Here is a 57671-nt window from a genome sequence, read left to right as displayed (position 1 = left end):
CTTTTAAATTCCAACCGGCATTTAAAATATCATTTACAGACGCAGCTTTTGTTCCATCCACTTTGGTTGGTGCTGCTTGATTGGTTGTTGGTGCAGCTGCATCATTTTTTGTTACTGGCAATGTACTAGCTAAACCAGTGATGCTGTTAATGCCTGTTAAATCAGAATCTAATCCATAAGTGAATACCTTACCTTTACGTTGTAAACGTAAGTTTTTACCTGCATCTAGCGTTAATATGCCGTCTGCACCAATAGTTTCAGCGGTATCATCGTCATCAATCGTATCTTCAGTCAAGGCGATTCCAGAATTATTAGCCTTCGCTTTCCAAGTTACCTGATCTTTGATTTGTTTTTTACCAGCATCGGTAATATTGCTTAAATTCTTATCCGCTGCATTATCAATTTTATCTTTAGTGGCATCATCCAATTTAACGGTTACATCTTTACCACTTGCGGTTGTGGTTAAGCCGTTTTCACCTTTGATATTAAACTTCATCCCACCTGCATTGGTTAATGCCTGAGTATCTGTACTACCTGAATCACTTCCTAAAGAGATGTTATTGTCGCCGATTTTACTATCAACTGAATCTACTTTAGCTTTTGTCGCATCATCCAATTTTAATGTAACGGTATCACCTGACGCAGATGCAGTTAATCCGTTGTCACCTTTGACCTTAAACTCAATGCCTCCCGATTTATTTAAATCTTGTTGATCGGTTGAAGTTGAATCATTTGTCGCGGATAGTTTGATTTTGTTATTTTCAATTTTATTCGCAATTGAATCTACAGCTGCTTTCGTGGCATCATCTAATTTAACTGTTACATCCGTACCGCTGGCTGTTGTAGTCAAGCCATTTGTACCTTTCACATTAAACTGTAAACCACCAGTTTTATCTAACTGCTGAGCATCAGTGTTCCCGGAATCACCACCGAGTTTAATATTATTATTTGCGACTTTATCTAACTGTGATTTATTAACCGCATCAGTTGAATTTGTTCCCGCTGCTAAATTTGTGATTGGTTTATTGCTCATATCAATGCCGCTAGCATTGGTTACAATGCCGCCAACAGTGGTGCTATTTAAACCTTTCAAATCTTTAGCTAATTTAACCCACAATTTGCCGTCTTCATTGTTTACACCAATGTTCTCATTAGTTAAAGCAGCTTTATCTGCACCACCACGAATATCTAAACGATTGTTAGCTATGCTTTGTTTGATGACCTTAGTATCATCCACATTTGGTTGGACTGCATTATCACCCGCATAATTTAAGAACGCGCCTGTCGTTAAATTACTCAAAACACCATAAAGTTGTGAACCATTAATTGCATCAGTAGATACATTGCTCACCTCACCTGCCGCAACGTTTTTTATTTGACGCTCAAAGCCAGCAGAACCTACAGAAACAATATCTCCTTCTGCAGTATCTGCACCACCAGCCCATGAATAAGTAATCCCATTCACCACTGTTTGAGTTTGTTTAGTTCCTACTTTATCTGTAATTGAACCGCCACCTAATGCTACTGAGTTATCTCGATTTGCTGTAGCGCCAGAACCGATAGCAACAGCATTTACTTTACTTGCTGTAGCTAATGTCCCCATACTTACACCAAGCTCAGCTGCAGTTGCTTTCATACCTACAGCGACAGCAGCATCCGAAGCTTGTGTTGGCGTCCAACGAGGAGACAAAATATTTTTCCCTGTTAAATCAGTAAAAGCATCCTTTATAGTCGCTTTTTTAGACTGATCATTTTTAGGATTAGTATATGTAATTTCTTTTGTTACAGCCTCATCTACATCATCCCCACCAATTGCTATAGAAGAATCACCATAAGCATAGGCATTACCACCAATAGCAACAGATTGAGTCCCTCTAGCCCAAGCACCATCAGGTTTATTTTCAGAGCTACCATTTCCACCACCAATCGCTACTGACTGAGAAACTTTTTTACCTTTCTCACCCACTCGACTATTGGTACCGATAGATATATTAAAACCACTGTTAGTTAGATCAGAACCATATAATGAACCATTATTTTCTGTTCGTCCTGCACCTCTACCTATAACAATCTCATCACCACCTAATGCATTCGCTTTAGAGCCGATAGCAATAGAGTTACCTGAGGCTTTTGTACTACCTGAGTTGACATTAGAACCTGAAGTAGACTCAATATTCACCGCAGCTTCAACCCCATTTAAACTGAATAAAAGTGCGGTTGCTCCCAAGAAAGTCTTAATAGTATTACTTGAACTTGCTTTCTTATGTGCTTTAGTTAATTCAGAAACGGCAACCCAAGATTGTGTTGAGTGATTCCAGACTACACGGAAAATTTGATTCATAGATGTCTTCCCTATTAAAGATTAAAAGGTCATAAAAACTGAGGGCGATCTATTTATCATAAACCGCCCCACACCTGAAAAATACGCGCGCATAGTAACAGCGAAAAAATATAAGTCAAGTAATTTAACCTAATGTTTACATATGTAAACATTTTCACACTATATCACTAATATAGTGTGAAAAATAATTACTTATAAAAACAAAAAAGCTCGTCAAATTTGACGAGCTTTTTTTAACTTACATAAAACTGTATAAATACAAATTACGCGCGTTTGAAGTCAATATGAACCAATTTTGGTTTGAATGGGTGACGTTGCATTGCTTGTACTTTAACTGCAACCTCTTTACCACCGATCACTAAAGTGATCACTTCAGAATAGAAAGATTCGTGTGCTTGCGCGTTGTTTAACTCATCATGGTTTAAGATGATTGAAACTGGCTCTTCGCTGCCACCATAAACGATTGCAGGGATTTGACCATTGTGACGCAGGCGGCGGCTCGCACCCTTACCTTGCGCTGTACGAACTTCAGCGTTAAATTTAAATGCCATTTTAATGTTCTCTTTAAATTAATGTTAAAAGAAAAAAATTGCAGGCGACCCAGCAATTTTCCAAATATTGCTCTCAAAGACAAGCATTGAGCTATGCTTTGAGACGGCGAATTATAGAATATCCCTCTTTTCAAAGCAAACTTTTTCTAGGCTTTTTACCCTGAAAAGATTAGAATGCTTAACAGTTTTTTACGATATTCATTAAAAAATAAAGTAGGAAGATTATGGAATTTCTGATTGGATTTTTTACTGAGTACGGCTATTGGGCTGTTCTTTTTGTTTTAATTATTTGTGGATTTGGTGTACCGATTCCTGAAGATATTACGTTAGTTTCTGGTGGTGTGATTGCGGGGCTTTATCCTGAAAGTGTTAATTCACATTTAATGTTGCTCGTCAGTATGATTGGTGTACTTGCGGGAGATTCGACCATGTATTGGCTTGGTCGTATTTATGGTACAAAAATTTTACGTTTCCGCCCAATGCGTAAAATCGTGACATTACAACGTTTAAGAATGGTGCGTGAAAAATTCAGCCAATATGGCAACCGTGTGTTATTTGTCGCACGTTTTTTACCCGGCTTGCGTGCTCCAATTTATATGGTCTCTGGCATTACTCGCCGTGTAAGTTACACACGTTTTGTCTTAATTGATTTCTGTGCTGCTATTATTTCTGTGCCAATTTGGGTTTATTTAGGCGAACTTGGTGCAAAAAATTTAGACTGGTTACATGCTCAAATCCAAAAAGGTCAAATGGTGATTTATATGCTCATCGCTTTACTTGCCCTATTTCTGTTCTGGAAATGGAAAAAATCGAAAAAATAAGCGAAGTCATCAAACAAAAGAGCGGTTAAAAAATTCTGTGTTTTTTAACCGCTCTTTTTATTTCAATAGACTATAAATTTCTCGCTTTTAAATAATTTTCCACGGTATCTACAATGGCCTGCGTTTGAGGATCGATTTCGATATTCACAATATCGCCCACTTTACGTTGCCCCATTAAGGTTCGTTGCAAAGTTTCGGGGATTAAATTCACACAAAATTGCGTGCCTTTTACTTCGCCAATAGTCAGGCTAATGCCATCTACCGCAACAAATCCTTTCGTTAAAATGTATTTCATTACATCTGCACTAGGCAGCTCAAACCAAATTTGTCGGTTATTTTCACTGGCGAGAATGTTTGAAATTTTTGCCGTACAATAGACATGACCAGATAATAAATGCCCGCCAATTTCTGTTCCCATTTGCATGGCTCGTTCGATATTGACATTATCGCCTACTTTCAACAAGCCAAGATTCGTAATTCTTAAGGTTTCTTGCATGAGATCAAAGCTAACGAGATCACCATTGACTTCAGTCACGGTTAAACATACACCGTTATTTGCCACCGATGCGCCAATTTCTAGGTCTTTACGCATTTCAGGTGGTAATTTTACCACTTGTGTTCTAAAATTAGCCTTTTCTGTAATTGAATGAATAAGCGCCGTGCCTTGTACAATTCCGGTAAACATATTTTCTCCTTTTCTAAAAATTTTTCTTAGTATATCAAATTTATGAATTTTCGTCTTTTGTCCCAATATCACGCTGATATTAAAAAATTAATTAAAATCTCTTTACCCATTTTATTAGCGCAAATCGCACAAAACTCAATGGGATTAGCGGATACCATTATGGCTGGTCGAGTGAGTTCCACTGATATGGCAGCGATTTCTGTTGGCGCATCGATTTGGATGCCGTTGGTGCTTTTCGGTCAAGGCTTATTATTGGCGCTACCACCGACTATTTCTTACCTAAACGGTTCAGGCCAACGCCATCGCATTGCCCATCAAGTTCGCCAAGGCATTTGGCTTGTGTTAGGCGTGAGTATTCCTTTAGGTTTGCTGATTTATTTCTGTGAAATTCCGCTGCAATATATGCAAATGGAAAGCAAAATGTCAGATTTAGCACGCGATTATTTACATGCGATGTTGTGGGGATTGCCTGCTTATTTGATGCTAATTAATTTTCGTTGTTTAAATGATGGGATTGCCAAAACTAAGCCAGCGATGGTCATTACCTTTTTAGGTTTACTGCTGAATATTCCGCTTAATTACATTTTTATTTATGGAAAATTTGGCATGCCTGCTTTTGGTGCGGTGGGCTGTGGCATTGCGACAGCTATTGTGAACTGGGCAATGTGCTTAATGATGATGTTCTATTCCTACACGAATGCTCAAGAACGCTCGCTAAAAGTATTTAGCCAATTAATTGAAATGCCGAATCCCAAAACGCTTAAAAAACTACTGCGTTTAGGCTTGCCAATTGCTATTGCACTTTGTTGTGAAGTGGCGTTATTTGCCCTCACTTCGTTAATGCTTTCTCCGCTAGGCTCAACCATTGTTGCGAGCCATCAAATTACATTGAATACCAGCTCTTTCATTTTTATGTTCCCTATGTCAATTGGTATGGCAACAACGATTTTAGTCGGACAAGCATTGGGAGCTGGCTCACCACAAAATGCGAAAAAAATGAGCTATGCCGCATTATTATTAGGGCTAACGGTGACAATCATTACCGCATTAATTACGATTTTTTTCCGTTATGAAATTGCCTCTATTTTCGTAACCGATGAAATTGTCATCGCTATGGCGGCAAATTTATTATTATTTGCCGCACTTTATCAATTTTCAGATACCATCCAAATGGTGGTTGGCGGCATTTTACGGGGCTATAAAGATACCAAAGTCATTTTATATATTACCCTTTTCTCTTATTGGGTAATTGGTGTGCCACTTGGTTATATACTGGGTCGTACAGATTGGCTTGTGCCACACATTGATGCGAAAGGTTTCTGGATTGCCTTTGTGGTCTCACTCACTTTCGCAGCGATCTTACTTTCTTTGAGAATGAAAAAAATGCAAGCTATGAGCGATAACGCCATTTTACAACGTTTAGAAAAACTCAAATAAGGAACTTTATGCAACTTCCAGCTTTACAATCAGCAAAGTTGATTCGTCGTTACAAACGCTTTCTTGCGGATATTGAACTACCCACGGGTGATATGATGACAATTCATTGCGCCAATACAGGCGCGATGACGGGGTGCGGTGAAAAAGGCGACACAATTTGGTATTCACATTCCGATAGCCAAACCCGCAAATATCCTCATACTTGGGAACTCACTCAACTTGAAAACGGGCAACTTTGCTGTATCAATACCCATCGTTCTAATCAACTTGTCTTTGAAGCACTGCAAAATAAGCAAATCAAAGAACTAGCAATGTATCACGAAATTTATCCTGAAGTGAAATACGGTGAAGAAAATAGCCGAATTGATTTCTTACTGAAAGCTGAAGGCTTACCCGATTGCTATGTGGAAGTAAAATCCATCACCTTAGTCAAAGGAAATTTAGGTATGTTTCCTGATGCGGTTACTACGCGTGGACAAAAACATGTCCGTGAATTACTCGTAATGAAAAAACAAGGTTATCGTTCAGTAGTGCTATTTGCTGGGTTACACAATGGTTTTGATCGTTTCAAGATCGCAGAATATATCGATCCCGAATATGATCGCTTATTAAAAGAAGCAATGGAACAAGGCGTTGAAGCCTATGCTTATGCGGGCAAATTTGAAATTTCTAATGGAATTCCTACCGCACTTTCCTTAACAGAATCGGTGCCTTATATAAAATAATATTTTTTGAGAATTATTTTCATTTTCTTGTTGACAAGATTATTGATAACGATTATCATCTAGTCATTCCAACAATAACAGAGCGTTTTCTTAATTTGAAGCGTTCAACAGATAATCACTCCAACATTCCCGCCTATTTCCCCACAAATAGGCGTTTTTTTTATTCACAAATCGCTAAGAATCCCTATAATAAAACCTTTCAAAAAACATAATTAGGAAATAATAATGACTGACATTAATACCGTTCTCGCGGAACTAAAGCGCGGTACTGATGAAATCCTTTCAGAAGCGGATTTAATCGAAAAACTGAAAGAAAATCGCCCATTAAAAGTAAAATTAGGCGCAGATCCAACCGCACCAGATATTCATTTAGGGCATACCGTTGTATTAAACAAACTACGTCAATTTCAACAACTCGGTCATGAAGTCTATTTCTTAATTGGTGATTTTACTGGAATGGTAGGCGATCCATCAGGTAAAAATGCCACACGTCCTCCACTCAGCCGTGAAGATGTATTGCGCAATGCTGAAACCTATAAAGAGCAAATTTATAAAATTCTCGATCCACAAAAAACCAAAATCGTCTTCAACTCTGAATGGTTAAGCAAACTTGGAACAGAAGGTATGATTCGTCTTGCAAGCAACTACACCGTTGCGCGTATGCTTGAACGCGATGACTTCAAAAAACGCTTTGGCAACAATCAACCTATTGCCATCCATGAATTTATTTATCCATTACTACAAGGCTATGATTCTGTTGCATTAGATGCTGATGTAGAACTAGGCGGTACAGACCAAAAATTCAACTTACTTGTTGGTCGTGAATTACAAAAATCAGCAGGAAAAAAACCACAGGTTGCGATTACACTTCCATTGCTCGTTGGCTTAGATGGCGAGAAAAAAATGTCCAAATCACTTGGCAACTATATCGGTGTAACAGAAGCACCAAACGATATGTTCGGTAAAGTGATGTCTATTTCAGATGAACTCATGTGGGATTGGTATAACCTTCTTTCATTCCGTCCATTAAGTGAAATTGCACAATTAAAATCGGAAGTAGAAAACGGCAAAAATCCTCGTGATGTAAAAATCTTATTAGCAAAAGAATTAATAGCCCGTTTCCACAATGAAGAGGCAGCAAACGCCGCAGAACAGGAATTCATTAATCGTTTCCAAAAAGGCGCAATGCCTGATGAAATGCCTGAATTTACGTTCTCTGGCGAAATGGGTTTAGCCACCTTATTAAAAGAAGCGGGACTTGTGCCTTCCACTTCAGAAGCGATTCGCTCTGCTCAACAAGGCGGTGTAAAAATCAATGGTGAAAAAGTCGATAACGTAAAAGACAATGCACCAAAAGGTACAAATGTTTACCAAGTGGGTAAACGAAAATTTGCTCGTATAACGGTAGAATAAAAACATAACATAACCGCGCTTTAAAGTGCGGTTATTTTTAATCAATTTTGTCGTATAAAGGAACGTAAAATGAATCAAAAAATTTGGGTAACCGGTGATGCTGTAGTCGATTTAATTCCAGACGGTGAAAATCACTATTTACGTTGTGCGGGTGGCGCACCTGCAAATGTGGCGGTGGGGGTTGCGCGTTTAGGTGGACAAAGTGCATTTATCGGAAGAGTGGGAAATGATCCTCTCGGTCAATTTATGCTAGAAACCCTTAATTCGGAAAACGTAGATACAACTCATATGATTCTCGATCCTCAACATCGTACATCAACGGTAGTAGTGGGATTAGACAATGGTGAACGTAGCTTCACTTTTATGGTTAATCCAAGTGCGGATCAGTTTTTACAAACCAATGATCTCCCTCATTTTAAATCTGGAGAATGGTTACACTGTTGTTCTATTGCTCTCATTAATAACCCATCACGTGAAGCAACTTTTGAAGCAATTCGCCGTATTAAAGTTGCAGGAGGATTTTTTTCCTTTGATCCCAATTTACGCGAATCACTATGGGCAAGCTTAGATGAAATGAAAAGCGTTGTGATGGATGCGGTAGCCCTCGCTGATGTATTGAAATTCTCCGAAGAAGAATTAACGCTTTTAACCAATACTGACAGCCTTGAAAAAGCATTTGAAAAAATCACCGCACTTTATCCTGAGAAATTGATTATTGTCACCTTAGGTAAAGATGGGGCATTGTATCACCTTGCAGGGGAAAAGGATGTCGTTGCAGGTAAGGCATTAAAACCAATTGATACTACCGGTGCAGGTGATGCTTTCGTGGGTGGTTTATTAGCAGGACTTTCTCAACATGAAAATTGGCGTGACAGTGATGTGCTAGTTCGTATTATTCGTCAGGCAAATGCTTGTGGCGCACTGGCAACCACAGCCAAAGGAGCGATGTCTGCCCTACCAAATAAAAATCAATTAACTGAATTTTTAGAAAATTAGTTGCTGAGTGTGTGAATAAAAGGTTCACACACTTTTTTTCACTGAATTCGCACATTTCAATTTAGGCACAACACCATAATGATCATTTTTAACAACGGTAAATACAAAAGTATTCTTGCAGCAGAACCAGATGAGCTCAACGCTATACGTCAAACGGTGGAAAGCGATAAAGATTTCTATCCGACCTATCACATTGCCCCACCAACAGGATTATTAAATGATCCGAATGGTTTAGTGTTTGATGGTGAAAAATATCATCTTTTTTATCAATGGTTTCCCTTTGATGCATTACATGGGATGAAGCACTGGAAACATTTTATTACAAATGACTTTCAAGTCTTCCAACATGCAGATGATTTAATCCCATGTGAGCCATTTGAATCTCATGGTTGTTATTCTGGAGGGGCATTAAAAGTCGATAATAAATTAGCAATATTCTATACGGGAAATACTCGCCGTTTGACTGATAATCAACGAATCCCCTACCAAAACCTTGCTATTTTTGATTGTAACGGCATGCTTATCAGTAAACGTCCGCTGATTGAAAAAGCGCCTAATGGTTATACAGAACATGTACGGGATCCTAAACCTTACTTGACTCCTGAAGGTAAAATTCGTTTTATCTGTGGTGCGCAACGGCAAAATCTCACAGGCACCGCTCTCCTGTTTGAAATGGATAATTTAGATGATACGCCTCGTTTACTGGGTGAACTTGACGTCCCTAAATTTAATAACCATCAGGTTTTTATGTGGGAATGCCCTGATTTGATGAAATTAGGCAATAAAGATATTTTTATTTGGTCACCACAAGGAAAAGCGCGTGAAACTCATCAGTTCCAAAATAACTATCATGCTACTTATGCTATCGGTCAATTAAATCAGCATACTTTTGATGCAGAATATATTGCAGAACTTGATCAAGGCTTTGATTTCTATGCACCGCAAACCTTTTCAGGTTTAGAAAATAAAGAGAATACTATTCTACTAGGCTGGATAGGCTTACCTGATTTAACTTATCCAACAAATCAATTCAAATGGCATTCAGCCCTTACCATGCCACGCGAAATTCAGTTAAAAAATAATCAGCTATTCCAGCGCCCGATTAAAAAAATCTATGAAAATATGACCGCACTTTCATCCCTCACATTAAAAGGAAAAATGGAAGTTGAACATTTAGATCGGGCTTATTTGAAATTTGATGCGCAAAATCGCCCCTTTACATTAGATTTCTTTTCCAATAAAGCTAAGGAAAAGCTAAGCTTATCTTATGAAAATGGCATAATTTGCTTAGATCGTCATCAATCCACACAAACTGAGTTAATGATAAAATTTGGATCGCAACGTTACTGCAAAGTACACGAACTTCATACTATCGAAATTTTCTTTGATCGTTCTATTGTAGAAATTTTCTTAAATAGTGGTGAAAAAACCATGACATCAAGATTTTTTATCGCAGATAGGGAAAACGTTATTGTAACAAACCGATCTTTGGACATTGAGATTGGCTTTCCGAAACATATTCAATATGTGTAGCTGAAATGAAGTGTTACTTGGAGGAAATCTATATTCTTTTACATTATTAAAAAGAACGTAGATAAGTTATCGCTGAGTGATATTGGTTTCTTCTTTGAATATTTACCTTATTTTTCATTCAACGGATGATCCAAATGTAAGGCGTTAGAAAATGCATGTAATCCTTCGGCATTACTACTTTTCATCATTGCTTGCATTGTCTGTGTTGGCACGTGAATCAATTTATTCATAAGTTTATAACTCAGCTCTTGCAAAATATCTTCGGCGAGCTCGCCATTTTGTAAACTTAATTGCGCTTTTTCAAGTAGCTCCTGGCGAATTCGCTCCGCATCTTGGCGATAATATTTAATTAAATTAGAGAATTGATGAACCTTTAACCACTCAAAGAAATCATGACATTCTTGAGAAATAATTTCTTGTGCTTGTTCAGAAGCTAGTTCTCGCTGATTCAAATTACGCTGAATGATATCTTGCAAATCATCTACGGTATAATGATATACACTATCAAGTTCTGCCACCGTTTCATCAATATCTCGAGGAACCGCAATATCTACCAATAACATTGGCGCATAATGACGCACTTTTTGAGATTGTTTCACCATATCTTGAGTGATCAACACATTTGGACTACCTGTAGAACTAATCACAATATCAGCCTGATGCAATGCATATTGCAATTCATCTAAACCAAATACATCTATCTGCGTCTCAGTTGCTAATTTCTCAACTAATTGCACGGCTCTTTCTCGAGTACGATTTGCAATCATTAATTTTTTCACACCATGACGCAATAAATGACGGCTGACGAGTTCAATCGTCTCCCCTGCACCAACCAGTAAAATATTTAGGTTTCGGAGTGATTCAAAAATCTGACGAGCAAGACTACAAGCAGCATAAGCCACTGATACCGCACTTTCGCCAATATTGGTTTCAGTTCGGACCCGCTTTGCCGTAGAAAATGTTTTTTGAAATAAACGAGAAAGCTCTGTTGATAGAGGTAAATTAGCAGCTTGATAATAATCTTCTGTAATTTGAAATGCTTGTTTTACCTGCCCTAAAATTTGTGGCTCACCTAAAATGAGTGAATCTAATCCACAGGCCACACGCATTAAGTGATTTGCTGCTTGCTGATTTTGATAGGTATAAATACTCGGATTCAGTTCTGCTAAAGAAAGTTGATGGATATCAGCAAACCATTGCTCTGCATTATGCAACCATTTTTCACATTCTTGTGGCGAAATTTGTCGATGATGAAAATACACTTCCGTGCGATTACACGTAGAAAGAATCACAGCACCTTCAGCAAGGTTTTGGTAATAAATTTGTTGCAAGGCAAGCTCGCGTTTCTCATTTGAAAACGCGACTTTTTCACGCACTGAAACAGATGCGGTTTTGTGATTAATGCCGAGAACAAGAAGTGTCATAAAATAATTAAAAAATAATCTGTAGAAAGCAAAATTTCAAAAACATAGATATGATACTTTAAGCACCACACCTTATTTCCATCCAGCCTACATATTAATGATAAAAATACGGTGCATTATTCTAATGAATTGTGACGCATTGAGCAAATTCACACATCATAAATTTACTAGAATCATGCCAAATGATTAAAAAATATCTTTTGCTTTACGAAGTGCGGTAAATTCTTCAAGTGTTTTTGCTTGTAAAAACGGATTAATTTCTCGCTCAAGTTTTAAGGTTGTCGGCAAACTTGGTTTATTTTCAGCCCGTTGTGTTTCAACAAAAATACGTTGTTTTTCTACCGCACTTTTATCCACCAACACCGTTTCTGCAAATGCTAAATTCCCCAAGGTGTATTCATGAGCCGGGCAAACAATCGTCTCGTCAGGCAATGAATTCAAACGCTGTAAACCATCAAACATCTGCGCATAATTACCTGTGAAAACACGTCCGCAACCAGCAGAAAATAACGCATCGCCACAAAATAAATGATTATCCACTAAAAAACTAACGTGCTGTTTAGTGTGTCCCCCCGTCGGAATGACATCAATTTGATAATGTTCGGTAAGGATCTTCCCTTCGTTCACAATTTGAGTCGCACCTTTTTTCTCACATTCTTGCGACCCATAAATCGGCACTGTTGGATAACGTTTTTTAAATGCCGACACACCTAGTGTATGATCATCATGTTCGTGAGTAAGCAACACCGCTTCAACCGCTGCGTTTTGCTTATCTAACCATGCAAACAACTTGTCCGTCTCAGGCAAATCGACAATAATAAGAGGCAGATTTTCTCGTTGATAAAGCCAAATGTAGTTATCATTCAGCGCAGGCAAAGCAAATAACATAATCGTCCTTTTCATTTGTGATGGAGGAATAAAATGATTGTAAACTGGAATGCCAAAGCGACCAAGCCTTTCATTCAGCCTGAAAGTTGGCAAAATTTGCCAAAGGGGAATGATTATTGCCAAGCCTTATGCCAAACACTAATGCCTTGGATGCCCAAAATTTTAGGCCATCAGGTTTTGAAAATCGGTGAGTTAAGTGGCGAAGTTACAACGAATTTGCCTATGCACCACCAGATTATTCTGAGCGACAAAATCACGCCAAATCTTGCCGCACTTTGCAATGCTAAAGTTAGCTTAGTTCAAGCTAGCCTCACCGAATTGCCGTTAATTCAAAAAGAAATCCATGCCGTGTTTTTAATGAATACGCTTAATTTTGCGCAAGATCCGCATCAAATTCTGCGTGAATCCCATCGTGTACTAGCTGACGATGGCTGGATTTTTATTGCTTTATTTAATCCATTAAGTCCGCTGATTTTCAAAAGAAAAATGGGGGATTATCCGCTGCGTCACTACCCTGCTTGGCGTGTGATTGATTGGCTTTCATTGCTCAATTTTGAAGTGATTGAAAAATGCTCTATCGCAACCAAGAATAAACGCGCAACAATCTTTTCGCCTCTCACGTTAATCATTGCGCAAAAACGGACTTATCCACTGACTCTCACCCCAGAAAAAGTGCGGTCAAAAATACCGGTATTTTTAGAGCCGGTAAATGCATTCAAGCTGAAAAGTTAGGCACTTTCCACATTCCACCAAATCAACGCCCATTTTTTCTGTCCGTGAGAAATGGGTTCGTTATTGGTTTGTTTACGATCGTAAAAGGCTTTTAAACCCTGTTTTTCTTTTTCGGAAAGCTCGCCTAAAGAAAATTCCACCGAGGCTAATAAATCCTCGTAGCTTTCACCTTGAAAACAACCGGATTCGGTTTCAATAAAATTCAAATTTGCCTGAATGCCTTTTTGATACAACCGATTGAGTAAATAAATATAAGTGGGAAAACCAATATCTTCACGACCAATCGCCTCAAATACGCCCTCATCTAAAAAATGACGTTGTGTGACAGAAGTCAAAAACACACGTTTTTTCGCTTTCGCACAGAGTTTTTCGATCATATCGTCCAAATCGTCTACCAATGTGGAACGAGATGCCAACACCACATCAGCTTGCGGCACATCATCCCAATTATCCGCCCAAGATTTATGAAATGTCGTGAGATGATGCAAACCAAACTTCTGCTTGAATTGCGCCAAGCAATCTAACATTCCATTGCTATAATCTAAGGCATATACCGTTGAGCCTTGTTGTGCGAGAGGCACAGCCAAGGTACCGGGACCACAGCCAACATCCAATACTGTTTCATCGGCTTGCACATTCATAGCTTGCAATAATTGCTGATTATATGCAGAAGGCTTGCCGACTAAGTTCTCTGCCATTTTCACGGCTTTTTTATCCCATTTTGTTGGCGGCAAGTTGTAATGATTACAAGCGATTAAGTGTTGTTGATACAGTTCAGCAAAATTGATGTCGTAAATAGTCATAGTGATTTTTCAATGTAGTTATTCAAATGTTGATGTAAAAGTTCGGGCGAAGTGCGGTTAAAATAGTAAGAATTTTTTCATTTTAAAAATGAGACATTACAACGAATTCTACAGCATCGATATATTAATTCAAATATAGCGTAGTAAAATGAGATAAAAGGATTCTATAATATTAGGTGTTCTATATTTTCCTATGGTTATTTTGTAGAAAAGGACAATTCAATGAAATTTGAAGTGATTTATAAATTTTTCTTAGTGTGGGGATTAGCCTTAAGTTTGCTTTTCGTTGTTGTAAGTGGCATTTCAATGTGGCTAGGATTTCCTTTTACTCAAGCCTTAGACATTCATCTTTTCTTTGCTGGATTTACCGTATTTGGTTTGTTACTACATTTTTATAACCGCAAGAAGAAATGGGTAAAAATCAACACTCAATTTACCGATCTCATCACCCATAATCGCATGCCCTCTTATTGCAATTTGGATCGCTTGATGATGACTTTCGAACATTTTTCTATTCAACAAATCGCTGAGCAACTCAATCTTTCTCTCCCAATTTTATTAAATGAATTATCACAAGCTCAAATAAACATAACTGATTCCCACCGCACTTTACGTGAAAACTTTCCTCTCAACGATGAAAAAATTTTCGCTACCATTACGATTGCGTTGAAAGTGCGGTTCAATCCAACGTTACTTTAACGCCAATCAAATATACGTTAAAAGTGCGGTAAAAAACCCCGAAGTGTTTCGGGGTTTATTTTTGCCGAAAAAATCTTGCCCCGCTATTAAAACTCCCCTATTATTCACCGCACTTTTTTCTCATTTAGGAACAAAAATGACAGAACAAACGTTTATCCCTGGCAAAGATGCCGCATTAGAAGATAGCATTGCAAAATTTCAGCAAAAATTGACCGCACTTGGTTTTAATATTGAAGAGGCATCTTGGCTGAATCCTGTGCCAAATGTGTGGTCTGTGCATATTCGCGATAAAGACTGCCCGCAGTGTTTTTCCAATGGTAAAGGGGCGAGCAAAAAAGCAGCATTAGCCTCTGCCCTTGGCGAATATTTTGAGCGTCTTTCCACTAATTATTTCTTTGCTGATTTCTATTTAGGGCAAGAAATTGCAAACGGCGATTTTGTACATTATCCCAATGAAAAATGGTTCCCGATTGAAGATGATGCTTTACTGCCTAATGGCATTTTAGATGATTATTTATTGGATTATTTTGATCCTAATGCCGAGCTTACACCTGAATTATTGGTAGATTTACAATCTGGCAATTATGATCGCGGGATCGTGGCGATGCCTTATGTTCGTCAATCGGACGAACAAACCGTTTACATTCCACAAAGTATTATTGCCAACCTTTATGTCTCAAATGGCATGTCTGCGGGTAATACGAAATTTGAAGCTCGCGTGCAAGGCTTGTCAGAAGTCTTTGAGCGTTATGTGAAAAACAAAATTATCGCTGAAGCGATCAGTCTGCCAGAAATTCCAAAATCTGTGATGGATCGCTATCCATCTATTCAAGCTTCCATTGTGAAATTAGAGGAAGAAGGTTTCCCAATTTATGCTTTTGATGCTTCACTTGGCGGAAAATATCCTGTTATTTGCGTCGTATTATTAAATCCGAATAACGGCACTTGCTTTGCCTCTTTTGGTGCACATCCAAATTTCCAAGTGGCATTAGAACGTACGGTGACAGAACTTTTACAAGGTCGCAGTTTGAAAGATTTAGATGTGTTCTCTCCGCCCTCTTTCAATAACGATGATGTGGCTGAACACGCTAATTTAGAAACCCACTTTATTGATTCGAGCGGTTTAATTTCTTGGGATTTATTCAAAGAAACGCCTGATTATGAATTTGCTGATTGGGATTTCAGTGGTACAACGCAAGAAGAATACAATAATTTAATGGCAATTTTCCGTGCGGATGAAAAAGAAGTTTACGTGATGGATTACAACCATTTGGATGTCTATGCGTGCCGTATTATTGTGCCAGGCATGTCTGATATTTATCCTGCAGACGATTTAATTTACGCCAACAACAATATGGGAATGGATTGGCGCGAAATTTTACTCGATTTACCAAATTGGCATCACGATGCAGAAACCTATCAAGAGTTATTAGACGAATTAGACGGACAAGATATTGACGATGCAACTCGCGTACGTGAATTTATCGGTATCGTTGCACCTAAAAATAGCGGGTGGACAACCTTACGCGTCGGTGAATTAAAATCTATGCTCCACCTGGCATTAGGTGAATTAGAACAAGCATTAGATTGGGCAAACTGGACACTTAATATGAACAGCTCCGTATTCACCACAGAACGTGTGAATTATTACCGCGCATTAATTTCCATCATTGAATTACATTTAGATGAAAATCGCGACCCAGCACAATATCGTGTAGTGTTTGAGAAAATGTATGGTAAAAATGCGGTTAAACAAGCTTGGGCAGCTGTCTCTGAAGGGGGTAATCCGTTCTACAATCTTCCTGCAAGTGATGAAAATTTGGAAAACTTTAAGGAACATCAGGCGTTGTTAGGGGCTTATGGGAAGTTGCAGAAAGCTAAACTAGCACATCAAAAATAAATTAGGCTTATTTCGTACTTTCAATTCTTGAAAGTACGACCTACTTTTCTTTGCTTCGCCAAAGAAAAGTAGGCAAAAGAAAAGCGCCCCTGCTTTTCCTTATTTCCTTTTTTTCATAGAATTTGCTTAACGGAAATTTTCTGAACTCGCCGCAAACGGCTCAAACAGACGAAAATTTCCTACAAATTCTATGAAACAAAGGCGGAAAAGAAGGGAACCCATTTAATTCTACCTACAAATAAAACAACCTATAAAAACCTCCCTAAAACCAACCGCACTTAATAACGTTTCAACAAATTCCATCCCCATATAAATCGCCTTTGCGACTTTCAATTTTTAGGCAATTTTCGTCTGTTTGAGCAACGTAGTTGCGAGTTTAAAAAATTGCCGTAAAGAAAATTGAAACAAAGCAAAGATCAGCGATTTAACTGGGGGTACTTTTCTTTGCTTACTTTCTTTTGTACAAGCAAAAGAAAGTAAGTCGCCCTTAGGCGAAATCCTAATGTAAAAAACATACCTTTATGCTATAATCTGCCACAATTTTTGATCAAAAAAGGAATACCAATGACGGATTCAATCCAATCATCTATCACCCCTGTCAATATCGAAGAAGAACTCAAATCTTCCTACCTTGACTATGCGATGTCGGTTATCGTTGGGCGTGCATTACCTGACGTTCGAGATGGTTTAAAACCTGTTCACCGCCGCGTGTTGTTCTCAATGGATCGCGAAGGCAATACCGCCAATAAAAAATATGTAAAATCAGCGCGTGTTGTAGGTGATGTAATCGGTAAATATCACCCACATGGTGACTTAGCCGTGTACGATACAATCGTTCGTATGGCGCAACCATTCTCACTTCGCTATATGTTGGTTGATGGGCAAGGTAACTTCGGTTCAATTGATGGTGATGCGCCAGCTGCAATGCGTTATACCGAAGTGCGTATGCAAAAAATTACACAAACATTGCTCACAGATTTGGATAAAGAAACCGTCAATTTCTCGCCAAACTATGATGGCGAATTAATGATTCCAGATGTATTGCCAACTCGTATTCCAGCACTTTTAGCAAATGGTTCTTCTGGTATTGCAGTAGGGATGGCAACTAACATTCCTCCACACAACTTAAATGAAGTATTGAATGGTTGTCTGGCTTATATCGACAACAATGAAATTACCATTGATGAATTAATGCAATATATTCCGGGACCAGACTTCCCAACCGCTGCATTAATTAATGGTCGTAAAGGAATTGAAGAAGCCTATCGTACTGGTCGTGGTAAAGTTTATGTTCGTGCTCGTGCAACAGTAGAAACCAACGAAAAAGGACGCGAGCAAATTATCGTGTCTGAATTGCCATACCAAGTAAATAAAGCAAAATTAGTCGAGAAAATCGCCGAATTAATTCGCGAGAAAAAAATCGAAGGCATCAGCAATATTACTGACCTTTCAAACAAAGAAGGGATTCGTATTGAAATTGATATTAAACGTGATGCAGTAGGTGAAGTAGTATTAAACCATCTTTACTCGCTTACTCAAATGCAAGTGACCTTTGGTATCAATATGGTGGCCTTGGATCACGGTCAACCACGTTTATTTAATCTTAAAGAAATCATTGAAGCCTTTGTTTTACACCGTCGTGAAGTCGTTACGCGTCGTTCTATCTTTGAACTTCGCAAAGCGCGTGAACGTACGCACATTTTGGAAGGTTTAGCGGTTGCTCGTTCTAATATCGATGAAATGATTGCGATCATTCGCAACTCTAAAAACCGTGAAGAGGCCGCAACAGCAATCAGTTCACGCTCTTGGACATTACATAGCGATATTATTAATCTTCTTGATGTTTCCGCTCGTCCTGATGATTTAGAAGAAAATCTTGGTATTCAAGGTGAACAATATTACTTATCACCAGCGCAAGTAAACGCAATTCTAGAACTTCGCTTACATCGTTTAACTGGTATTGCCTTTGAAGAAGTTGTAAAAGAATATGAAGAATTATTAGTTAAAATTGCAGACCTTCTTCATATTTTAAGTAGCGCAGAACGCTTAATGGAAGTGATTCGTGAAGAATTGGAAGAAGTAAAAGCACAATTCGGTGATGATCGTTTAACTGAAATTACCGCAGCTTCTGGTGATATTGATTTAGAAGATTTAATCGCACAAGAAGACGTGGTGGTGACACTTTCTCATGAAGGTTATGTGAAGTACCAACCACTGACTGACTATGAAGCACAACGTCGAGGCGGTAAAGGCAAATCTGCAACGAAGATGAAAGAAGAAGATTTCATCGAAAAATTACTGGTGGCAAATACTCACGATACTATCCTCTGTTTCTCTAGCCGTGGTCGTTTATATTGGTTGAAAGTATATCAACTTCCACAAGCAAGCCGTGGCGCACGCGGGCGTCCAATTGTGAATATTCTTCCGTTACAAGAAAACGAACGTATTACTGCAATCTTGCCAGTTTCTGCTTATGAAGAAGATAAATTCGTAGTTATGGCAACTGCTGGCGGTATTGTGAAGAAAATCGCCTTAACCGAATTTAGCCGTCCACGTTCAAACGGTATCATCGCATTGAATTTACGTGACGAAGATGAATTAATCGGCGTGGATATTACCGATGGTAGCAACGAAATTATGTTGTTCTCATCACAAGGTCGCGTGGTACGTTTTGCAGAAAATGCTGTGCGTGCAATGGGGCGTTTAGCAACAGGGGTTCGCGGTATCAAACTCGCTTTAACAAACGATATTTCTGATGATGAAAGTGCGGTAGAAATTGAAAATATTTCTGATGACAACGCTGAAGCGTCATTAGACTTAAATATCGATAAAGTGGTTTCTCTTGTTGTGCCAAAAGGTGAAGGTGCAATTTTAACCGCAACGCAAAACGGCTACGGAAAACGCACACAATTAAGTGAATACCCAACTAAATCACGTAATACAAAAGGTGTGATTTCGATTAAAGTGAGTGAGCGCAATGGTAAAGTAGTTGCTGCAACTCAAGTAGAAGAAACAGACCAAATTATGTTGATTACTGATGCAGGAACTCTTGTTCGCACACGCGTAAGCGAAGTGAGTATTGTAGGTCGTAACACTCAAGGTGTTCGTTTAATTCGTACTGCAGATGATGAACATGTAGTAAGTTTAGAGCGTGTTTGTGATGCAGATGAAGAGGATTCTTTGGAAGAAAGCGATTCTGAAGAATAGCCTATTATAAAAAAAGAAGTGCGGTGAAATTTCACCGCACTTTTTTTATGACTAATTAATTACCCGCCAAACCATCTCTAATTCGTTTTTCAAACTGATCATAATCAACTAAAAACGCATCATGTCCGTAATCTGATGGGAATTCGTAAAAATGTAGATCGACTCCACTTTGTTCTAAAAGCTGTTTACTTTTATAAAGGTCAACTGGCTTAAAGAGCTGGTCCGTTGTCACAGAAACCAGCGTATAACGCGCTTTAATGCGTGATAATGCCTCTTTGACATTTTCATACCCAATACTTGGGTCATACATATCCAACGCACGTAACAAATGCAAATAACTATTGGCATCAAAACGTTCTAAAAATTTTTTGCCTTGGTAAGAAAGGTAGGATTCAACTTGAAAGTAATCGCCCCAAAAACTGCCATCTGATTTTGTAGCCCGTCCAAAGGCTTTTGCAAGCTGTAAATCAGTACGGTAAGTCAACATACCTAGCATGCGCGCAATAGATAGTCCTTGATCCGGCGGTGTACCATCATAGTAATCGCCACCATTAAAATTAGGGTCATTAATGACCGCTTGACGCATAACATGGTTAAAGCCTATAGCTTCAGCACTAAAATAAATGGATGAGCAAAGATTTACGATATTATCCATAAAATCAGGATAATCAATCGCCCATTGATTCGCTTGCATACCGCCAAAAGATCCACCAATAATCGCTTTTAAATGGCTAATGCCAAGATGATCAAGCAAGGCTTTTTGTACTTTGACAATATCTTGCAAGACAATATTAGGAAATTGGCTACCATAGGGTTTACCCGTTTGCGGATTAATTGATGAAGGCCCAGTTGTTCCCTTGCAACCACCTAATACGTTCGAGCTAATAAAAAAATAACGATCCGTATCCAATGCTAAACCTTTGCCCATAAAATTCTGCCACCAGCCATCACGACCATCATCAAAATAAGGCTCAGCATCGCCAGTCAAAGCATGGCAAATTAATACCGCATTATTTTTTTCGGCATTAAGCGTACCATAAGTTTGATACGCGACATTGATATGGGAAAGCTTGCCACCAAGCGTCATGGTTAAAGGCTGTGTGTCAAAAAGCACTACATTTTGCACAGACATTGGAAACCTATTGTAATAATGAGAATGGCGTTTAAACTATCAGTAAGTCGATTATGTTGTCAAGAAATTTTAGCCGTCTAAACGGCTAAATTATCACACATCAATGCAATTCATAAAATCCATCAAATTCTCCTTGAAGTGCGGGGAATTTTTCATTATGTTTAATGGCATGATAATAAAAAAATTACCATCAAAATTAACCGCACTTGTTCGTATATCGCTCTATACAATCTTTGCACTGATTATGCTTTGCTTGCTTGTCGATAAAGGCGTAAGTTTTTATGTGCGTGATAAGATATTCACAAATATTGATGAACTCCCCTCTCGCGCATATGCTCTTGTGCTGGGCACATCGAAATATATTATTGGTGGAAAACCTAATGCTTATTACGAGTATCGTTTAGCCGCCGCAAAAGAGTTGATCAATCATCAAAAAGTCAATTACCTTTTATTAAGTGGCGATAATCGCACTATCCAATATAACGAACCAAGAGCAATGTTTCGTGATTTACGAAAAATGGGCGTATCTGAAGCCTCTATGTTCCGTGATTTTGCTGGTTTCCGTACGCTAGATTCCGTTATCCGCGCAGATAAAATTTTCCAAGTACAAGCATTTACGATTGTCAGCCAAAAATTTCATTGCGAACGCGCACTTTTAATTGCCAAAGCACATGATATTGATGCGATTTGTTTTGTAGCAAAACAGCCTGAATTACATCTATCGACTCGAATAAGAGAAGTTTTTGCGCGTATAAAAGCGGTTTTGGATTTGATATTAGGCGTTGAGCCTTATTTTTTGGGAGAGCCAGAGCCACTGCCCTCCCCAATAAATAAGGTAAATTGATATTTACTCTACAACAGACCAAAATTCGGCTACAGTGTGGAAAGATCCAAAGACTAAAACCACATCATTTCTTACCGCACTTTTAAGTGCTGTACGCACACCATCCATAACAGAGTCATCTGATGTAGCTTTAACATATGGAAAATGGCTTTTCAATTTCTCTGCTAGTTCATCGCCTGACTGCCCGCGGTAGCCGCCTAAGGTTACACAATGCCATTCAGCAATAATAGGCGTTAAATGCGCAAATACCCCATTTGCATCTTTGTCTTTGAGCATCCCACATACGGCAATAATTTTGCCCTCAATGTTGCATTTAAGTGCGGTTAATTTTTCAGATAAATATTTTGCAGCGTGAGGATTATGCCCCACATCAACGATGATTGTTGGCAAGGTTTCAACTGATACGCCAAGATAATCCGCTAATTTTTCACGTCTATCTGCTTTTATTGCTTGAAAACGACCAACCAGTTCTACCTCTTGCAAAGATTTTCGCAAAGTCTGTTCCGAAATATCAAAAGGTAAACATTGAACGGCTGCAAGAGCCGTTGCAGCATTCGCCAATGGAATCTGACAAAACGGCAAATTTTCTAACCGCACTTTTTTATTTTGCCATTGCCAATTTTCAGTATTTTGCTCAAATGACCAATCCACATCACGTCGAGAAACTTGGCAATGTAATTTTTCAGCCTGATCTAACATTGTTTGTGGCACATTAGGTTCGCCAATCACGACAGGACAATTTTCGCGGAAAATTCCTGCTTTTTCAAAAGCAATGGCCTCTCTGGTATCCCCAAGAAAATCGGTGTGATCAATATCGATGCTAGTAATCACAGCAAGATGGCTATCCACAATATTAGTTGCATCTAAACGACCGCCCAAACCGACTTCTAAAATCACCACATCTAACTTTGCTTGCTTAAATAAATGCAATGCAGAAAGGGTGCTAAATTCAAAATAAGTCAGCGATTCTGTTTTGTTTTCATCAATAAAAGCAAAAGAGGCTGTATGTGCTTCATCTGGTAAATCTTGATTTTGAATGCGTACTCTCTCGTTATAACGTAGTAAATGAGGCGAAGAATACACGCCTACACGTAATCCGTGATTAAGCAGAATCGTTTCTAACAAGCGACAGGTCGTGCCTTTACCATTCGTACCGCCGACTGTTATTACATAAGGTGCTGGATGAAGTAAATCAAATTTTTCTGCCACAGATTTAATACGATCTAAACCAAGATCAATAGGTTTAAAATGGCTTTTTTCTAAATAAGAAAGCCACTCAGCGAGTGGCGAAGTGGCTTTAAGTTGCATATTATTCATCTTCTGAAATGAGTTCAGGCTCCACAAAAGGAGAAGGTTGATTCGTTAATTTACTCAGCACACTTGCCAAAGTTTTACGCATTTCTGAACGTTTTACGATCATATCAATTGCACCTTTCTCAAGTAAAAACTCACTACGTTGGAAACCTTCAGGGAGTTTTTCACGTACGGTTTGTTCAATAACGCGCGGCCCCGCAAACCCAATTAAAGCTTTTGGCTCGGCAATATTTAAATCCCCCAACATCGCAAAACTTGCTGATACGCCGCCTAAAGTCGGATCCGTCAATACCGAAATAAATGGCACACCTTTTTCGCGCATTTGGGCAAGTACAGCACTGGTTTTTGCCATTTGCATTAAAGAGAATAATGCTTCTTGCATACGTGCGCCACCACTGGCAGAGAAACACACAAATGGACAATTCATTTCCATTGCCTTTTCCGCCGCTTTAACGAATTTTGCTCCCACTACAGAACCCATTGAACCGCCCATAAAAGCAAAGTTCGATGCAGCCACAACAATTGGCATATTATAAAGCGTACCTGTCATGGTAATTAACGCATCTTTTTCACCCGTTTCTTTTTGCGCCGCACTGATACGATCTTTATATTTCTTTAAATCTTTAAATTTTAAAATATCTTTTGGTTCTAAATCTGCCGCAATTTCTTGGCTTGAACCTTCGTCCAATAATTTTAATAAACGCTCACGTGCGTCAATACGCATATGATGACCACATTTAGGGCAAACATAAAGATTACGTTTAAGTTCTTCACTATAAAGTACTTGTTCACAAGAAGTACATTTTGTCCACACGCCTTCCGGCACATTTGCTTTTCGAGTAGAAGAAGACGGACTTTTACTAAAAATTCGGTTAATCCAGCTCATTTTTCGACCTTTTTATTGACTAGAAAATTCTGCGTATTAGACCATAAATTTGCAGAATTTGCTACTTGTAAGGCGTTTTTGTACTGCTCCGATTTCCTTTAGAGACTTTCAATAAATATGAGAAATAAATCCATGATTGAACATTTTTTTTATTTCTTTGTCTCATAGAGCACGTTATCTGAAATCTATTTTGGAGTATTTTATGAAAAAAACACGTTTTGTATTAAGCAGTATTGCTCTCGGATTAAGTGTCTTGACTACACCATTTGTGACTCAAGCTGGTTTACCAAGTTTTATTTCAGAGCAAAATAGTTTGGCACCCATGTTAGAAAAAGTTCAACCTGCAGTAGTGACACTTTCTGTTGAAGGAAAAGCAAAAGTTGACTCACGTTCTCCTTTTCAAGACGATATTCCTGAAGAATTTAAATTCTTCTTCGGTGATCGTTTTGCTGAACAATTTGGTGGAGGCGGTGAATCAAAACGTAACTTCCGTGGTTTAGGTTCTGGCGTCATTATTAATGCAAATAAAGGCTATGTTTTAACGAATAATCATGTTATTGACGGGGCAGATAAAATTACCGTGCAATTACAAGATGGCCGTGAGTTTAAAGCCAAATTAGTGGGTAAAGATGAGCAATCAGATATTGCGTTAGTACAGCTTGAAAAACCAAGTAATTTAACAGAAATCAAATTTGCTGATTCCGATAAATTACGAGTAGGCGATTTCACTGTTGCAATTGGTAATCCATTTGGTTTAGGTCAAACTGTGACATCTGGTATTGTTTCTGCATTAGGTCGCTCAACTGGCTCTGATAGCGGTGCTTATGAAAACTATATTCAAACTGATGCTGCGGTAAACCGCGGTAATTCAGGTGGTGCATTAGTCAACCTAAATGGTGAACTCATTGGTATCAACACCGCGATTATTTCGCCAAGCGGTGGCAATGCAGGAATTGCCTTTGCGATTCCAAGTAATCAAGCAAACAATTTAGTGCAACAAATTTTAGAATTTGGTGAAGTACGCCGAGGATTGCTTGGTATTAAAGGTGGCGAACTCAATGCTGATTTAGCCAAAGCCTTTAATGTAAGCGCACAACAAGGCGCATTTGTAAGTGAAGTTTTACCGAAATCTGCTGCTGAAAAAGCTGGCATTAAAGCGGGGGATATTATCACGGCGATGAATGGTCAAAAAATCTCAAGTTTCGCAGAAATGCGAGCAAAAATTGCCACCTCTGGTGCAGGAAAAGAGATCAGTTTAACTTACTTGCGCGATGGTAAATCTCACGATGTTAAAGTGAAATTACAATCAGATGATGGAAATCAACTTTCTTCTAAAACGGAATTGCCTGCATTAGATGGCGCTACATTGAAAAACTATGATGCAAAAGGCATCAAAGGGATTGAAATCACCAAGGTTCAACCGAACTCGCTTGCTTCGCAACGAGGTTTAAAAGCTGGCGATATTATTATTGGCATAAACCGTCAACTGGTTGAAAATACAGCTGAATTAAGTAAAGCGCTTGATGAGGAGCCATCGGCTGTGGCCTTAAATATTTTACGTGGAGACAACAATTTTTACTTATTAGTACAATAATTCTTCCACCAAAGGTATAAACAAAAAGTCCGATCATTATGATCGGACTTTTTTTTATGAAGCAATTGCTTTCAACAAATCTACCACAAATTCTAACCGCACTTTGTTATCAGATAGGTCTTTCATAAACTTAAATTTCAATGGGCCATCAAATCGATACACAATAGGTTCTTTTTGAATTAATTGAATAAATTTATCTGGATTCACCTGTGCTTTTGGTGAAAACTCAATGAAACCACCTTGTGTTCCTGCATCAATTCGCACAACTTTCAACGGCTCAACCAACAAACGCAATTCTGCAATTTGCAGTAGATTTTTTGTTGCATCAGGCAATAATCCGAATCGATCTATTAACTCAACTTTTAACTCGTCCAACTCTGATTTACTCTCTGCTGCGGCAATACGTTTATAAAAGGATAAACGCATATTCACATCACCTAGATAATCATCTGGCAATAAAGCAGGCACGCGCAATTCAATATCTGCTTGTTGTTGCGTCAATTCTTCTAATGATGGTTCACGCCCTTCTTTTAACGCTTTAACCGCCGCATCCAATAATTCCATATAAAGCGAAAAACCAATGCTTTCGATTTGTCCGCTTTGTTCATTTCCGAGTAATTCGCCGGCACCACGAATCTCTAAATCGTGGGTTGCCAAGATAAAACCAGCCCCAAGGTTATCAAGATTTTCTAATGCATCAAGACGGCGTTCGGCATCTTTTGTCATCATTTTAGGTGGTGGCGTAAGCAAATAAGCATAAGCCTGATGATGTGAACGCCCGACTCGTCCGCGTAATTGATGCAACTGAGCCAAACCAAAATGATCTGCTCGTTCAATAATAATGGTATTGGCCGTTGGCACATCAATACCCGTTTCGATAATGGTTGAACAAACTAAGACGTTATAACGCTGATGATAAAAATCACTCATCACACGTTCTAACTCACGTTCTCGCATTTGTCCGTGCCCCACAATCACTCGCGCCTCTGGAACAAGTGCGGTCAGTTTTTCTGCTGTATTTTCAATGCTTGCGACATCATTGTGGAGATAATAAACCTGCCCGCCACGTAAGATTTCACGCAAAATCGCTTCTCGTACAACAAGATCGTCATTCTGGCGGACGAAGGTTTTAATACTTAATCGGCGCGCAGGAGGCGTAGAAATAATGGAAAGATCACGAATACCATTCATCGCCATATTAAGCGTTCGCGGAATTGGCGTTGCCGTTAGGGTAAGAATATCGATATTCGCACGAAGCTGTTTGATTTTCTCTTTTTGCCCTACACCAAAACGGTGTTCTTCATCAATAATCAACAAGCCAAGATCGCTAAATTTTACATCTGATTGAATTAATTTATGGGTACCAATCAGTATATCGACTTTGCCTTCTGCAAGATTTTCAAGAATTTGTTTTTGTTCTTTTGCAGTTTTAAAACGCGATAACACTTCTACATTCACAGGCAAATTCGCAAAACGATCTTTAAAATTCTCATAATGCTGTTGGGCTAACAGTGTGGTTGGCACTAGCACTGCTACTTGCTTATGATTCATCACCGCCAAAAAGGCAGCGCGCATTGCCACTTCAGTTTTACCAAACCCCACATCACCACAAACAAGACGATCCATTGCTTTTGGCTGACACATATCCGAAATTACCGCATTAATTGCCATTTCCTGATCGTAGGTTTCCTCAAAAGGAAAAGTTGCGGCAAATTGTTGAAATTCTTCACGATCATATTTAAAAGCAAAGCCTTTCTTCGCTTCGCGTTGTGCGTAAACATCTAGTAACTCGGCCGCCACATCACGAATTTTCTCCGCTGCTTTTTGACGCGATTTTGCCCAAGCCTCGTTACCCAATTTATGTAATGGCGCACTTTCATCAGAACCACCAACATAACGGCTAATCAAATGTAATGAAGTAACAGGCACATAAAGTTTTGATTCATTTGCATAATTTAGCAGCAAATATTCTGCTTTAATGCCACCTGTATCTAAGGTGACCAAACCGCCATAACGCCCCACACCGTGATCAAGATGCACAACTGGCTGCCCTATTTTCAGCTCGGCAAGATTGCGCACAAGCGTGTCAGGATTAATTGTTTTACGTTTATCTCTAGAACGTTGTTGAACGCGCTCACCAAGTAAATTAGCTTCGCCAATAATCGCAACAGGAAGCGATTGTTCAATAATAAAACCTTGTTCAAGAGAACTGACTAACAAGCTAAATTTTTCATTTTTAGCCTGATCCAATGATTGAATTTGTTTTGGCTTGAGTTTTAACGGTGAAAGCAAATCAAGCAAATTCTCTCGGCGACCTTCCGTCTCCACAGAAAACAGTACATTTCCTTTAAAATGCTCAATAAATTGACGTAATTGTCCCAATGGTTCTTTTTGCTGGGATTGAATGGTCACTTCTGGTAAAGCAGCAACAGATAAATTTTTCTGGCGTACCGATGACCGCACTTTTTCCGCTTTAAATGTAATGCGTGGATAAGATTTCAATCGACGATTGACTTCGTCCACATTAAGCCATAATTTTTCAGGCGGTAAAAGCGGACGCATCGGATCCACTTTACGTTGTTCATAACGCTGTTTTGCATCTTGATAAAAACGCTCACCCTGCATTTGGTTATTTTCCATATCTATAAACAGCGTTTGTTCTGGCAAATAATCAAACAAAGTCGCCATTTCAGAAAAGAAAAGTGGCTGCCAATATTCAATGCCAGAAATCAATGTACCTTTACTGATTTGCTGATAAATATGTTCGGGATCTCGACGAATCTCCCCAAAAGTTTCACGAAATTGCGCACGGAAAAATTCAATCCCTTTGTCATCCGTTGGAAATTCGTGAGCCGGCAAAAGGTTAATTGAGTTAATTTCATCAAGAGTACGTTGCGTATCCACATCAAAAGTGCTAATGGAATCAATTTCGTCATCAAAAAAATCAAGACGAAAAGGCACCGAACTTCCCATTGGGAAAAGATCCAACAAGGCTCCACGAACAGCGTATTCACCGTGTTCTAATACTTGCTCCACAGCACGATAGCCCGCTGCTTCCAATTGTAAGCGCATTTTATCGATGACCAAACGATCACCTTTTTTAATCAGAAGCACATTGTGTTGTAAATATTGTGGCGGACAAAGACGTTGCATTAATGTCGAAATTGGCAATAAGAAAATGCCTTTTTTCGCATTTTGTAAATGGAAAAGCGCACTTAAACGAGAGGAAATAATTTCTTGATGAGGGGAAAAGGTATCGTAAGGTAAGGTTTCCCAATCAGGGAAAAGGCATACATTTTGACTGCTTAATTCCGATAAAATACGTGATAAACGCACCGCACTTCGCGTATCTGGTGTCACCACTACGGTTAAATTTTGATTTTGCTCTGCAATTTCACTAATCGCCAATGCATCAGCGCCGGGTAATACATTGCCTAAAATTTTGTGATCATTGGGTTGGGTAGGAATATCAGGTTGGAAAAAAGCCGTTTTCATAAATATCAATAACGCATTAATGCTTGTTTAAAAACTGACGAACAGTTTACTGAAGTTCATAATATATTTCAACAATCAACTGTTTAAAAAAACAGTTAGTTAATATTATGCAAAGATAGTTTATCCGCCAGAACGTTTTATCTCATCTATTTTCATAGTAAAATGTCCGTATTGTGATAAGGAACAGAAAAATGAAAAATACCGAGATCTTACTCACCATTAAACTTCAACAAGCACTTTTTATCGATCCAAAACGAGTGCGTTTACTCAAAGAAATTCAACAATGCGGTTCGATTAATCAAGCAGCAAAAAATGCAAAAGTGAGCTATAAAAGTGCGTGGGATCATTTAGAAGCCATGAATAAAATCAGTCCTCGCCCATTGCTTGAACGAAATACAGGTGGAAAAAATGGCGGAGGCACAGCGCTTACCACTTATGCCGAGCGTTTGCTACAGCTTTATGATTTATTAGAACGTACGCAAGAACACGCTTTTCATATTCTACAAGATGAATCCGTTCCGTTAGATAGTTTGCTCACGGCAACTGCACGTTTTTCTTTACAAAGTAGCGCACGCAATCAATTTTTTGGGCGAGTGGCACAACAACGAATCATTGACTCTCGTTGTGTTGTGGATGTGAATGTGCAAGGATTATCAACGCCGTTTCAAGTTTCAATTACCACTAAAAGCTCGGCTCGTTTGAAACTCATTACGGAAAAAGAAGTGATGTTGATGTTCAAAGCGCCTTGGGTGAAAATTAGTGAAAAAACACTAGAAAATCAATCTAATCAGTTCCCTGTAAATATCAAATCACTTAATGAAGAGGAAGCCATCCTTCAATTTGCTGACAGCGATATTGAATTTTGTGCCACGGTCCACCAGCCAAATCAATGGCAAATCGGGCAACAAGTTTGGATTCATATTGATCAAGAGCAAATTATTTTAGCGACGCTAGGTTAATCTCAAAGTGCGGTAAATTTTGGAAGAATATTTTGATCATACAAAAAAGACAGGGTTGATGCCTGTCTTATTTGTTATCAATTAAAATCCTAAACTAATTAGAAATATTTTTTACAATCAGCGTAATACCATCCACACGTTCAACTTCAATCAATGCGCCAACCGTGAGATTATCGCCTTGAATACGCCAAGTTGTATCACCAAAAGCACCTCGACCAATTCCATTCGCGCCAAGTTCTTGAACAATACCTTGTTTACCAAGTAACGCATGATCGCGTTGATTTAATGTTGAATGAGATTGATCATGGCGATCTTTACCATGTTGATATTTCCACCAAATCACTGAAAGTATGCAAGCTAATAGCGCGTAAAAAATAGCAAGTGAGGCAAGAGAAAGGCTGGGAAAAAGAAATTGTACAAATGCCGTCACTAAAGCTGCTAATCCCCACCATAGCAAAAATATCCCAGGTGTAAGCACTTCACCAATAAGCAAAATAAAGCCTAAAATCAGCCAGTGCCAAAGCGTCCAATTTATTAACCAATCCGCCATAGATTCTCCTATTTGTTGTAAAGGCTTTTTATTACAAAAGTGCGGTGATAAACGATTAAAAAAATCACCGCACTTTATCTAAATTAAGATTTCTTATCGCCCTTTAATAACTCCGCAATACCAGCAACAGAACCAATTAAATTGCCAGCTTCTAATGGCATAAGCACGACTTTACTGTTTCCTGAACTTCCGATTTCTTTCAATGCTTCCGTATATTTTTGTGCAATAAAGTAGTTAATCGCTTTGGTATCACCGCTGGTAATTGCTTCAGATACCATTTGCGTTGCTTTTGCTTCAGCTTCCGCAGCACGTTCTCGGGCTTCAGCTTGTAAAAAGGCTTCTTGTCGCTCCCCTTCCGCTTTTAGAATTCTAGCTTGTTTTTCACCTTCAGCACGGAGAATCTGAGCTTGACGAATCCCCTCAGCCTCTAATACTTCAGCACGTTTATTTCGTTCCGCTTTCATTTGAGCATTCATAGAATCAATCAATTCACGAGGCGGACGAACATCACGAATTTCAATACGCGTTACTTTAATCCCCCATGGATTTGTCGCTTCATCCACAATAGCCAATAATCGACTATTAATAGAATCACGTTGGGAAAGCATTTCATCAAGCTCCATCGAACCAAGCACGGTTCGAATATTTGTCATCGTTAAGTTGATGATAGCTTGTTCCAAATGATTCACTTCATAAGCCGCACTTCGGGCATCAATCACTTGCACAAAACAAACCGCATCAATAGAAACATTGGCGTTATCTTTAGAAATCACTTCTTGGGAAGGAATGTCTAAAACTTGTTCCATCATATTAATTTTACGACCAATACGATCAACAAAAGGCACCACTAAATTTAGCCCTGGCATTAATGTTCTTGTGTAACGACCAAAACGTTCGATTGTCCAGTTATAACCTTGTGGTACGGTTTTTACTGTAGAAAACAAAATTAATGCGACTAATATCACAAAAATTAATGTGGAAATAGCGAATCCATCAAGCATATTTTTTCTCCTTTATTAGGGTAGATTTAATGAAAAAAGTCTATCAAATCCACCCGCACTTTTATAGCCTATTTTGTATAAAATTAAGGCAATTTTGCCACTACTGCATAGCCTTCAATTAAACCTTCCACCTCATAAGAAGCATTCGCAGTAATGAAAGCTGCCTCACCTTGTTTCAAAGAAAGTGCGGTCGTTTCTGAGCGTAAATTCAACTGGCCATTCATCACCAATAAAATACTCGCACTTTGTGCTTTTAAATGATGAGTTTCACCACATTCATATTGAATATTTTGCAAAGCGAAATCTTGTGCCGGCGTAGCATAAGTAAATATACGCGCGTCTTGAGGTGCCGACGGGATAATTTTAGGCTCCACTTCACGACAATCTATAATTTTAAGCAATTCTGGAATATCCACATATTTAGGCGTTAAACCACCTCGAATCACATTATCTGAACAAGCCATCAGTTCAATATTTTGCCCGCGTAAATAAGCATGCGGAATGCCAGCATCTTGGTAAATTCCCTCACCTTTTTTGAGGTGCACAATATTAAACAAATAGAAGCAAATTAAACCTGCATCTAATTTATCTAAAGAAATATTCATTGCATCAATGGTATAAAGCACCCAATAATCTGGATTAGTTAAATCCAGATTATTAGCCTCATAAGCAGTTTGATTTTCCAACAGAATTGGAGAAAGCCATTGGTGTAGCTGAGCTTGTTCTGCTTGCATAATATCGGCATAGAAAGCATGTAAATCTTGTTTATGTAATTTTTTTGCAAGCGGGGCTAAAGATGAGCGTGCCTCTAAAGCTTCGATAATATCCGATTTATTTTTAAAACCATGCAACAACCAGAAATCAGATAAAGCGATCATCATTTCAGGTTTATAATTGTTATCTTTATAAGTACGTGTTGATGCTTTTAAATCAATGCCTTTCGCATTTTCTTCCGCAAAACCTATCTCAGCTTGTGTTTTCGTTGGATGAAGTTGAATAGAAAGAGGTTGGGCGACATCAAGAATTTTTAATAAATAGGGTAATTCATCACCAAAACTTGCTCGGCTTTGTGCACCAAGTGCGGTAGGATTTTTTTGTAAAAATTCAGTAAGTAACAAATTTTTACCATCAACTTCAATGGTTGAAGGCGCAGAATTATGAGCGCCCAACCACCATTCAGCATAATATTGATTTTCTTCCGCAGGAATATTTAGTAATTGAGGAATATATTGATGCCCTCCCCATACGTAATTTTGGAGTGAGCCAGTAAGTTTATAGATCATTTTTAATTTTTCCCTTGAATCCTATCTACACCACAGTTTTATTTACATAAATAAAAAATCCGCACAAAGGCGGACTTTTTTATCGTAAAGAAATTATTTAGTTAAGCTTAATACCACTGACTCTCCAGCGACGACTTCACCTGATTTTTTCACGATGCAAGAAATTTCATCCATATTGGAAATAACAACGGGGGTTAATACAGATTTTGCTTTTGATTCTAATAAAGGAAGATCAAATTCAATCACGGTATCTCCACGCTTAACAGATTGACCTTCTTGCGCAATACGAGTAAAGCCTTCACCTTTCAACTCAACGGTATCAATGCCAAAGTGTACAAATAATTCTACACCTTCTTTTGATTCCATTGAGAAAGCATGATTGGTTTCAAAAATTTTACCAATCACACCATCCACTGGCGCAACGATTTTGTTACCAGTAGGACGAATAGCAACACCATCACCCACGATTTTTTCAGAGAAAACTACATCGGGAACATCTTCAATATTTACAATCTCACCAGAGATAGGTGCATAAATTTCAACTTCCACAGATTTGTTTTCTTTTGAACCGAATAACTTGTCAAATAAGCCCATTTTAATCTCCTATCAATTCATAGATGGCTGTTATTTTAACGTAAAATCAAACAATTTTGTCTAATTTAATGCATTTTCCGCCAAAAATTCTTCGATTAACTGCTCAATTTCCGAAGCAGTCGGTTTTTGTAATGCGGCATTAGCAAGAGCTTTTGCATCTTGGAAATTCACATTACGGATTAATTTTTTAATTCTAGGTACAGAAATAGCACTCATACTAAATTCATCTAATCCCATACCAAGTAACAATAAGGTTGCACGTTCATCACCCGCTAATTCACCGCACATTCCCGTCCATTTACCCTCTGCGTGAGAAGCATCAATTACTTGTTTAATTAAACCAAGCACAGATGGCTGCATCGGATTATAAAGATGTGAAATTAACTCATTGCCTCGATCCACCGCCAAAGTATATTGGGTTAAATCGTTAGTACCGATACTGAAGAAATCGACTTCTTTTGCTAAGAATTTTGCATTTACAGCAGCTGACGGTGTTTCAACCATGACACCCACTTGGATATGCTCATCAAAAGCTTTGCCTTCTGCACGTAATTCCACTTTTAATGCTTCAATAACCGCTTTTAATTCTCGAATTTCTTCTACAGAAATAATCATCGGGAACATCACCGCTAATTTACCAAACGCTGAAGCTCGTAATACTGCGCGTAATTGTGCATTTAAAATTTCACGGCGATCTAACGCAATGCGAATCGCACGCCATCCTAAGAATGGATTCATTTCTTTTGGTAAATCTAAATATGGAAGCTCCTTATCGCCACCAATATCCATAGTACGAAGCACAGTTAAACGCCCGTTCATTGCTTCTACGACTTCTTTATAGGCGATGAATTGCTCTTCTTCCGTCGGAAGCTGTTCACGATCCATAAATAAGAATTCCGTTCGGTATAAACCAATACCTTCCGCGCCATTGCGATCTGCTCCTTCACAATCACGGATTGTTCCGATATTCGCGACCACATCAACCTTGTGTCCATCCAATGTGATTGCGGGGAGATCTTTTAATTTAGCTAACTCTGCTTTTTCCTCAGAAATTTTAGCTTCAAGTGTTTTTAATTCATCAATCTGAGATTGTGTTGGATTGATATAAACTTGATTATTTATGGCATCTAAAATTAAGTAATCACCAGTATTCACCAATTCGGTCACATTATTTGTGCCTACAATTGCTGGTAATTCTAAAGAACGCGCCATAATAGAAGTATGAGAGGTTCTACCACCAATATCAGTGACAACCCCTAATACTTTTTCAAGATTAAGTTGAGCTGTTTCTGAAGGAGTCAGATCATAAGCGACAAGAATTGATTCTTCTTGAATATCGCCAAGATCTATTATGTACATGCCCAAAATATTTTTAATTAAACGGTTACCAATATCACGAATATCACCAGCACGCTCTTTTAAATATTCATCATCGATCTCCGACAACATTGTGACTTGTTGATCAATAATTTTGCTCGCTGCAACTGCGGCATTGACTTTATTTGAACGAAGATAATCAAGTATTTCTTCTTCTAATTCTTCATCCTCAAGAATCATCAAGTGACCTTCAAAGATCGCGGCTTTTTCTTCGCCTAAAGAAATTAATGCACGCTCTCTGATTGAATTAAGTTGTTCCACCGCCAATGCACGACCTTCATAAAATCGATCGACTTCTGCATCAATTTGATCATCAGTAATTTTTTGCGTATCAAGAACAATCTTTTCTTCTTTAAGAACAAGTGCCTTACCAAAGGCAATACCTGGGGATGCGAGAATGCCAGAAATCATAGATACCTTCCGAAATAATTAAAAAAGAGATAGATAAACAATAGCCATAAAATTTCTCAATTTTATGGCTAAGTCAGTATTATTCTAAGGTTGGAATTAAAGCAACTAAATGGTCTACAGCCTGTTGCTCATCTTCACCTTCTGCAGAAATGGTGATCACAGTTCCTTGTGTTAAACCTAACGTCTGTAGCTTAAATAAACTTTTCGCACTTGCGCTTTTTCCTGCTGAAGTCACAGTAATATCAGATAAAAATGCCTTTGCTTCTTTCACAAATTGCGCAGCTGGGCGAGTATGTAAGCCATTTGGCGCAGTGATTTCGACATCTTTTGAGTACATAATGCTACCTCTACTAAATAATAGTTAAAAAATAAAAACTAAGAAATCACCTTAGTATCCTTGTTCAAAGCAAAATAATCAACAATAAACACAAAAAACTTGAACTAAATCGTGAAAAAACAACAAATATGCCTATTTTTTAGCCGCTTCACGCAATCGTTAAACTGCTGAAAAATGACGTTGTGATTTGGTTTCACTTAAACTTTCAATTAATCGATGATAATTATCATAACGCACTGGTGAAATTTTCCCTTGCTCGACCGCTTCACGTAATGCACATCCTGGATCGCTCAAATGTTTACAATCACGGAATTTACAGGTTCCCAAAACATATTGAAATTCTCGATACCCTTTTGTGATTTGCTCCGCATCTAAATGCCAAAGCCCAAATTCTCTAATTCCTGGCGAATCAATTAAATTACCACCTTGTGGCAAATGATAAAGACGCGATGATGTCGTCGTATGCTGCCCTAATCCTGATGTTTCACTAACATCACCTACTTGAGCGTTTACACTAGGCAAAATATGATTAATTAAACTCGATTTACCGACACCCGATTGCCCAACAAAAATCGCCGTGCCTTGTGCCAAAAGTGCGGTTAATTTTTCCATATTTTCACCGCTCTTTGCTGAAATCATTAAAATTTCATAGCCAATATCTTGGTAAATTTTGAGTTGGTCTTCAATTTCTTGACGCTGTTCTTGCGCCAATAAATCCACTTTATTCAAAACAATGAGAGGCGTGATTCCCGCAATTTCACACACAACAAGATAACGATCGATAATATTTAAGGAAAGCGTTGGTAATACTGCTGATACAATAATAATACGATCAATATTCGCCGCAATGGGTTTCAAACCATCATAATAGTCAGGGCGGGAAATTTCATTTTCTCGAGGGTGAATTGCCTCAATCACACCACTCACACCTTGTAATTGTTCATTGCCTTTACGCCAAACGACTTTATCTCCCACCACCAAACTCGACAAGGTACGGCGCAAATTACAACGATAAATTTCGCCTTGTTTATTTTCGACATCAGCATGAATCGAATAACGCGTGACCACAACACCTTCTTGTGATTCGCCAAGCATTTCATCTGACCATTCAATCTCTTTTTTCTTATGGCGATGTAATGTTTTCGCATTATTCGATTGAATTCTTCTGGTTTGGTTCTGAGTTAATTTACGTTTAGCCATAAAAGTGCGGTCGTTTTTTCCCTTGTTTTTGGTAAAATGAAAAAAATTTTTGCATAGGATACCTGATATTATGCCATTCGATAAACAAAATCTTATTTGGATTGATTTAGAAATGACCGGTTTAGATCCGGAAAAAGAACGTATTATTGAAATTGCGACTATTGTGACAGATAAAAATTTGAATATTTTGGCTGAAGGCCCTGTATTGGCTGTTCATCAGTCTGATGAATTACTCAATAAAATGAATGATTGGTGCCAAAAAACACATAGTGAAAACGGCTTAATTGAACGCGTAAAAGCCAGCAAACTCACCGAACGTGCAGCAGAATTACAAACCTTAGACTTTTTAAAAAAATGGGTGCCGAAAGGTGCGTCGCCAATTTGCGGTAACAGTATTGCCCAAGATAAGCGCTTCTTAGTGAAATATATGCCTGATTTAGCCGATTATTTTCATTATCGTCATTTAGACGTGAGCACATTAAAAGAACTTGCAGCACGTTGGAAACCTGAAATTTTAGAAGGCTTTAAAAAAGAGAATACACATTTGGCGCTAGATGACATTCGAGAATCGATTAAAGAGCTAGCTTATTATCGCGAACATTTCATGAAATTAGATTGACGAAAACTTCAACAAAAAATTTCTTTTTATGAAATTGCCCTTGCAAGCCCTAAAAATATTTGTATAATTCGGGCTCATTCACTGATGTGAACTGCGGGAATAGCTCAGTTGGTAGAGCACAACCTTGCCAAGGTTGGGGTCGCGAGTTCGAGCCTCGTTTCCCGCTCCAATTTCACATTATAAAAGCATTATTGCGGGAATAGCTCAGTTGGTAGAGCACGACCTTGCCAAGGTCGGGGTCGCGAGTTCGAGCCTCGTTTCCCGCTCCAAATTTCAATCCCTAGCCAAAAGGCTGGGGATTTTTTCTATCTACAAAACATATCGCCCAAATTCTAAAGTGCGGTGAATTTTCTCAAAAAATAAAGGCTTGCGATTTAATAACACAAACCTTTATTTTTTATGCTTTCTTCAACCGTTTTGCGCGACGTTTCATTCTTCTTACCCAACGGGTAATTCGCCATGCACGCGTAATTGAATAGACATAAAGGAAAAATAAAATGAAAAAGCCAACAAACATCGCCCACTCATTCACATAATAAATTTCCCCTAAAATACCAATCGTTGCACAAACTGCAGAAACAAACGTAATCAATAAAAAGGCTTGTCTTGATGTCAAACCCGCTCTCACCATTAAATGATGGACATGTAAACGATCTGGGCGGAATGGGCTTTTACCTTTACGTACACGGCGATAAATAATCGCAACCATGTCAATCAAAGGAATCGCAATAATCCAAAGTGCGGTTACAGGATTCATCGGATGCCCTTTTCCTTGCGTACTCAATAACAAAATCCAAATAATGGTAAAACCAATTAATGTACTCCCTGCATCGCCCATAAACACCTTATATTTCGGTCCAAATGGAATCCCTAGATTTAGCATCAAATAAGGTAAAATCGACGCAATTAAAGCAAAACTCCAATGCGCCATATCCATTTGCCCATCTCGATACATCAAGAAACCAATCGCGGCAAAAGAAACGCAAGAAAGCCCACCGAGCAATCCATCAATACCATCAATCATATTAAAGGCATTAATAATCGCGATAGTGGCAAATACGGTAATAATCAAACCAATTGAACCAAGCGTTAACTGGAAAGGTCCTAAAATCTGACCTAGATGATCCAGATAAACATTCCCAAGATCGATCATTAAAATCGCCAGAATTGCTTGAATCCCCGCTCTTAAGAAAGGACTGATATCAAAGCGATCATCTAAAATCCCTATCGCCAATAAAACAAAAATACTGAACAAATAAAGATACGGTAATCGAAGTTGATCCCATTCCATCAGGTAATAGCAAAGATTTCCAACAAAAAGCGATACGCCACCGATTAGCGGAATTGCGCCCTGGTGGCGTTTGCGATAATTTGGTTTATCAACTAATCCAATTTTATTTGCAATTGGACGCATTACGATAAGCGTAATAAATGCGCCTAAAAACGCAACTAAAAGACTCAACATAATTTGACCCTAAAATTTTTTGTAAAGGATAACATAAGGGAAATTTACCAATAAAGATATTTTTAACAAAGAGTCTATTTTTCAGTACAATACCGTCATTTTTATAAGAAAGGAAAAAACAATGACAGATTCAACCGCACTTTTTTCTCGTGCACAGTCCTTTATTCCAGGTGGAGTAAATTCCCCTGTACGCGCCTTTAAAGGCGTTGGTGGTACCCCCGTATTCATTCAAAAAGCGCAAGGTGCCTATATTTATGATACTAATGGAAAACAATATGTTGACTATGTTGGTTCTTGGGGGCCAATGATTTTAGGCCATAATCATCCATCGATCTTAAATGCTGTACTTAAAGCGGCTGAAAATGGTTTAAGTTTTGGTGCTCCCACCCCTTCTGAAATTGATTTAGCAGAACTGGTCTGTAATATTGTCCCTTCTATTGAAATGGTGCGTATGGTAAGTTCAGGCACCGAAGCAACGATGACGGCAATTCGCCTTGCTCGTGGTTATACTGGTCGTGATAAAATCTTAAAATTTGAAGGTTGTTACCATGGTCATTCAGACTCATTGCTTGTAAAAGCAGGCTCGGGCGCATTAACACTTGGTCAACCAAGCTCTCCAGGCGTACCTGAAGATTTTGCGAAATATACATTAACGGCAGAATACAATAATCTTGACTCAGTAAAAGCGCTATTTGAACAATATCCTGATAGTATTTCTTGTGTCATCATCGAGCCTGTAGCTGGCAATATGAATTGTGTTCCACCAAAATCGGGATTTTTACAAGGAATACGAGAACTTTGCGACAAATATGGCGCACTTTTCATCATTGATGAGGTTATGACAGGTTTTCGTGTGGCACTTGCTGGAGCACAATCTTATTATGGTGTAACACCTGATCTTACAACTCTAGGTAAAGTTATCGGTGGTGGAATGCCTGTCGGTGCGGTAGGGGGTAAAAAAGCTATCATGGAATATCTTGCCCCAACCGGTCCAGTATATCAAGCAGGAACACTTTCTGGTAATCCTATTGCAATGGCGGCAGGTTTAGCTTGCTTAAACGAATTGAAAAAACCAGGCAATGAACAACAACTTGCAATAAAAACAGAGAAACTTTGTCTAGGATTAAAATCCCTTGCCGAAAAACATCATGTACCTTTTGTCGTAAACTATGTAGGCGGTATGTTTGGTATTTTCTTCACTGAACAACAGGAAATAACATCCTATGCTGAAGTCATGAAATGCGACACCGAGAAATTTAAAATTTTCTTCCATAAAATGTTAGAACAGGGGATATACCTTGCGCCATCTGCTTTTGAGGCAGGATTTATGTCGCTCGCCCACACCGATGAAGATATAGAGAGAACGCTTTCGGCTGCAGATATTGCTTTTTCAGCGATTGCTTAGTGTTAAAATGCGGTGTGTTCCACCGCATTTTGGCTTATGATGTAACATCTTGGATAATCACATGGCGCAAGTTTTCTCTCTCCTCTCTTGCAAGAGCTTTCCCTAATTGATTCGTCAAAATAAAAAAGTCCTCGGCTTTCTCGCCCACAGTGGTAATTTTCGCATTCAATAAATTGAGATTTAACTCACTAAAAATCTGGCTCACTTGCGCTAATAACCCCGGTTTATCCAACGCAACCAGTTCCATTTCAGTATGCTCTTTTTTGTTTTCATGTAAAAAACGCACGTCTGTTTGCACAGTAAAATGTTGAAGCTGACGATTCGGTGTAATAGAAAGTGTGGGCAATTTTTCACTTTGAAGGGCTACTGTTAGGGCTTGCTCTAGTTCTCGGCGACGATCAAATTCCACTAATTCACCGTTAAGTTCCGTGATGATAAAGCTATCAAAAACATAACCATCTTGTGTCGTAATAATCTGTGCATCATGGATACTGAATTTTTTTGCTCCAATGGTAGTCACCACTTTATTAAATAAGTGCGGTTGATCTTGGCAATAAATAAATACTTCCGTGCCACCAAGTGAAAAGCGATTACTAATTTTCACTAATAATGCCTCAGCGAAATCCACCAGCAAACTTGTATGCCACGCAATTTGTTTTGGCGTATTACGCACAAAATAATCTTCAGGGCAACGATCCCATAATTGCTCAATCGAAATTGGCGTAATATCGGAATAATCCTGCGTTAAAATTTGTTGTGCAAGTTTTCGGTTTTCTGCTGATTTTTCTGAGTAATCAAGCAATTCTTTCATGCCTTGTGCAAATTGCTGTTCGGTAAATTCATATAAAGAGGCAAAAAGCGAACGTTTCCAGCTATTCCATAAATTACAATTGGTTGCACAAATATCCGCCACCGTTAAACAGGTGAGATAATCTAATCGAACTTGATTTTGCACGGCTTCCGCAAAATTCATGACGACTTCTGGATCATGAATATCACGGCGTTGCGCAGTAATTGACATCAGCAAATGGGATTTTACGAGCCAAGCAAGGGTATCAATTTCTCGACGATCTAAACCATGTAATTGCGCAAAGTCTGCTACGTCTTCTGCGCCAAGTTCTGCATGATCACCACCCCGCCCTTTTGCAATATCGTGGAATAACGCTGCAATATAAAGCAAAGTGCGGTCAGAAAGTTGGCTAAAAATTCGATGGACAATGGGATGTTCTTGCGCACTTTCCTGTGACAGAAAACTTTCCAATTTCAACATCACTCGCAATGTATGCTCATCCACCGTATAAATATGGAATAAATCAAATTGCATTAAACCCTCAATGGCTTGCCATTGCGGAAGATACGTAGTTAATACGCCATATTGGTGCATCGGCATAAACGCACGCTTAATCGCATTAGGTTGATTAAACAAACGTAGAAATTTTTCTCGAGCCTCAGGAATTTCACATAATTTTTGTGGTAGTTGATCTAAGGAAATTTGTAATTGACGCAAAGTATCAGAATGAATATTGGCCTGTTCGTACTGCGTTAAATAAAAGAATAGATCTAAAATTCGTTCTGGTTTTTCTTGAAAAACAAGACTATTACGCAAACACAAGCATTGGTTAATCAGTTGAAAATCATCGTCTAACTGATGAATCATGCTGTCCTGATTTGATGAAAGCACATTTTCTCGATAATGCTGAATCAGCAAATTACTAATAAGCGAAATTCGGTGCAATGCTTGGAAAAAACATTTCATCATTTTTTCCACAGATTGATTCCCTTCCCCTCGGAAACCCAACAATTCGCTGACTTTAATTTGACGATCAAACAACAGGCGATTATCGTAGCGTTTCAAAATCAAATGCAAAGCGAACCGAACTTTAAATAAAAATGCACGACTTTCTTGTAGTTGCTGATATTCTTGAGGATAAATAAAACCGCTTTGTAAAATGGCCTCAAGGGTCAGCGCCCCCGAATGGCGCAACGCCACCCAATACAACAAATGCAAATCACGCAAACCACCAGGGCTGTACTTAATATCTGGCTCAAGGTTATAAGCCGTATTGTGATAACGCTGATAACGTTCTATTTGCTCTTGCACTTTGGCATTAAAAAAATCTTCTTTCGACCAAAAATCAGCACGCTTTACCAATTCATTTAGCGCATCAAAGTGCGGTCGATTTCCAACAAGAAATCTGGCTTCTAATAAATTGGTGGCGATCGTAATATCTTGTTTTCCTTCCGACTCGCATTGTTCTAAGGTTCGAACACTATTTCCCACCTCAAAGCCACAATCCCATAAAAATTGGATAAATTGGGTGATCTTTTCTTCAATATCTTGGCTAGGTATTTGCTTCACCAAAATTAAAAAATCGAGATCCGACAAAGGAAACATCTCACGCCGTCCATAACCGCCCACTGCAATTAAAGCAATCCCCTGCAATTCACTTAATCCCATTTCCTGCCAAAGTTGAATCAATAAGGCATCATAAAAATCACTGCGATTTTCAATAAGCTCAAAAATGGAATAACGAGAAAAATTCTCTAGCTCAAATTGCTTAAGATTTTCTCGTTCAATTTTGACCGCACTTGGCGTTAAAGGAGAAGATAGTGTCGGAGAAAACAGCATATTAATTGTCTTTTGTTAAATCGAAATCGCTTTATTATAAAGAAAAACAAAAAGGGCGTATATCTACGCCCTTATCTTATCATTTAATGTCAATTACACATTCACCATAATGCGTGAAATTCGACCTTCTGCAATTTCTTCATCGCGGATAGTCATCACTTCACAACCAGTTTCTGTGACAACAAGTTGATGTTCGTATTGTGCTGAATGGCTACGATCTTTGGTTTTTACTGTCCAACCATCTCCCATAACGCGCACCTCTTTTTTGCCCGCATTAATCATTGGTTCAATCGTGAACACCATACCTGGTTTTAAAATTACACCACCATCATCTGCGTAATAATGCAATACTTGAGGTTCGCAGTGAAATTCTGTACCAACACCATGTCCGCAATATTCACGCACAACGCTGAAAGTTTGACTTTCAGTATATTTTTGCACGGCTTTACCTATTTCATTTAAACGAATACCTGGTTTTACTGTGCGCAATCCCACGTATAGGGCTTCTTGTGCCGCTTCCACTAACTTTTTACTACGAATATTCGTTTCACCGCCCACGATATACATTTTTGAGTTATCGCCAAAATAACCGTCTTTAATCACCGTGACATCAATATTCACAATATCGCCATTTTTAAGCACTTTATCGTCACTTGGAATACCGTGACAGACAACTTCGTTAATGGAAATACAGGTCGCCTTTGGGAAACCGTGATAATTCAAACACGCAGGGATAACCTTTTGTTCATTCACCATATATTCATGGCAAATTCGATCAAGTTCGCCTGTAGTTACCCCTGCTTTTACGTAAGGTTCAATCATCACCAGCACATCCGAAGCCAATTTACAGGCCTCACGTAGTTTTACAATTTCTTTTTCTGTTCTAATTGGAATAGCCATTTTATTTCACCTTTTTTGAAAAAATTTTTGCGAGATTATAGCACGATTTCTAGGAAAAAACTGGATTACACTTGAATGGAGTAAATGGTTATTAGATAATAACGAAATTCAAATTTTCGGGAAGCGGGAAATAATTATGACAGATAACATTGCAGTACCATTGACATTTACTGATGCAGCAGCGAATAAAGTAAAAAGTTTAATCAGCGAAGAAGAAAACACTAATTTGAAATTACGCGTGTATATCACGGGAGGCGGTTGCAGCGGTTTCCAATATGGTTTTACTTTTGATGAAAAAGTGAATGAAGGCGATTTAACAATTGAAAAATCAGGGGTTCAACTTGTGATTGACCCAATGAGTTTACAGTATTTAATCGGTGGTACCGTCGATTACACTGAAGGTTTAGAAGGTTCACGCTTTACTGTAAATAATCCAAATGCTACCAGCACTTGTGGCTGTGGTTCATCCTTTAGTATCTAAGATGGATTTTCAATTTACACATTATCAAGGCAATGTATCCGTAAAATGTTCGATGGAACACATTGCCCTTGCTAACTGGTTCAATACTGAAGTGCGGTCAAATCCAAAGGCGATTTTGACCGCACTTTCTACTGCGCAATCCCTCTCTGAAAATCAAGAAGAGATCTTAATCGGCGCAGAATATACATTGTTTTTAGATGCTGATGAAATAATGGTACGAGCGAATAATCTCGCCATTGAAACCGATGAAATTCTGGAAGACGATTTTCATTATTATGATGAAGAAAGCATTGCTTTTTGTGGCACGAAAGATTTTATCCATTTCCTCGAAGCTTACGTTGATTTTATCTCTTAACCGACTATGACCACCGAAAACGTTCAAAAAAATCCCGAAGAAAAAACACCTAAAAAACGCCGTTCTTTCAAAAGCTTTCTATTAAAAGTAGCGTTTACTGGTGCGGTATTAACTGTATTTTATGGCGGATATTTAGATTGGCAAATCCGTTCAAAAATGGACGGGCAAATTTGGCGTTTGCCCGCTGAAGTGTATAGCCGCATTGAAAGTGTGAAAATTTCAGATAATCTCGCTTTCGATGAAGTGATTCAAATTTTATTAGATAACGAATATCGCCAAACGACCATGGTAGCCGCACCAGGCGATTTCAAATTAGAAGATGATACCATTGTGGTTCTTCGCCGCGCGTTCCCTTTCCCTGATAAACCAGAACCACAACGAGTTTTACGTTTACGTTTTGTCGATAACAAACTCAATCGAATTGAAGATCTCGTTTCCGTAAAAGCAATCGATGAATTTCGCCTTGCACCAAAATTGATTGCAATGTTGGAATCTGATAATGAAGATCGCCTTGCAATTCCTTTACAAAATTACCCGCGCTTATTGATTGACGCCTTAATTTTAACGGAAGATCGCCGTTTTTATGATCATCATGGTATAAACCCAGTGGGGATTATACGAGCATTAATTACCAATATCCGTGCGGGGCAAACGGTACAAGGTGGTAGTACGCTCACTCAACAACTCGTAAAAAATTTATTTTTATCAAGCGAACGTACGATTACCCGTAAAGCGAACGAAGCCTTGATGTCATTGGTGTTAGATTGGCGTTATGATAAAAACCGCATTCTCGAAACCTATCTCAATGAAATTTATCTCGGACAAAATGGCGATACGCAAATTCACGGTTTTGAATTAGCTAGCCAATTCTATTTTGGTCGTTCAATTCGTGAAATCAGCTTAGATCAAATTGCACTTTTAGTCGGGATGGTCAAAGGTCCTTCACTTTATAATCCTTGGCGTAATCCTCAGAATGCCTTAGAGCGTCGTAATATTGTTTTAAAGCTCATGCTTGAACATAAAATGATCGGCGATGAACTTTACCAATTATTAAGCCAACGACCTTTAGGTGTTCAACAAAAAGGACAAATCTCCCGTAAATATCCGTCATTTATTCAGACTTTACAGGCGGATTTACGTCGTGAACTAGGCGAACATAAAATATCCAGTTTACTTGGCGCACGTATTTTCACCACAATGGATTTAAAACAACAAGCCCAAGCAGAAAATGCAGTGGTGAATACAGTTTCACAACTACAACTGAAAACTAAAAATCCATATTTAGAAGGAGCCATGATTGTTGCGGATTACCGTGTGGGTGAAATTCGTGCGGTAGTAGGTGGTTTGCAAACGCAATATGCAGGCTTTAATCGTGCATTAATGGCAAAACGTCAGATTGGTTCTTTAGTCAAACCATCAATTTATTTGACCGCACTTTCGAATCCTGAACAGTTCCGTTTGAATACCCCAATTAATAACCAGCCAATTACGATTAATGTCAAAGGTAGCCCACCGTGGCAACCGCGCAACTATGACAAAAAATATAGTGGTTCAGTGATGTTAATGGATGCCTTAGCGCGTTCTTTAAATATTCCAACTGTGAATATTGGGATGAAAGTCGGCTTGAGCAAAGTCATTGATACACAAAAAGCAATGGGATGGGATAATGTGGAAATTCCAAAAGTGCCCGCTATGTTGCTCGGGGCTTATACTATCTCACCTTATGATGTCACAAAACTTTATCAAACTATTGCGAATCAAGGTGGACGGATTGAGCTCACAACCGTCGATACCATTGCAGATCGCCAAGGAAATATCATTTATCAACATGATAAAACCGCAAAACAAGTGGTGCCGCAAGAAGCCGCATTCCAAACGTTATTTGCGATGCAACAAACTGTTGAACGTGGTACAGCTCGTAGCTTGCAAAATGATTATGCGGATTTACGTTTAGCCGGTAAAACAGGGACAACAAATGATGCGCGTGATACTTGGTTTGTGGGGATCGATGGAAAAAATATCAGCACGGTTTGGCTTGGTCGCGATGATAATGGTGAAACAAAACTTACTGGCGCATCAGGCGCATTACAGATTTATAAAGATTATTTAAGCCATACTTATATTGAGAAATTGAAGCTAAATAAACCTGCGAATATGAAATGGGTTGGTATTACCCAACATGGCAGCTGGGATTGTGACAGCAATCGAGTGATCCCAGTTTGGGTGAATAATGGGCAAAATTTCTGTGGAGGCACACCAAATGCTTCTACATCGCCAGCTACTCCACCAGCTGAAACAGAAATTGCTCCTCGACAAGAAAGCGTCTGGGATGTATTGGATAACCCAAATCCACCCGCACAATAATTAATCGCGGTATATTTCTAATAGTAAGCAAATATTTTGAAGCGAAAAAACTACACATCCCCTGAAATTTCAGGGGATTTTTTTATTTCTTTAAAAAAATAGCAAACGTTTGCTTTAAAAGTGCGGTACAATACGCGCCAGTTTTTACTTTCATACAGGTGCAAAACGATGACACAACAACTCCCTACTCTAAGTCTAAAAAAAATCTATTCAGGTAAAGTACGTGATCTCTATGAAATCGATGATAAACGCATGCTAATGGTTGCTTCTGACCGCTTATCTGCGTTTGATGTTATTTTAGATGATCCCATTCCACGAAAAGGTGAAATCCTGACCCAAATTTCCAATTTTTGGTTTAACAAACTTGCTCACATTATGCCGAATCATTTCACTGGCGAGAGTGTTTATGATGTGTTGCCAAAAGAAGAAGCCGATTTAATCAAAGATCGAGCTGTAGTGTGTAAACGTTTGAATCCCATTAAAATTGAATCTATCGTACGTGGCTATTTAACTGGCAGTGGTTTAAAAGATTACAAACAAACTGGAACCATCTGCGGATTAAAATTACCTGAAGGCTTAGTTGAAGCCAGTAAATTACCAGAACCTATTTTCACCCCATCAAGTAAAGAAGCCGTAGGCAATCACGATATAAATATCAGCTATGCTGAATGTGAAAAACTCATCGGGGCTGATTTAGCCGCACAAGTAAAAGAAAAAGCTATCGCACTTTATACTGCAGCTGCAGAATATGCACTGACTAAAGGCATTATTATTTGCGATACAAAATTTGAATTTGGTTTAGATGAAAATGGTACGCTCACCTTAATGGATGAAGTATTAACACCTGACTCTAGCCGTTTTTGGTCTATCGATACTTATCAAGAAGGGATTAATCCTCCCTCATTCGATAAACAATTTGTACGCGATTGGTTAGAAAATAGCGGCTGGAATAAACAAGCGCCTGCACCGAAAGTACCAGAAAATATTATTCAGAAAACTGTTGATAAATATCAGGAAGCGCTGGATTTATTAACAAAATAGAGATCAAAATCCCTGCTATTTACAGCGGGGATTTTTATGCATGATGACAACTAAAGATTTTTAGTCTAAATACATAAAAGGCTAGACAAACATAAAAAGTGCGGTTATATTTAAATGACTTTTTATTCAAATAAAATGATTAATTATTCAATCTAAATTATAAACAAGGAAAAGATATGTCAAATACAATTCTACAACATTTACCTGAAGGGCAAAAAGTCGGTATTGCTTTCTCTGGAGGATTAGACACCAGCGCAGCATTACTTTGGATGCGTCAAAAAGGTGCTGTGCCTTATGCATACACCGCCAATTTAGGTCAACCTGATGAAGATGATTACAGCGCAATCCCGAAAAAAGCGATGGCGTATGGTGCAGAAAATGCTAGCTTAATTGATTGTCGCTCTCAGCTTGCTCATGAAGGCATTGCGGCAATTCAATGCGGTGCATTCCATATTTCTACAGGCGGAATTCCTTACTTCAATACGACTCCACTTGGTCGTGCCGTAACAGGTACAATGCTAGTTGCGGCAATGAAAGAAGACGATGTAAATATTTGGGGGGATGGCTCTACATTCAAAGGGAATGACATCGAACGCTTCTATCGTTATGGTTTATTAACAAACCCAAATTTAAAAATCTATAAACCTTGGCTAGATGCGCAATTTATTGAAGAACTTGGTGGCCGCTTTGAAATGTCTCAATTTCTTATCGAAAATGGTTTTGACTACAAAATGTCCGTTGAAAAAGCCTATTCGACCGATTCCAATATGCTAGGCGCAACCCATGAAGCAAAAGACTTAGAGCAATTAAGCACTGGCATGAAAATTGTTAAACCAATTATGGGTGTCGCATTTTGGGATGAGAATGTAGAAATTAAACCAGAAACAGTAACCGTCACTTTTGAAGAAGGCGTCCCTGTCGCATTAAATGGTAAACGTTTTGATAATGCAGTTGATATTATTCTGGAAGCCAATCGTATCGGTGGCCGTCATGGCTTAGGGATGTCTGACCAAATCGAAAACCGTATTATTGAAGCCAAATCTCGTGGTATTTATGAAGCACCGGGGATGGCATTATTACATATTGCTTACGAACGTTTAGTAACTGGTATTCACAATGAAGATACCATCGAACAATATCGTATTAATGGCATCCGTTTAGGCCGTTTGTTATATCAAGGTCGTTGGTTTGATCCGCAAGCATTAATGCTGCGTGAAACAGCACAACGTTGGGTGGCAAAAGCAATTACGGGCACGGTAACACTTGAACTTCGTCGTGGTAACGACTTCACTATCTTAAATACCGAATCACCAAACTTAACCTACGAAGCAGAGCGTTTAAGTATGGAAAAAGTGGAAGATGCACCATTTGATCCAATTGATCGTATCGGTCAATTAACTATGCGTAATTTAGATGTATCTGACACCCGAGGCAAACTTGGCATCTATGCACAAACAGGTTTATTAAGCGCAATTAAAGATTCAGTATTGCCACAATTAGGCAAGAAATAAGATAAAAGTGCGGTGAAAACTGACCGCACTTTTCCGCTTATAAAAATGGCTACTTCATGTAGCCATTTTTATTCCCGAATATTCAACAACTTAAAATTGGTTGAAAAAGAAGCATTTTATTGAACGATTTCGCCGACAATACTGCGAGTTGCCTCTTTCACTTCCGTAAGTTTCACTTTCACAGTATCACCTATTTTGTAAATACGCTCACCTTTAATATAAAGGGCAATCTCATCAGAATTCACTTGCATTTCTTCTTTATTATTATGTAAAGTTGAAGCAGGTATAAACATTGAGGCGCCATTTTCTAATAATTGCACACGTAATCCACCACGCATCACATCTTGCACTTCCGCCTCGAATTCAGCATTTTCTGCGACTTTATCGACAAGATAACGGCAATATAACCAATCTGCAATATCACGTTCTACTAGGCGATTTTGGCGACGAGCCTCTTGTAAACGGGCAAGCACCTCATCTTGTGGCTTATTACAAGCTTGTTGTGTCAATACTGCTTTAATTAAACGATGGTTCACCATATCAGAATATTTACGAATTGGTGATGTCCATGTCGCATACCCTTCTAAACCAAGACCAAAGTGCGGTGCTAATTCCGATTTAAATTCAGCGAAAGTTAAATAACGACGTAAACGGAATTCTAAATAGTCACCGTCAATTGGTTCAATATCATGACGCATTTGACAATAACCGTTTAATGTTGCCAAATTTTCTACCGAATAACGCTCCGCAAGTTCAGCTTGATTTTGTTCATTGGCTAAATTTGCCATTAAGAAATTGTGCACATTCTCTAAGAATTTTTTATCAAAACCGCTATGCGTATTGAAAATACCAGTTTGTGCATGCTCTGCTAAAAATTGCGCGGCACAAATGTTAGCAATAATCATCGATTCTTCGACAATTTGATTGGCTATACGACGATATTCAGCTTTGATTTCTGCCACTTTGCCATTTTCAGCGAGCACAAAAGAATAATCCGGTTTTTCTTTAAATAACAAAGAATGAGTCTTACGCCATTGAATACGTGCTTTGGTAAATTGATGTAACCAATCAATTTGCTGTGCAATTTCTGATGTTTCGGGTTGCCATGCATTGTCTGTCTGTTCTAAATAATCCGACACTTTGTTGTAAGCCAATTTCGCTTTAGATTGAACATAAGCCGAAACAAAATGCGGTTTAGCCGTGATATTGCCTTCAAGATCCGTTTCGATATAACAAACAAGGGCTGGACGCGTTTCATTTGCGATTAACGAACATAATTCATCAGATAATTCACGTGGCAACATTGGGATGTTAAAGCCTGGCAAATAATTGGTGAAACAACGCTGTTTCGCATCTTTTTCAATTTGAGAATCTAATGCGATATAAGCAGTTGGATCCGCAATCGCGACAACTAATTTCCAACCTGTTTGTACCGCATTTTGTTCGATAGGCTCGATATATAAGGCATCGTCCATATCCATTGTGCTTTCTGAGTCGATAGTCACAAAATGAAGTGCGGTCAGATCTTCACGAGTTTGTTGATCTAACATTTCATAAGTTTCAGCGCCTTGCACAGGATAACGAGATTGCTCATGACGTGCCAATGTTACCCACCAAGGAGCAAATTCATCATCAGCTCGGCAAATAAACTGATTAATAGTGGCATAGAAAAAGCGATCATCACGTAATGGGTGCGTTTTTAAATTAGCAACCACCCAATCACCTTCCTGTAATTCTTCTTTTACAGATTTGGCTTGTTGTGCGCCAATTGGTTGGTTAATACTTGGATGATCAACCAATACTTGTAATTTCTTGTCTTTATTGAACCGCACTTTAGCAATGAAACGTGTCAACATTGGCTCAATTAAGGATTCCGGCTCGGCTTGTTCTTTATCGCCTTGCTTTTCAATAGTGGCTTTGATTTTGTCACCGTGCATCACCTTTTTCATTGAAGGCGGTGCAATGAAATAAGTCTTCTTATCGCACTCTAAAAAACCATAGGCTTTATCTGTGCTTTTTACCACGCCTTCTACATGCTCTTTGCTGTCGTGGATTTGTTGTTTAAGCTGTGCGAGTAAAGGATTATCTTGAAACATAGTTATATTTTAAAAAAGAGAAAAGGCAGACTGAAAAGCCTGCCTAAAAAAGAATGTAAGAAAAATTATTCTTCGCCTAATTCGCCCATTGCGGTGATGCGGAAACCTGCATCTACGTGAACGATTTCACCAGTAATACCCGATGCTAAATCAGAGCATAAAAATGCCGCTGAGTTACCCACATCTTCAATAGTGACTGTGCGGCGTAATGCAGCGGTTTTCTCAAAGGTAGAAAGCATTTTCTTGAAGTTTTTAATGCCTGATGCCGCTAAAGTGCGAATTGGACCAGCAGAGATTGCATTCACACGAATACCTTCTTTACCTAAATCCGCGGCCATCACGCGAGTTGCAGCTTCAAGAGACGCTTTCGCTAAACACATGACGTTGTAGTTAGGAATTGCGCGCTCTGCACCTAAGTAAGACAACGTTAATAATGCAGCATTTGGATTTAAGTAAGAACGTGCCGCTTGGGCCATGGCTACGAAGCTATATGCGCTAATATCGTGAGCGATACGGTAACCTTCACGTGTCGCTGCGTTTACATAATCACCATCTAATTGATCACCTGGTGCAAATGCGATTGCATGAACAAAACCATCAAATTTATCCCAACGTTTGCTTAATTCTGCGAAGCAATTTTGGATGCTTTCATCAGTTGCAACATCTAAAGGAAGCACGATATCAGAACCAAATTCTTTGGCAAATTCTTCTACGCGCGGTTGTAATTTATCGTTTAAATAAGTGAAAGCAAGTTCTGCACCTTGTTCTTTCATTGATTTTGCGATCCCGTAAGCGATAGAACGATTGCTTGCAAGACCGGTCACTAAAATGCGTTTACCTGTTAAGAAACCCATAATTTTTCCTATATTGTTAGCGTAAAAAACTTGCGTAGTATAAGCGAAAATTTGTCTTTGTACAAAGCAGACCAATTTTTCTAAAAAACCAACCGCACTTTATTTACAAATTCGTTTGAGCAAAAACCTAAAATCAGCGAAAATAGCCCACATTTTTAATTGAATGAAGAAGAAACAATGAGTTATCCATTAGAAGAAGTTAATAAACGTCGCACTTTTGCAATTATTTCCCACCCTGATGCAGGTAAAACAACCATCACCGAAAAAGTACTTTTATACGGAAATGCGATTCAAACAGCAGGTTCTGTAAAAGGCAAAGGCTCGACTGCGCATGCCAAATCCGACTGGATGGAAATGGAAAAACAACGTGGGATTTCGATTACCACTTCCGTAATGCAATTTCCTTATAATGATTGCTTGGTGAACTTACTTGATACTCCGGGGCACGAAGATTTCTCTGAAGATACTTACCGCACTTTAACCGCTGTGGATAGCTGTTTAATGGTTATCGACTCAGCAAAAGGGGTTGAGGAGCGAACAATTAAACTAATGGAAGTAACTCGCTTACGTGATACGCCAATCATCACCTTCATGAACAAACTCGACCGCGATATTCGCGATCCAATGGAATTGTTAGATGAAGTGGAAAATATTCTGAAAATTCGTTGTGCGCCAATTACATGGCCGATTGGTTGCGGGAAATTATTTAAAGGCGTTTATCATATCGCTAAAGATGAAACCTATCTTTATCAATCTGGTCAAGGCTCAACCATTCAAGAAGTTCGCATTGTGAAAGGTTTAAATAGCCCAGAATTAGATGCCGCTGTTGGCGATGATTTAGCAGAACAACTTCGCGATGAATTGGAATTAGTGCAAGGCGCAAGTAACGAATTTGAACATGATGCCTTTATTAAAGGTGAACTTACACCAGTATTTTTCGGGACAGCATTAGGCAACTTTGGCGTGGATCATTTCCTTGATGGTTTAACACAATGGGCACCAAAACCACAATCTCGTCAAGCAGATACAAGAATCGTTGAAAGTTCAGAAGAGAAATTCTCTGGTTTCGTATTTAAAATTCAAGCCAACATGGATCCCAAACACCGCGACCGAGTTGCCTTTATGCGTGTGGTTTCGGGCAAATATGAAAAAGGCATGAAATTAAAACATGTTCGAATTGGTAAAGATGTGGTGATTTCTGATGCACTTACCTTTATGGCTGGCGACCGTGCTCACGCCGAAGAAGCTTACGCAGGTGATATTATCGGTTTACATAATCACGGAACGATCCAAATTGGCGATACATTTACGCAAGGCGAAACCTTGAAATTTACCGGTATTCCAAACTTTGCGCCAGAGCTATTCCGTCGTATTCGCTTGAGAGATCCTCTCAAACAAAAGCAATTACTCAAAGGTTTAGTACAGCTTTCAGAAGAAGGTGCTGTTCAGGTATTCCGCCCATTAATGAATAACGATTTAATTGTGGGTGCAGTGGGTGTCTTGCAGTTTGATGTGGTGGTTTCTCGTCTAAAAACTGAATATAACGTGGAAGCGATTTATGAAAATGTGAACGTTGCAACCGCACGCTGGGTGGAATGTGTCGATGCGAAAAAATTCGAAGAATTTAAACGCAAAAATGAGCCAAATTTAGCTTTAGATGGTGGAGATAACTTAACCTATATTGCGCCAACAATGGTAAATCTGAATTTAGCTCAAGAACGTTATCCTGATGTCGTTTTTTACAAAACTCGTGAACATTAAAACGATAAAGTGCGGTGAAATTTCACCGCACTTTTCCAGAAAAAAAAGCGTTGAAATTTAATTCAACGCTTTTCTTTTATTTAGAGACTTTTTCTTGTCTTAATCGCCAAAGTTGATAAACATTCACCACGGCTAAAAATGCATTTAATAATGCTACAGGATAAGCGGCGATAATTACGCTATAGATGACAAATAAAATTGCACCAATGCTGTTCACTATGCGTAGATGTACGATAGATTTAAACAAAAATGATACTGCAACAAAAAAGGTTGCGATATAACCCAATAATTCAACTAAATTCAATTCCATAATTCTGTTCTCTTCGATTAAAAATAAAACGGGCGCCATAATAAAAGATTTTTAAAATAAGGAAAAGATCAGAAAAAAAAGCAACCGATTGCAAGATGAAATTATTTTATCTTACAAAGAATAAAGGTATTTTTATCATCATAAGCGCGTAAAAGCCGGGACGAGTGCGTACATCTAAAATCTTGGGAAGCTTATCCAATTTTGGGGAATTAGATAACATTAGCTCGCTCAATCCGCACTTTGTCACCGGCTAAACTCATTTAAGAAGCCTGATAGTAATGCTATGAACAATAAAGAAATTTAATAAAACGAGGTTCTATCTTTTGTAATAACTAAAATTCCAATTTCTACCATTCTAGAAATCAGGTTGATTATAAACTATGAAGTAACTTTAGATTCAAGAGAATTCTAGAGAAATGAACGTTATGATCTTATTCTAAATAAAGACAAGTTGTACTAAAACCATATAGAAAAGCGTACCAACAGCAATAGATAGAAACATATTTTTCTTCCAAAAATGCAGACCTAGCACCACTATGCCAGCAAGAAAATCAGGGATACCATGATAACCAGTTAAAACATCAATATTCTTATAACAATAAACTACAAGCATACCAAACATAGCTGGAGGTAAAACTTTCCCAAGATAGCGAATATATTGTGGAATCGGACGATTAGCTGGGAACACAAAAAATGGCAATAAGCGCGTAAATTGCACAGTAAGCACACAAATTCCAATCGTCATAATCTGTTCTGTGAGTGTCATTTTAGCGACTCCAATTTTGTGTCTAATTTAGGCCCACGCATAGTTAGAATTAACCAGATACCAATTAATGTTGGAATTAAGAAGTATTCTTTGCCTACAATCAGTAAAAAAGCTAATGCAATCCCTAAACCCAATAGAGAGCTTTCATGGGATTTTTCCTTTATCCAATTTTCTGCAAAAATGACTAAGAAAAGAGCGGTCATCGAGAATTCCACACCTTTTAAATCAAAAGGTAAAACAGAGCCAAATAAGTTACCAATTGCAGCGCCAACCACCCAATAAATATGCAAATATAAGCTGACAAAGAACATGTACCAACCTTTATCTAAGTGCTGTGGAATTTTGGCCATATAATTTAAAGAAAAAGATTCATCAACGAGGGTGGTAATTAAATACCAACGTTTATGACCAATATGTACGCCATATTTTTCTAACATTGATATGCCATAGAAAATCTGACGAATACTGATCATCAAGGTAATTAATAACACACTGATGGGAGAAAAAGGTGCGATAAGTGCTCCAGCAGCAATAAACTCAACCGAACCCGCATAAATAAGTAAAGCCATCAAAGTAGGATATAAAAATCCGAAACCCAGTGCCTTCATATAAATACCGTATGCCACACCAAGAAATAAAAATCCTGCAATCATTGGCGCACTATAAGGAAAAGCAGCTTTAGCCGCTGCACTAATCGGATGAGTCTGCTGATTTTGTTGAGAAAAATTCATTTATTACTTCTATAAATCTAAAACAGATAGCCCTGGTAAAGTTGAAAAACTTTGAGCTTTTACGGTTTGATAAAAATCTTCTAAATAAGAAAGGGATTCATCTTCTTTGCGAATAGCCGCATATAGATTGCTATATAAACCTTCTTTTGTGACTTTTCTTGCCACGACATAGCCCTTTTCTAAATAAGGCAATGCAGCCCAATAAGGGATAGTTGCAATGCCACGACGACTAGCAACTAATTGAATCATAGCAATAGTCAATTCTGTTGTGCGGCGAGTAGGATTAATTCCTTTTGGTTTAAGCACTTTACGCAATAGATCTAACATATCATCAGGAACCGGGTAAGTTACCCAGGTTTCATCTGCAAAATCTTCCGCATCCCAAATTTCTTTTTCTGCTAAAGGATGATCTTTTGAACAAATTCCAACCATCTCATAAGAAAAGAGCGGTTTAAAAATGACATCATCATTATGCTCTACTTCTGATACTATCGCCCAATCTGCTCGGTGAGAAAGCAATAAACCAACAGGATCCGTATGAAAACCAGATACAATATCCAACTCAACTAGCCCCCAATGCCGACGAAATTCGTCCATAGCAGGCATTAACCAATCAAAACAAGTATGACATTCCACAGCTATGCGAAGTTGCCCCGCATCCCCATGTTTAACCCGAGCAAGATCGCGTTCAGCATCAACAACTTTTGGCATTACTTCATTAGCAAGACGAATTAAACGCTCTCCCGCAGAAGTAAAACGAAGTGGATTACTTTTACGCTCAAACAAAGGTAAACCAAACTGTTCTTCTATTAATTTAATTTGGTGAGAAAGGGCTGATTGGGTTAGATATACTCGCTTTGCTGCCAAAGAAACGCTCCCCGTCTCTTTTAAGGCCAATAAAGTTTTAAGATGTCTAAATTCTAGAAAGGTTGGTTTCATTAAAAATATTCATACAAAATAGAAAATTAGATGATAGATATAATACCTTAAAATACGAAATATTCGAATTAATATTCTATAGAAAAAACAAAAACCCTATATCTTTCGACACAGGGTTTTTCTGTTTTTATTTAATTTAGCTTTGTATTTAGTAACCTGGCGGTGCCCTACTCTCACATGGGGATGCCCCACACTACCATCGGCATTACAGCGTTTCACTTCTGAGTTCGGTATGGTGTCAGGTGGTTCCACCGCACTATCGCCGCCAGGATAATTCTTTGATAACTTTTATTCTAACTTCTATCTATGTTC

At 38.5% G+C, this 57671-nt stretch carries 47 protein-coding genes, 2 tRNA genes and 1 rRNA gene (1 of these 50 running past the window's edge); 23 read left to right on the top strand and 27 right to left on the bottom strand.

Annotation, left to right across the window (positions count from 1 at the left end; translation table 11 throughout):
* On the bottom strand, positions 1 to 2341 hold the beginning of the coding sequence (locus KKW16_RS07390) for an ESPR-type extended signal peptide-containing protein (protein WP_215768134.1). Its footprint begins 4022 nt before the window's first position; only the first 2341 of its 6363 coding nucleotides appear in the window; it begins with the start codon at positions 2339 to 2341; its stop codon lies beyond the left edge, outside the window.
* A 263-nt stretch (positions 2342 to 2604) separates the two neighbouring features.
* Complete coding sequence (gene rplY / locus KKW16_RS07385; RefSeq protein WP_005633680.1) at positions 2605 to 2892, bottom strand: 50S ribosomal protein L25; 288 nt, start codon at positions 2890 to 2892, stop codon at positions 2605 to 2607.
* A gap of 224 nt (positions 2893 to 3116) precedes the next feature.
* Between rplY and KKW16_RS07380 the strand changes: the two genes are divergently transcribed.
* The gene (locus tag KKW16_RS07380; RefSeq protein ID WP_048953044.1) at positions 3117 to 3713 is read left to right on the top strand and encodes a DedA family protein; all 597 of its coding nucleotides are present in this window, start codon (positions 3117 to 3119) and stop codon (positions 3711 to 3713) included.
* Positions 3714 to 3783: 70 nt separating this feature from the next.
* On the opposite strand, the gene ribE is transcribed toward KKW16_RS07380, so the two are convergent.
* Positions 3784 to 4398, bottom strand: a complete 615-nt coding sequence (gene ribE, locus KKW16_RS07375) for a riboflavin synthase (protein ID WP_048953045.1) — start codon at positions 4396 to 4398, stop codon at positions 3784 to 3786.
* A 42-nt stretch (positions 4399 to 4440) separates the two neighbouring features.
* Between ribE and hmrM the strand changes: the two genes are divergently transcribed.
* From hmrM to KKW16_RS07350, 5 genes are all read left to right on the top strand, one after another.
* A complete protein-coding gene (hmrM, locus tag KKW16_RS07370; RefSeq protein ID WP_215768133.1) occupies positions 4441 to 5835 on the top strand; it encodes an MATE family efflux transporter in 1395 nt (464 codons plus the stop codon).
* 8 nt (positions 5836 to 5843) lie between these two features.
* Entirely contained in the window at positions 5844 to 6560 is a 717-nt protein-coding gene (gene sfsA / locus KKW16_RS07365; RefSeq protein WP_048953047.1) for a DNA/RNA nuclease SfsA, read from the top strand.
* A 225-nt stretch (positions 6561 to 6785) separates the two neighbouring features.
* Positions 6786 to 7973, top strand: coding sequence for a tyrosine--tRNA ligase (tyrS, locus tag KKW16_RS07360; RefSeq protein ID WP_048953048.1), 1188 nt, complete (start codon positions 6786 to 6788; stop codon positions 7971 to 7973).
* A 69-nt stretch (positions 7974 to 8042) separates the two neighbouring features.
* Complete coding sequence (gene cscK / locus KKW16_RS07355; RefSeq protein ID WP_048953049.1) at positions 8043 to 8969, top strand: fructokinase; 927 nt, start codon at positions 8043 to 8045, stop codon at positions 8967 to 8969.
* A gap of 78 nt (positions 8970 to 9047) precedes the next feature.
* Complete coding sequence (locus KKW16_RS07350; protein WP_215768132.1) at positions 9048 to 10502, top strand: glycoside hydrolase family 32 protein; 1455 nt, start codon at positions 9048 to 9050, stop codon at positions 10500 to 10502.
* Between the two features lie 107 nt (positions 10503 to 10609).
* On the opposite strand, the gene hemA is transcribed toward KKW16_RS07350, so the two are convergent.
* Complete coding sequence (gene hemA, locus KKW16_RS07345) at positions 10610 to 11926, bottom strand: glutamyl-tRNA reductase (protein WP_215768131.1); 1317 nt, start codon at positions 11924 to 11926, stop codon at positions 10610 to 10612.
* A 186-nt stretch (positions 11927 to 12112) separates the two neighbouring features.
* On the bottom strand, positions 12113 to 12814 hold the full coding sequence (gloB, locus tag KKW16_RS07340; protein WP_215768130.1) for a hydroxyacylglutathione hydrolase: 702 nt from the start codon (positions 12812 to 12814) through the stop codon (positions 12113 to 12115).
* A gap of 33 nt (positions 12815 to 12847) precedes the next feature.
* Here gloB and KKW16_RS07335 point away from each other — a divergent pair, with 33 nt between their 5' ends.
* Entirely contained in the window at positions 12848 to 13546 is a 699-nt protein-coding gene (locus tag KKW16_RS07335) for a methyltransferase domain-containing protein (protein ID WP_215768129.1), read from the top strand.
* On the opposite strand, the gene KKW16_RS07330 is transcribed toward KKW16_RS07335, so the two are convergent.
* A complete protein-coding gene (locus KKW16_RS07330; protein ID WP_215768128.1) occupies positions 13543 to 14349 on the bottom strand; it encodes a methyltransferase domain-containing protein in 807 nt (268 codons plus the stop codon). The two genes, KKW16_RS07335 and KKW16_RS07330, sit on opposite strands and share 4 nt — an antisense overlap.
* Positions 14350 to 14571: 222 nt before the next feature.
* On the opposite strand from KKW16_RS07330, the gene KKW16_RS07325 reads away from it, so the two are divergent.
* From KKW16_RS07325 to gyrA, 3 genes are all read left to right on the top strand, one after another.
* The gene (locus KKW16_RS07325) at positions 14572 to 15048 is read left to right on the top strand and encodes a hypothetical protein (protein WP_048953055.1); all 477 of its coding nucleotides are present in this window, start codon (positions 14572 to 14574) and stop codon (positions 15046 to 15048) included.
* A gap of 136 nt (positions 15049 to 15184) precedes the next feature.
* Positions 15185 to 16948 (top strand): 30S ribosomal protein S12 methylthiotransferase accessory factor YcaO, encoded by a 1764-nt coding sequence (gene ycaO / locus KKW16_RS07320; protein ID WP_215768127.1) that lies wholly within the window; start codon positions 15185 to 15187, stop codon positions 16946 to 16948.
* Positions 16949 to 17512: 564 nt separating this feature from the next.
* Positions 17513 to 20155, top strand: coding sequence for a DNA topoisomerase (ATP-hydrolyzing) subunit A (gyrA, locus tag KKW16_RS07315; protein WP_215768126.1), 2643 nt, complete (start codon positions 17513 to 17515; stop codon positions 20153 to 20155).
* A 55-nt stretch (positions 20156 to 20210) separates the two neighbouring features.
* Here the strand turns inward: gyrA and metX are convergent, their stop codons facing one another.
* The gene (metX, locus tag KKW16_RS07310; RefSeq protein WP_065265136.1) at positions 20211 to 21287 is read right to left on the bottom strand and encodes a homoserine O-acetyltransferase MetX; all 1077 of its coding nucleotides are present in this window, start codon (positions 21285 to 21287) and stop codon (positions 20211 to 20213) included.
* A gap of 157 nt (positions 21288 to 21444) precedes the next feature.
* On the opposite strand from metX, the gene KKW16_RS07305 reads away from it, so the two are divergent.
* Positions 21445 to 22131 (top strand): SanA/YdcF family protein, encoded by a 687-nt coding sequence (locus KKW16_RS07305; RefSeq protein ID WP_215768125.1) that lies wholly within the window; start codon positions 21445 to 21447, stop codon positions 22129 to 22131.
* A gap of 3 nt (positions 22132 to 22134) precedes the next feature.
* Here the strand turns inward: KKW16_RS07305 and folC are convergent, their stop codons facing one another.
* Both folC and accD read right to left on the bottom strand, forming a co-directional pair.
* Complete coding sequence (gene folC, locus KKW16_RS07300; RefSeq protein ID WP_215768124.1) at positions 22135 to 23439, bottom strand: bifunctional tetrahydrofolate synthase/dihydrofolate synthase; 1305 nt, start codon at positions 23437 to 23439, stop codon at positions 22135 to 22137.
* Between the two features lies 1 nt (position 23440).
* Entirely contained in the window at positions 23441 to 24331 is an 891-nt protein-coding gene (gene accD, locus KKW16_RS07295; protein ID WP_009499983.1) for an acetyl-CoA carboxylase, carboxyltransferase subunit beta, read from the bottom strand.
* A 202-nt stretch (positions 24332 to 24533) separates the two neighbouring features.
* Here accD and KKW16_RS07290 point away from each other — a divergent pair, with 202 nt between their 5' ends.
* Complete coding sequence (locus KKW16_RS07290) at positions 24534 to 25925, top strand: DegQ family serine endoprotease (RefSeq protein ID WP_215768123.1); 1392 nt, start codon at positions 24534 to 24536, stop codon at positions 25923 to 25925.
* A 54-nt stretch (positions 25926 to 25979) separates the two neighbouring features.
* On the opposite strand, the gene mfd is transcribed toward KKW16_RS07290, so the two are convergent.
* Entirely contained in the window at positions 25980 to 29420 is a 3441-nt protein-coding gene (gene mfd / locus KKW16_RS07285; protein ID WP_215768122.1) for a transcription-repair coupling factor, read from the bottom strand.
* 191 nt (positions 29421 to 29611) lie between these two features.
* Here mfd and KKW16_RS07280 point away from each other — a divergent pair, with 191 nt between their 5' ends.
* Positions 29612 to 30379, top strand: coding sequence for a TOBE domain-containing protein (locus tag KKW16_RS07280; protein WP_215768121.1), 768 nt, complete (start codon positions 29612 to 29614; stop codon positions 30377 to 30379).
* Between the two features lie 94 nt (positions 30380 to 30473).
* Here KKW16_RS07280 and KKW16_RS07275 read toward each other — a convergent pair whose 3' ends face one another.
* The 7 genes from KKW16_RS07275 to rsgA form a co-directional block, all read right to left on the bottom strand.
* Complete coding sequence (locus KKW16_RS07275; protein ID WP_046939317.1) at positions 30474 to 30929, bottom strand: NfeD family protein; 456 nt, start codon at positions 30927 to 30929, stop codon at positions 30474 to 30476.
* An 83-nt stretch (positions 30930 to 31012) separates the two neighbouring features.
* Positions 31013 to 31930, bottom strand: a complete 918-nt coding sequence (locus KKW16_RS07270; RefSeq protein ID WP_005628412.1) for an SPFH domain-containing protein — start codon at positions 31928 to 31930, stop codon at positions 31013 to 31015.
* Positions 31931 to 32013: 83 nt separating this feature from the next.
* Positions 32014 to 33213, bottom strand: coding sequence for a mannose-6-phosphate isomerase, class I (gene manA, locus KKW16_RS07265; RefSeq protein ID WP_215768120.1), 1200 nt, complete (start codon positions 33211 to 33213; stop codon positions 32014 to 32016).
* 93 nt (positions 33214 to 33306) lie between these two features.
* Positions 33307 to 33807, bottom strand: coding sequence for a PTS glucose transporter subunit IIA (gene crr, locus KKW16_RS07260; protein WP_005635907.1), 501 nt, complete (start codon positions 33805 to 33807; stop codon positions 33307 to 33309).
* Between the two features lie 60 nt (positions 33808 to 33867).
* Positions 33868 to 35595, bottom strand: coding sequence for a phosphoenolpyruvate-protein phosphotransferase PtsI (ptsI, locus tag KKW16_RS07255; protein WP_106014174.1), 1728 nt, complete (start codon positions 35593 to 35595; stop codon positions 33868 to 33870).
* Positions 35596 to 35674: 79 nt separating this feature from the next.
* Entirely contained in the window at positions 35675 to 35932 is a 258-nt protein-coding gene (ptsH, locus tag KKW16_RS07250) for a phosphocarrier protein Hpr (protein ID WP_009500977.1), read from the bottom strand.
* Positions 35933 to 36091: 159 nt separating this feature from the next.
* Positions 36092 to 37132, bottom strand: a complete 1041-nt coding sequence (rsgA, locus tag KKW16_RS07245; protein ID WP_106014173.1) for a small ribosomal subunit biogenesis GTPase RsgA — start codon at positions 37130 to 37132, stop codon at positions 36092 to 36094.
* A gap of 70 nt (positions 37133 to 37202) precedes the next feature.
* On the opposite strand from rsgA, the gene orn reads away from it, so the two are divergent.
* The 3 genes from orn (at position 37203) to KKW16_RS07230 (ending at position 38020) form a co-directional block, all read left to right on the top strand.
* On the top strand, positions 37203 to 37751 hold the full coding sequence (gene orn / locus KKW16_RS07240; RefSeq protein WP_009500975.1) for an oligoribonuclease: 549 nt from the start codon (positions 37203 to 37205) through the stop codon (positions 37749 to 37751).
* Positions 37752 to 37844: 93 nt separating this feature from the next.
* Positions 37845 to 37920, top strand: a tRNA-Gly gene (locus KKW16_RS07235).
* Between the two features lie 24 nt (positions 37921 to 37944).
* Positions 37945 to 38020: transfer RNA gene (locus tag KKW16_RS07230), tRNA-Gly, on the top strand.
* A gap of 128 nt (positions 38021 to 38148) precedes the next feature.
* On the opposite strand, the gene wecA is transcribed toward KKW16_RS07230, so the two are convergent.
* On the bottom strand, positions 38149 to 39216 hold the full coding sequence (gene wecA, locus KKW16_RS07225) for a UDP-N-acetylglucosamine--undecaprenyl-phosphate N-acetylglucosaminephosphotransferase (protein ID WP_106014172.1): 1068 nt from the start codon (positions 39214 to 39216) through the stop codon (positions 38149 to 38151).
* 121 nt (positions 39217 to 39337) lie between these two features.
* Here wecA and hemL point away from each other — a divergent pair, with 121 nt between their 5' ends.
* Positions 39338 to 40621, top strand: coding sequence for a glutamate-1-semialdehyde 2,1-aminomutase (gene hemL / locus KKW16_RS07220; RefSeq protein ID WP_106014171.1), 1284 nt, complete (start codon positions 39338 to 39340; stop codon positions 40619 to 40621).
* Positions 40622 to 40655: 34 nt separating this feature from the next.
* Here hemL and glnD read toward each other — a convergent pair whose 3' ends face one another.
* Both glnD and map read right to left on the bottom strand, forming a co-directional pair.
* Positions 40656 to 43250 (bottom strand): bifunctional uridylyltransferase/uridylyl-removing protein GlnD, encoded by a 2595-nt coding sequence (gene glnD, locus KKW16_RS07215; RefSeq protein WP_215768119.1) that lies wholly within the window; start codon positions 43248 to 43250, stop codon positions 40656 to 40658.
* Between the two features lie 93 nt (positions 43251 to 43343).
* Positions 43344 to 44150, bottom strand: a complete 807-nt coding sequence (gene map / locus KKW16_RS07210) for a type I methionyl aminopeptidase (RefSeq protein ID WP_005638836.1) — start codon at positions 44148 to 44150, stop codon at positions 43344 to 43346.
* Positions 44151 to 44286: 136 nt separating this feature from the next.
* On the opposite strand from map, the gene erpA reads away from it, so the two are divergent.
* The 5 genes from erpA (at position 44287) to argG (ending at position 49902) form a co-directional block, all read left to right on the top strand.
* The gene (erpA, locus tag KKW16_RS07205) at positions 44287 to 44631 is read left to right on the top strand and encodes an iron-sulfur cluster insertion protein ErpA (RefSeq protein WP_005632606.1); all 345 of its coding nucleotides are present in this window, start codon (positions 44287 to 44289) and stop codon (positions 44629 to 44631) included.
* A gap of 1 nt (position 44632) precedes the next feature.
* Positions 44633 to 44986, top strand: a complete 354-nt coding sequence (locus tag KKW16_RS07200) for a YacL family protein (protein WP_106014169.1) — start codon at positions 44633 to 44635, stop codon at positions 44984 to 44986.
* A gap of 6 nt (positions 44987 to 44992) precedes the next feature.
* Entirely contained in the window at positions 44993 to 47350 is a 2358-nt protein-coding gene (gene mrcB, locus KKW16_RS07195) for a penicillin-binding protein 1B (protein ID WP_106014168.1), read from the top strand.
* A gap of 168 nt (positions 47351 to 47518) precedes the next feature.
* Complete coding sequence (locus KKW16_RS07190) at positions 47519 to 48391, top strand: phosphoribosylaminoimidazolesuccinocarboxamide synthase (protein ID WP_005632612.1); 873 nt, start codon at positions 47519 to 47521, stop codon at positions 48389 to 48391.
* A gap of 176 nt (positions 48392 to 48567) precedes the next feature.
* Complete coding sequence (gene argG, locus KKW16_RS07185; RefSeq protein WP_140449977.1) at positions 48568 to 49902, top strand: argininosuccinate synthase; 1335 nt, start codon at positions 48568 to 48570, stop codon at positions 49900 to 49902.
* Between the two features lie 116 nt (positions 49903 to 50018).
* On the opposite strand, the gene rnb is transcribed toward argG, so the two are convergent.
* Together rnb and KKW16_RS07175 are read right to left on the bottom strand one after the other, a co-directional pair.
* Positions 50019 to 51998, bottom strand: a complete 1980-nt coding sequence (gene rnb, locus KKW16_RS07180) for an exoribonuclease II (protein WP_140523458.1) — start codon at positions 51996 to 51998, stop codon at positions 50019 to 50021.
* Between the two features lie 65 nt (positions 51999 to 52063).
* Positions 52064 to 52852, bottom strand: coding sequence for an SDR family oxidoreductase (locus KKW16_RS07175; protein WP_215768118.1), 789 nt, complete (start codon positions 52850 to 52852; stop codon positions 52064 to 52066).
* Between the two features lie 177 nt (positions 52853 to 53029).
* Between KKW16_RS07175 and prfC the strand changes: the two genes are divergently transcribed.
* Complete coding sequence (gene prfC / locus KKW16_RS07170) at positions 53030 to 54613, top strand: peptide chain release factor 3 (protein WP_215768117.1); 1584 nt, start codon at positions 53030 to 53032, stop codon at positions 54611 to 54613.
* Positions 54614 to 54689: 76 nt separating this feature from the next.
* Here prfC and KKW16_RS07165 read toward each other — a convergent pair whose 3' ends face one another.
* The 5 genes from KKW16_RS07165 to rrf form a co-directional block, all read right to left on the bottom strand.
* Positions 54690 to 54923, bottom strand: a complete 234-nt coding sequence (locus tag KKW16_RS07165) for a YgjV family protein (RefSeq protein WP_005628380.1) — start codon at positions 54921 to 54923, stop codon at positions 54690 to 54692.
* 436 nt (positions 54924 to 55359) lie between these two features.
* Entirely contained in the window at positions 55360 to 55689 is a 330-nt protein-coding gene (locus tag KKW16_RS07160; protein ID WP_046942776.1) for a branched-chain amino acid transporter permease, read from the bottom strand.
* Positions 55686 to 56420 (bottom strand): azaleucine resistance protein AzlC, encoded by a 735-nt coding sequence (azlC, locus tag KKW16_RS07155; RefSeq protein ID WP_048952653.1) that lies wholly within the window; start codon positions 56418 to 56420, stop codon positions 55686 to 55688. Before azlC ends, KKW16_RS07160 begins: the two co-directional genes overlap by 4 nt.
* Positions 56421 to 56429: 9 nt before the next feature.
* On the bottom strand, positions 56430 to 57359 hold the full coding sequence (locus KKW16_RS07150) for a LysR family transcriptional regulator (protein ID WP_005635860.1): 930 nt from the start codon (positions 57357 to 57359) through the stop codon (positions 56430 to 56432).
* A gap of 154 nt (positions 57360 to 57513) precedes the next feature.
* Positions 57514 to 57629: ribosomal RNA gene (rrf, locus tag KKW16_RS07145) — 5S ribosomal RNA — on the bottom strand.
* Positions 57630 to 57671: the final 42 nt, after the last annotated feature.

It is taken from the genome of Haemophilus sp. SZY H8 (genome assembly GCF_018829755.1).
Taxonomy (GTDB): Bacteria; Pseudomonadota; Gammaproteobacteria; order Enterobacterales; family Pasteurellaceae; genus Haemophilus; species Haemophilus haemolyticus_K.
The sequence above is the reverse complement of the archived record's forward strand: the minus strand, read 5'-3'. Positions and strand labels throughout refer to the sequence as shown.

Coding starts and splice junctions, on each gene's coding strand:
- rplY (WP_005633680.1), bottom strand. CDS start 2,892: ATGGCATTTAAATTTAACGCTGAAGTTCGTACAGCGCAAGGTAAGGGT.
- KKW16_RS07380 (WP_048953044.1), top strand. CDS start 3,117: ATGGAATTTCTGATTGGATTTTTTACTGAGTACGGCTATTGGGCTGTT.
- ribE (WP_048953045.1), bottom strand. CDS start 4,398: ATGTTTACCGGAATTGTACAAGGCACGGCGCTTATTCATTCAATTACA.
- hmrM (WP_215768133.1), top strand. CDS start 4,441: ATGAATTTTCGTCTTTTGTCCCAATATCACGCTGATATTAAAAAATTA.
- sfsA (WP_048953047.1), top strand. CDS start 5,844: ATGCAACTTCCAGCTTTACAATCAGCAAAGTTGATTCGTCGTTACAAA.
- tyrS (WP_048953048.1), top strand. CDS start 6,786: ATGACTGACATTAATACCGTTCTCGCGGAACTAAAGCGCGGTACTGAT.
- cscK (WP_048953049.1), top strand. CDS start 8,043: ATGAATCAAAAAATTTGGGTAACCGGTGATGCTGTAGTCGATTTAATT.
- KKW16_RS07350 (WP_215768132.1), top strand. CDS start 9,048: ATGATCATTTTTAACAACGGTAAATACAAAAGTATTCTTGCAGCAGAA.
- hemA (WP_215768131.1), bottom strand. CDS start 11,926: ATGACACTTCTTGTTCTCGGCATTAATCACAAAACCGCATCTGTTTCA.
- gloB (WP_215768130.1), bottom strand. CDS start 12,814: ATGTTATTTGCTTTGCCTGCGCTGAATGATAACTACATTTGGCTTTAT.
- KKW16_RS07335 (WP_215768129.1), top strand. CDS start 12,848: ATGATTGTAAACTGGAATGCCAAAGCGACCAAGCCTTTCATTCAGCCT.
- KKW16_RS07330 (WP_215768128.1), bottom strand. CDS start 14,349: ATGACTATTTACGACATCAATTTTGCTGAACTGTATCAACAACACTTA.
- KKW16_RS07325 (WP_048953055.1), top strand. CDS start 14,572: ATGAAATTTGAAGTGATTTATAAATTTTTCTTAGTGTGGGGATTAGCC.
- ycaO (WP_215768127.1), top strand. CDS start 15,185: ATGACAGAACAAACGTTTATCCCTGGCAAAGATGCCGCATTAGAAGAT.
- gyrA (WP_215768126.1), top strand. CDS start 17,513: ATGACGGATTCAATCCAATCATCTATCACCCCTGTCAATATCGAAGAA.
- metX (WP_065265136.1), bottom strand. CDS start 21,287: ATGTCTGTGCAAAATGTAGTGCTTTTTGACACACAGCCTTTAACCATG.
- KKW16_RS07305 (WP_215768125.1), top strand. CDS start 21,445: ATGTTTAATGGCATGATAATAAAAAAATTACCATCAAAATTAACCGCA.
- folC (WP_215768124.1), bottom strand. CDS start 23,439: ATGCAACTTAAAGCCACTTCGCCACTCGCTGAGTGGCTTTCTTATTTA.
- accD (WP_009499983.1), bottom strand. CDS start 24,331: ATGAGCTGGATTAACCGAATTTTTAGTAAAAGTCCGTCTTCTTCTACT.
- KKW16_RS07290 (WP_215768123.1), top strand. CDS start 24,534: ATGAAAAAAACACGTTTTGTATTAAGCAGTATTGCTCTCGGATTAAGT.
- mfd (WP_215768122.1), bottom strand. CDS start 29,420: ATGAAAACGGCTTTTTTCCAACCTGATATTCCTACCCAACCCAATGAT.
- KKW16_RS07280 (WP_215768121.1), top strand. CDS start 29,612: ATGAAAAATACCGAGATCTTACTCACCATTAAACTTCAACAAGCACTT.
- KKW16_RS07275 (WP_046939317.1), bottom strand. CDS start 30,929: ATGGCGGATTGGTTAATAAATTGGACGCTTTGGCACTGGCTGATTTTA.
- KKW16_RS07270 (WP_005628412.1), bottom strand. CDS start 31,930: ATGCTTGATGGATTCGCTATTTCCACATTAATTTTTGTGATATTAGTC.
- manA (WP_215768120.1), bottom strand. CDS start 33,213: ATGATCTATAAACTTACTGGCTCACTCCAAAATTACGTATGGGGAGGG.
- crr (WP_005635907.1), bottom strand. CDS start 33,807: ATGGGCTTATTTGACAAGTTATTCGGTTCAAAAGAAAACAAATCTGTG.
- ptsI (WP_106014174.1), bottom strand. CDS start 35,595: ATGATTTCTGGCATTCTCGCATCCCCAGGTATTGCCTTTGGTAAGGCA.
- ptsH (WP_009500977.1), bottom strand. CDS start 35,932: ATGTACTCAAAAGATGTCGAAATCACTGCGCCAAATGGCTTACATACT.
- rsgA (WP_106014173.1), bottom strand. CDS start 37,132: ATGGCTAAACGTAAATTAACTCAGAACCAAACCAGAAGAATTCAATCG.
- orn (WP_009500975.1), top strand. CDS start 37,203: ATGCCATTCGATAAACAAAATCTTATTTGGATTGATTTAGAAATGACC.
- wecA (WP_106014172.1), bottom strand. CDS start 39,216: ATGTTGAGTCTTTTAGTTGCGTTTTTAGGCGCATTTATTACGCTTATC.
- hemL (WP_106014171.1), top strand. CDS start 39,338: ATGACAGATTCAACCGCACTTTTTTCTCGTGCACAGTCCTTTATTCCA.
- glnD (WP_215768119.1), bottom strand. CDS start 43,250: ATGCTGTTTTCTCCGACACTATCTTCTCCTTTAACGCCAAGTGCGGTC.
- map (WP_005638836.1), bottom strand. CDS start 44,150: ATGGCTATTCCAATTAGAACAGAAAAAGAAATTGTAAAACTACGTGAG.
- erpA (WP_005632606.1), top strand. CDS start 44,287: ATGACAGATAACATTGCAGTACCATTGACATTTACTGATGCAGCAGCG.
- KKW16_RS07200 (WP_106014169.1), top strand. CDS start 44,633: ATGGATTTTCAATTTACACATTATCAAGGCAATGTATCCGTAAAATGT.
- mrcB (WP_106014168.1), top strand. CDS start 44,993: ATGACCACCGAAAACGTTCAAAAAAATCCCGAAGAAAAAACACCTAAA.
- KKW16_RS07190 (WP_005632612.1), top strand. CDS start 47,519: ATGACACAACAACTCCCTACTCTAAGTCTAAAAAAAATCTATTCAGGT.
- argG (WP_140449977.1), top strand. CDS start 48,568: ATGTCAAATACAATTCTACAACATTTACCTGAAGGGCAAAAAGTCGGT.
- rnb (WP_140523458.1), bottom strand. CDS start 51,998: ATGTTTCAAGATAATCCTTTACTCGCACAGCTTAAACAACAAATCCAC.
- KKW16_RS07175 (WP_215768118.1), bottom strand. CDS start 52,852: ATGGGTTTCTTAACAGGTAAACGCATTTTAGTGACCGGTCTTGCAAGC.
- prfC (WP_215768117.1), top strand. CDS start 53,030: ATGAGTTATCCATTAGAAGAAGTTAATAAACGTCGCACTTTTGCAATT.
- KKW16_RS07165 (WP_005628380.1), bottom strand. CDS start 54,923: ATGGAATTGAATTTAGTTGAATTATTGGGTTATATCGCAACCTTTTTT.
- KKW16_RS07160 (WP_046942776.1), bottom strand. CDS start 55,689: ATGACACTCACAGAACAGATTATGACGATTGGAATTTGTGTGCTTACT.
- azlC (WP_048952653.1), bottom strand. CDS start 56,420: ATGAATTTTTCTCAACAAAATCAGCAGACTCATCCGATTAGTGCAGCG.
- KKW16_RS07150 (WP_005635860.1), bottom strand. CDS start 57,359: ATGAAACCAACCTTTCTAGAATTTAGACATCTTAAAACTTTATTGGCC.